53 protein-coding genes and 1 riboswitch (2 of these 54 only partly in view) are annotated in these 57,671 nt (G+C 55.0%); of the genes, 30 read left to right on the forward strand and 23 right to left on the reverse strand.

The genetic code is table 11. The features are described from left to right. From ACERJC_RS17980 to araB, 4 genes are all read right to left on the reverse strand, one after another. Positions 1-35, reverse strand: the 5' portion of a protein-coding gene (locus ACERJC_RS17980; protein ID WP_373672238.1) for a YdcF family protein. The gene continues 580 nt to the left of window position 1, outside the view; only the first 35 of its 615 coding nucleotides appear in the window; its start codon is at positions 33-35; its stop codon lies beyond the left edge, outside the window. A 224-nt stretch (positions 36-259) separates the two neighbouring features. Then, on the reverse strand, positions 260-955 hold the full coding sequence (gene araD / locus ACERJC_RS17985) for an L-ribulose-5-phosphate 4-epimerase (RefSeq protein WP_152405895.1): 696 nt from the start codon (positions 953-955) through the stop codon (positions 260-262). Between the two features lie 95 nt (positions 956-1,050). Further along, positions 1,051-2,553 carry an L-arabinose isomerase gene (gene araA / locus ACERJC_RS17990; RefSeq protein WP_373672189.1) on the reverse strand — a complete coding sequence of 501 codons (1,503 nt, stop codon included), beginning with the start codon at positions 2,551-2,553 and terminating at the stop codon, positions 1,051-1,053. Positions 2,554-2,563: 10 nt separating this feature from the next. Next, entirely contained in the window at positions 2,564-4,273 is a 1,710-nt protein-coding gene (gene araB / locus ACERJC_RS17995) for a ribulokinase (protein WP_178827710.1), read from the reverse strand. Positions 4,274-4,612: 339 nt separating this feature from the next. Here araB and araC point away from each other — a divergent pair, with 339 nt between their 5' ends. Beyond that, positions 4,613-5,491, forward strand: coding sequence for an arabinose operon transcriptional regulator AraC (araC, locus tag ACERJC_RS18000; RefSeq protein ID WP_152405892.1), 879 nt, complete (start codon positions 4,613-4,615; stop codon positions 5,489-5,491). A gap of 85 nt (positions 5,492-5,576) precedes the next feature. Then, positions 5,577-6,344: a DedA family protein gene (locus ACERJC_RS18005; protein ID WP_286631266.1), complete on the forward strand. Its 768-nt coding sequence runs from the start codon at positions 5,577-5,579 to the stop codon at positions 6,342-6,344. A gap of 112 nt (positions 6,345-6,456) precedes the next feature. Here the strand turns inward: ACERJC_RS18005 and thiQ are convergent, their stop codons facing one another. From thiQ to sgrR, 4 genes are all read right to left on the reverse strand, one after another. Continuing rightward, positions 6,457-7,158 carry a thiamine ABC transporter ATP-binding protein ThiQ gene (gene thiQ / locus ACERJC_RS18010; RefSeq protein WP_371896201.1) on the reverse strand — a complete coding sequence of 234 codons (702 nt, stop codon included), beginning with the start codon at positions 7,156-7,158 and terminating at the stop codon, positions 6,457-6,459. Further along, a complete protein-coding gene (thiP, locus tag ACERJC_RS18015; protein ID WP_373672190.1) occupies positions 7,142-8,752 on the reverse strand; it encodes a thiamine/thiamine pyrophosphate ABC transporter permease ThiP in 1,611 nt (536 codons plus the stop codon). Before thiP ends, thiQ begins: the two co-directional genes overlap by 17 nt. Next, positions 8,728-9,711 (reverse strand): thiamine ABC transporter substrate binding subunit, encoded by a 984-nt coding sequence (gene thiB / locus ACERJC_RS18020; protein ID WP_373672191.1) that lies wholly within the window; start codon positions 9,709-9,711, stop codon positions 8,728-8,730. Before thiB ends, thiP begins: the two co-directional genes overlap by 25 nt. A gap of 32 nt (positions 9,712-9,743) precedes the next feature. After that, positions 9,744-9,844: riboswitch (TPP riboswitch) on the reverse strand. Between the two features lie 35 nt (positions 9,845-9,879). After that, positions 9,880-11,535, reverse strand: coding sequence for an HTH-type transcriptional regulator SgrR (gene sgrR, locus ACERJC_RS18025; RefSeq protein WP_373672192.1), 1,656 nt, complete (start codon positions 11,533-11,535; stop codon positions 9,880-9,882). Positions 11,536-11,628: 93 nt separating this feature from the next. Here sgrR and sgrT point away from each other — a divergent pair, with 93 nt between their 5' ends. Next, positions 11,629-11,751: a glucose uptake inhibitor SgrT gene (gene sgrT, locus ACERJC_RS18030; protein ID WP_042323887.1), complete on the forward strand. Its 123-nt coding sequence runs from the start codon at positions 11,629-11,631 to the stop codon at positions 11,749-11,751. 220 nt (positions 11,752-11,971) lie between these two features. Then, positions 11,972-13,150, forward strand: coding sequence for a sugar efflux transporter (locus tag ACERJC_RS18035; RefSeq protein WP_373672193.1), 1,179 nt, complete (start codon positions 11,972-11,974; stop codon positions 13,148-13,150). A gap of 89 nt (positions 13,151-13,239) precedes the next feature. Here the strand turns inward: ACERJC_RS18035 and leuD are convergent, their stop codons facing one another. The 5 genes from leuD to leuL all read right to left on the reverse strand — a co-directional run bounded on the left by leuD (position 13,240) and on the right by leuL (position 18,097). Continuing rightward, the gene (leuD, locus tag ACERJC_RS18040; protein WP_152405885.1) at positions 13,240-13,845 is read right to left on the reverse strand and encodes a 3-isopropylmalate dehydratase small subunit; all 606 of its coding nucleotides are present in this window, start codon (positions 13,843-13,845) and stop codon (positions 13,240-13,242) included. A 10-nt stretch (positions 13,846-13,855) separates the two neighbouring features. After that, positions 13,856-15,256, reverse strand: a complete 1,401-nt coding sequence (gene leuC, locus ACERJC_RS18045; protein WP_373672194.1) for a 3-isopropylmalate dehydratase large subunit — start codon at positions 15,254-15,256, stop codon at positions 13,856-13,858. Between the two features lie 2 nt (positions 15,257-15,258). Beyond that, positions 15,259-16,350, reverse strand: a complete 1,092-nt coding sequence (gene leuB, locus ACERJC_RS18050; protein WP_373672195.1) for a 3-isopropylmalate dehydrogenase — start codon at positions 16,348-16,350, stop codon at positions 15,259-15,261. Then, complete coding sequence (gene leuA, locus ACERJC_RS18055; protein WP_152405882.1) at positions 16,350-17,921, reverse strand: 2-isopropylmalate synthase; 1,572 nt, start codon at positions 17,919-17,921, stop codon at positions 16,350-16,352. Before leuA ends, leuB begins: the two co-directional genes overlap by 1 nt. Positions 17,922-18,010: 89 nt before the next feature. Next, on the reverse strand, positions 18,011-18,097 hold the full coding sequence (gene leuL / locus ACERJC_RS18060; RefSeq protein ID WP_042323878.1) for a leu operon leader peptide: 87 nt from the start codon (positions 18,095-18,097) through the stop codon (positions 18,011-18,013). A gap of 656 nt (positions 18,098-18,753) precedes the next feature. On the opposite strand from leuL, the gene leuO reads away from it, so the two are divergent. The 23 genes from leuO to mutT all read left to right on the forward strand — a co-directional run bounded on the left by leuO (position 18,754) and on the right by mutT (position 45,890). After that, complete coding sequence (gene leuO, locus ACERJC_RS18065) at positions 18,754-19,704, forward strand: transcriptional regulator LeuO (protein WP_178824789.1); 951 nt, start codon at positions 18,754-18,756, stop codon at positions 19,702-19,704. A gap of 318 nt (positions 19,705-20,022) precedes the next feature. Next, positions 20,023-21,747: an acetolactate synthase 3 large subunit gene (gene ilvI / locus ACERJC_RS18070; protein ID WP_373672196.1), complete on the forward strand. Its 1,725-nt coding sequence runs from the start codon at positions 20,023-20,025 to the stop codon at positions 21,745-21,747. 2 nt (positions 21,748-21,749) lie between these two features. Further along, positions 21,750-22,241, forward strand: a complete 492-nt coding sequence (ilvN, locus tag ACERJC_RS18075) for an acetolactate synthase small subunit (protein ID WP_042997945.1) — start codon at positions 21,750-21,752, stop codon at positions 22,239-22,241. Between the two features lie 180 nt (positions 22,242-22,421). Further along, a complete protein-coding gene (cra, locus tag ACERJC_RS18080; protein ID WP_373672197.1) occupies positions 22,422-23,426 on the forward strand; it encodes a catabolite repressor/activator in 1,005 nt (334 codons plus the stop codon). Between the two features lie 611 nt (positions 23,427-24,037). Then, entirely contained in the window at positions 24,038-24,496 is a 459-nt protein-coding gene (mraZ, locus tag ACERJC_RS18085) for a division/cell wall cluster transcriptional repressor MraZ (RefSeq protein WP_044255498.1), read from the forward strand. A gap of 2 nt (positions 24,497-24,498) precedes the next feature. Next, entirely contained in the window at positions 24,499-25,440 is a 942-nt protein-coding gene (gene rsmH, locus ACERJC_RS18090; RefSeq protein WP_152406397.1) for a 16S rRNA (cytosine(1402)-N(4))-methyltransferase RsmH, read from the forward strand. Further along, the gene (gene ftsL / locus ACERJC_RS18095; RefSeq protein ID WP_012904474.1) at positions 25,437-25,802 is read left to right on the forward strand and encodes a cell division protein FtsL; all 366 of its coding nucleotides are present in this window, start codon (positions 25,437-25,439) and stop codon (positions 25,800-25,802) included. Before rsmH ends, ftsL begins: the two co-directional genes overlap by 4 nt. A gap of 15 nt (positions 25,803-25,817) precedes the next feature. Next, on the forward strand, positions 25,818-27,584 hold the full coding sequence (gene ftsI / locus ACERJC_RS18100; protein WP_373672198.1) for a peptidoglycan glycosyltransferase FtsI: 1,767 nt from the start codon (positions 25,818-25,820) through the stop codon (positions 27,582-27,584). Then, positions 27,571-29,058, forward strand: coding sequence for a UDP-N-acetylmuramoyl-L-alanyl-D-glutamate--2,6-diaminopimelate ligase (gene murE, locus ACERJC_RS18105; protein WP_152405876.1), 1,488 nt, complete (start codon positions 27,571-27,573; stop codon positions 29,056-29,058). The genes ftsI and murE overlap by 14 nt, the downstream gene beginning before the upstream one ends. After that, a complete protein-coding gene (gene murF, locus ACERJC_RS18110) occupies positions 29,055-30,413 on the forward strand; it encodes a UDP-N-acetylmuramoyl-tripeptide--D-alanyl-D-alanine ligase (protein WP_371896210.1) in 1,359 nt (452 codons plus the stop codon). The genes murE and murF overlap by 4 nt, the downstream gene beginning before the upstream one ends. Continuing rightward, a complete protein-coding gene (gene mraY, locus ACERJC_RS18115; protein ID WP_042323857.1) occupies positions 30,407-31,489 on the forward strand; it encodes a phospho-N-acetylmuramoyl-pentapeptide-transferase in 1,083 nt (360 codons plus the stop codon). Before murF ends, mraY begins: the two co-directional genes overlap by 7 nt. A gap of 2 nt (positions 31,490-31,491) precedes the next feature. After that, positions 31,492-32,808 (forward strand): UDP-N-acetylmuramoyl-L-alanine--D-glutamate ligase, encoded by a 1,317-nt coding sequence (murD, locus tag ACERJC_RS18120; RefSeq protein ID WP_373672199.1) that lies wholly within the window; start codon positions 31,492-31,494, stop codon positions 32,806-32,808. Beyond that, positions 32,808-34,052 (forward strand): cell division protein FtsW, encoded by a 1,245-nt coding sequence (ftsW, locus tag ACERJC_RS18125; RefSeq protein ID WP_152405873.1) that lies wholly within the window; start codon positions 32,808-32,810, stop codon positions 34,050-34,052. Before murD ends, ftsW begins: the two co-directional genes overlap by 1 nt. Continuing rightward, positions 34,049-35,116, forward strand: coding sequence for an undecaprenyldiphospho-muramoylpentapeptide beta-N-acetylglucosaminyltransferase (gene murG / locus ACERJC_RS18130; protein ID WP_152405872.1), 1,068 nt, complete (start codon positions 34,049-34,051; stop codon positions 35,114-35,116). The genes ftsW and murG overlap by 4 nt, the downstream gene beginning before the upstream one ends. 53 nt (positions 35,117-35,169) lie before the next feature. Continuing rightward, positions 35,170-36,645, forward strand: coding sequence for a UDP-N-acetylmuramate--L-alanine ligase (murC, locus tag ACERJC_RS18135; protein WP_373672200.1), 1,476 nt, complete (start codon positions 35,170-35,172; stop codon positions 36,643-36,645). Continuing rightward, positions 36,638-37,558, forward strand: coding sequence for a D-alanine--D-alanine ligase (locus tag ACERJC_RS18140; RefSeq protein ID WP_373672201.1), 921 nt, complete (start codon positions 36,638-36,640; stop codon positions 37,556-37,558). Before murC ends, ACERJC_RS18140 begins: the two co-directional genes overlap by 8 nt. Position 37,559: 1 nt before the next feature. Beyond that, positions 37,560-38,390 (forward strand): cell division protein FtsQ, encoded by an 831-nt coding sequence (ftsQ, locus tag ACERJC_RS18145; protein WP_373672202.1) that lies wholly within the window; start codon positions 37,560-37,562, stop codon positions 38,388-38,390. Continuing rightward, on the forward strand, positions 38,387-39,649 hold the full coding sequence (gene ftsA / locus ACERJC_RS18150; protein ID WP_003018755.1) for a cell division protein FtsA: 1,263 nt from the start codon (positions 38,387-38,389) through the stop codon (positions 39,647-39,649). The genes ftsQ and ftsA overlap by 4 nt, the downstream gene beginning before the upstream one ends. 61 nt (positions 39,650-39,710) lie before the next feature. Further along, positions 39,711-40,862, forward strand: a complete 1,152-nt coding sequence (gene ftsZ, locus ACERJC_RS18155; protein WP_004857884.1) for a cell division protein FtsZ — start codon at positions 39,711-39,713, stop codon at positions 40,860-40,862. 100 nt (positions 40,863-40,962) lie between these two features. Continuing rightward, positions 40,963-41,880 carry a UDP-3-O-acyl-N-acetylglucosamine deacetylase gene (gene lpxC, locus ACERJC_RS18160; protein WP_046475491.1) on the forward strand — a complete coding sequence of 306 codons (918 nt, stop codon included), beginning with the start codon at positions 40,963-40,965 and terminating at the stop codon, positions 41,878-41,880. Positions 41,881-42,157: 277 nt separating this feature from the next. After that, a complete protein-coding gene (secM, locus tag ACERJC_RS18165; protein ID WP_152405869.1) occupies positions 42,158-42,664 on the forward strand; it encodes a secA translation cis-regulator SecM in 507 nt (168 codons plus the stop codon). 63 nt (positions 42,665-42,727) lie between these two features. Then, positions 42,728-45,433 (forward strand): preprotein translocase subunit SecA, encoded by a 2,706-nt coding sequence (secA, locus tag ACERJC_RS18170; RefSeq protein ID WP_373672203.1) that lies wholly within the window; start codon positions 42,728-42,730, stop codon positions 45,431-45,433. A gap of 58 nt (positions 45,434-45,491) precedes the next feature. Further along, positions 45,492-45,890, forward strand: a complete 399-nt coding sequence (gene mutT / locus ACERJC_RS18175; RefSeq protein WP_373672204.1) for an 8-oxo-dGTP diphosphatase MutT — start codon at positions 45,492-45,494, stop codon at positions 45,888-45,890. A 63-nt stretch (positions 45,891-45,953) separates the two neighbouring features. Here mutT and yacG read toward each other — a convergent pair whose 3' ends face one another. From yacG to coaE, 3 genes are read right to left on the reverse strand one after another with little or no spacing between them, the layout of a single operon-like run. Further along, a complete protein-coding gene (yacG, locus tag ACERJC_RS18180) occupies positions 45,954-46,148 on the reverse strand; it encodes a DNA gyrase inhibitor YacG (RefSeq protein ID WP_042323837.1) in 195 nt (64 codons plus the stop codon). Between the two features lie 9 nt (positions 46,149-46,157). Further along, entirely contained in the window at positions 46,158-46,901 is a 744-nt protein-coding gene (zapD, locus tag ACERJC_RS18185; protein WP_152405866.1) for a cell division protein ZapD, read from the reverse strand. Then, entirely contained in the window at positions 46,901-47,521 is a 621-nt protein-coding gene (gene coaE, locus ACERJC_RS18190) for a dephospho-CoA kinase (protein ID WP_152405865.1), read from the reverse strand. The genes zapD and coaE overlap by 1 nt, the downstream gene beginning before the upstream one ends. Positions 47,522-47,746: 225 nt before the next feature. Between coaE and ACERJC_RS18195 the strand changes: the two genes are divergently transcribed. Beyond that, positions 47,747-48,790, forward strand: a complete 1,044-nt coding sequence (locus ACERJC_RS18195) for a GMP reductase (protein ID WP_152405864.1) — start codon at positions 47,747-47,749, stop codon at positions 48,788-48,790. 53 nt (positions 48,791-48,843) lie between these two features. Here ACERJC_RS18195 and hofC read toward each other — a convergent pair whose 3' ends face one another. From hofC to nadC, 4 genes are all read right to left on the reverse strand, one after another. Continuing rightward, positions 48,844-50,046: a protein transport protein HofC gene (gene hofC, locus ACERJC_RS18200; protein WP_373672205.1), complete on the reverse strand. Its 1,203-nt coding sequence runs from the start codon at positions 50,044-50,046 to the stop codon at positions 48,844-48,846. Next, positions 50,036-51,421, reverse strand: coding sequence for a type II secretion system protein GspE (gene gspE, locus ACERJC_RS18205; RefSeq protein WP_152405862.1), 1,386 nt, complete (start codon positions 51,419-51,421; stop codon positions 50,036-50,038). The genes hofC and gspE overlap by 11 nt, the downstream gene beginning before the upstream one ends. A gap of 9 nt (positions 51,422-51,430) precedes the next feature. Beyond that, positions 51,431-51,868, reverse strand: coding sequence for a prepilin peptidase-dependent pilin (gene ppdD, locus ACERJC_RS18210; protein ID WP_152405861.1), 438 nt, complete (start codon positions 51,866-51,868; stop codon positions 51,431-51,433). A gap of 206 nt (positions 51,869-52,074) precedes the next feature. Continuing rightward, positions 52,075-52,974, reverse strand: coding sequence for a carboxylating nicotinate-nucleotide diphosphorylase (nadC, locus tag ACERJC_RS18215; protein ID WP_178828343.1), 900 nt, complete (start codon positions 52,972-52,974; stop codon positions 52,075-52,077). Positions 52,975-53,061: 87 nt separating this feature from the next. On the opposite strand from nadC, the gene ampD reads away from it, so the two are divergent. Together ampD and ampE are read left to right on the forward strand one after the other, a co-directional pair. Further along, positions 53,062-53,625 (forward strand): 1,6-anhydro-N-acetylmuramyl-L-alanine amidase AmpD, encoded by a 564-nt coding sequence (gene ampD / locus ACERJC_RS18220; RefSeq protein WP_178828345.1) that lies wholly within the window; start codon positions 53,062-53,064, stop codon positions 53,623-53,625. Further along, on the forward strand, positions 53,622-54,476 hold the full coding sequence (gene ampE / locus ACERJC_RS18225; protein WP_286631252.1) for a beta-lactamase regulator AmpE: 855 nt from the start codon (positions 53,622-53,624) through the stop codon (positions 54,474-54,476). Before ampD ends, ampE begins: the two co-directional genes overlap by 4 nt. Positions 54,477-54,519: 43 nt before the next feature. On the opposite strand, the gene ACERJC_RS18230 is transcribed toward ampE, so the two are convergent. The 3 genes from ACERJC_RS18230 to aroP all read right to left on the reverse strand — a co-directional run. Next, a complete protein-coding gene (locus ACERJC_RS18230; RefSeq protein ID WP_286631251.1) occupies positions 54,520-55,470 on the reverse strand; it encodes a glycoside hydrolase family 43 protein in 951 nt (316 codons plus the stop codon). Beyond that, positions 55,470-56,876, reverse strand: a complete 1,407-nt coding sequence (locus tag ACERJC_RS18235) for a glycoside-pentoside-hexuronide (GPH):cation symporter (RefSeq protein ID WP_373672206.1) — start codon at positions 56,874-56,876, stop codon at positions 55,470-55,472. The genes ACERJC_RS18230 and ACERJC_RS18235 overlap by 1 nt, the downstream gene beginning before the upstream one ends. Before the next feature lie 158 nt (positions 56,877-57,034). Beyond that, on the reverse strand, positions 57,035-57,671 hold the end of the coding sequence (gene aroP / locus ACERJC_RS18240; RefSeq protein ID WP_373672207.1) for an aromatic amino acid transporter AroP. The gene runs 737 nt beyond the window's last position; 637 of the gene's 1,374 nt are visible here — the last part of the coding sequence; the start codon falls outside the window, past its right edge; the stop codon is at positions 57,035-57,037.

Genomic DNA, 57,671 nt, shown 5'->3' on the forward strand with positions numbered 1-57,671 from the left:
ATGAGGAATGTGACGACTCTGACGATGTGTTGAATATCTCAGCTCCAGTGAGGGGAGTGCTAAGCGCATTCGCGGAATAGATTCCCTTCGTCGTTCAAGCCGCATTTTTGTTGGCTTCTTCTGTTCACCCCAGTCACATCATATTATCTATGCTTCTGGGGATTCATGGAAAAGCCATCGCAATGCGACTCGAAATCCATTGGGTATGGAGCCTGATAATAAGGGAAAGCGCAACGGTCTGACGAGCGCTTATTGCATGTTACTGCCCGTAATAGGCTTTAGCCCCGTGTTTGCGCAGATAATGCTTGTCCAGCAGCGTTTGCTGCATATCCGGTAACTGTGGCGCGAGCTGGCGGCAGAAAATGCCCATATAGGCGACCTCTTCTAAGACGATGGCGTTATGCACGGCGTCTTCGGCATTTTTCCCCCACGCGAAGGGTCCGTGTGAATGCACCAGCACCCCTGGCATCTGCGCGGCGTCGATGCCCTGTTTTGCAAAGGTTTCGACAATCACGTTGCCGGTTTCCCACTCATACTCGCCGTTGATTTCGCTGTCGGTCATTTTGCGGGTGCAGGGAATGGCGCCATAGAAATAGTCGGCGTGCGTGGTCCCCGTTGCCGGAATGGGCTGTCCGGCCTGCGCCCAGATGGTCGCATGGCGCGAATGGGTATGCACAATACCGCCAATAGTGGGAAAAGCCTGGTACAGCAGACGGTGCGTCGGCGTATCGGACGACGGCTTTTTCTTACCTTCAACCACTTCCCCTGTCGCGATGCTGACAACCACCATATCTTCTGCGGTCATTACGCTGTAATCGACGCCGGAAGGTTTGATCACAAAGACGCCGCGCTCGCGATCGACCGCGCTGACGTTCCCCCAGGTGAGGGTGACCAGGTTGTGCGTTGGCAGCGCCAGATTCGCTTCCAGCACCTGACGTTTGAGATTTTCTAGCATGTTTTTCTCCCTGCCTGATGACGGCGTAAACGCCTTTTCAGGCCTACGCAGAGAGGTAGGCCTGATAAGCAAAGCGCCATCAGGCAACCATTCGCTTAACGTTTAAAGCCGTAATACACTTCGTTCCAGCGCAGCGCGTCCTTGAAGGCGGGCAGGCGCGTATCGTTATCAATCACGGTGATTTCGATATCGTGCATTTCGGCGAACTGACGCATGTCGTTCAGATCCAGTGCATGACTGAAGACGGTATGGTGCGCACCGCCGGCCAGGATCCACGCTTCAGACGCGGTCGGTAGATCCGGCTGCGCTTTCCACAGTGCGTTCGCGACGGGCAATTTTGGCAGCGCGTGCGGGGTCTTCACGGTGTCGATGCCGTTGACCAGCAGACGGTAGCGATCGCCGAGGTCGATCAGGCTGGCAACGATCGCCGGACCGGTTTGGGTGTTGAAGATCAGGCGGGCAGGGGCATCTTTACCGCCAATGCCGAGATGCTGGACGTTGAGGATCGGTTTGTCTTCCACGGCGATGGTCGGGCAGACTTCCAGCATATGGGAGCCGAGCACCAGATCGTTGCCTTTTTCGAAGTGATAGGTGTAATCCTCCATAAAAGAGGTGCCGCCCTGCAGACCGGTTGACATCACTTTCATGATGCGAAGCAGAGCGGCAGTTTTCCAGTCGCCTTCGCCGGCAAAGCCATAGCCTTGCTGCATCAGACGCTGTACGGCCAGACCCGGAAGCTGTTTCAGACCGTGTAAATCTTCAAAGGTGGTGGTGAACGCGTGGAAGCCACCCTGTTCCAGAAAGCGCTTCATACCCAACTCGATCCGCGCTGCTTCCAGCACGTTCTGGCGTTTTTCGCCGTGAACCTGAGTGGCGGCGGTCAGGGTATAGCTGCTTTCGTATTCATCAATCAGGGCGTTGATGTCACCATCGCTGATGGAATTGACCACCTGCACCAGATCGCCGACCGCCCAGGTGTTAACCGAGAAGCCGAACTTGATCTGCGCGGCGACTTTATCGCCATCGGTGACCGCCACTTCACGCATGTTATCGCCAAAGCGGCACACTTTCAGATGACGGGTATCCTGTTTCGATACCGCATGGCGCATCCAGGAACCGATGCGCTGCTGCGCCTGTGGGTCCTGCCAGTGACCGGTTACGACCGCGTGCTGTTGACGCATACGTGCGCCAATGAAACCGAACTCACGACCGCCGTGCGCGGTCTGGTTCAGGTTCATAAAGTCCATATCAATGCTGTCCCACGGCAGGGCGGCATTGAACTGGGTGTGGAATTGCAGCAGTGGCTTGTTGAGCGTCGTCAGGCCGTTGATCCACATTTTGGCCGGAGAGAAGGTATGCAACCAGACCACCAGACCCGCACAGCGTTCGTCATAGTTAGCGTCACGGCAAATGGCGGTGATCTCATCCGGTGTGGTCCCCAGCGGTTTTAACACCAGCTTGCAGGGCAGTTTGGCTTCGGTATTCAGCGCCTTGACGACGTGCTCAGCGTGCTGAGTCACCTGACGCAGCGTCTCAGGGCCGTACAAGTGCTGGCTGCCAATTACAAACCACACTTCATAGTTATCAAAAATAGTCATTGTCGTGTCCTTAGTGAGTCAGGGTTGCCTGGTCAGCCGGCGCAGTATTTACCGGGGTGGCAGTCGGAAGATAATGTTGTTCAGCGCTTACCGCCCACTGCTGGTAGCGACGATAGAGCTGTTCGAAACGTTGCGCCTGTTCGGGGCGAGGTTGCAGTGTGTTTTCCACTGCGCTGGCCATTTTCCGCTGGGCCGCAGGAATATCGGCATACACGTTGGCCGCCACGGCGGCGAAGATGGCTGCACCGAGTGCACAGCACTGATCGGAGGCGACGATTTGTAGCGGACGGTTCAGCACATCGCAGCAGGCCTGCATAATGACTTTGTTTTTCCGGGCGATGCCGCCCAGCGCCATCACGTTGTTGACCGCAATGCCTTGTTCGGTAAAGCATTCCATAATGGCCCGCGCGCCAAAGGCGGTCGCCGCGATCAGCCCGCCAAACATCGCCGGGGCGTCTGTGGCCAGATTCAGATCGGTCATCACCCCTTTCAGACGCTGGTTTGCGTTCGGCGTACGGCGACCGTTAAACCAGTCAAGCACCACCGGCAGGTGATCCAGCGACGGGTTCTTCGCCCAGGCTTCGGTTAATGCCGGCAGCAGTTGCTTCTGACTGGCGTTAATCTGCGCTTTCAGTTCCGGGTGCTGCGCGGCAAGTTGCTCCAGCGGCCAGCCGAGAATGCGGCCAAACCATGCATAGATATCGCCAAAGGCAGATTGCCCCGCCTCCAGACCGATGAAACCGGGCACCACGCTGCCGTCGACTTGCCCGCAAATGCCTTTCACGGCGCGCTCGCCGACGCTTTGTTTATCCGCAATCAGGATGTCGCAGGTTGAGGTACCAATCACTTTCACCAGCGCGTTGGGCTGCGCACCCGCGCCGACGGCACCCATGTGGCAGTCGAACGCGCCACCGGAGATGACGACATTTTCCGGCAGACCGAGGCGCTGCGCCCACTCGGCGCACAATGTCCCAACCGGCAGATCGGCGGTGAACGTGTCTGTGAACAGGGGATACTGCAAATGCTGGTTAATCAGTGGGTCGAGTTCGTCGAAGAAGCTGGCGGGCGGCAGACCGCCCCAGCTTTCATGCCACAGTGATTTATGCCCGGCGCTACAGCGACCCCGGCGGAGATCCTGTGGACGCGTGGTGCCAGAAAGCAGGGCAGGCACCCAGTCGCACAGTTCAATCCAGGAGACGGCGGCCTCGGCGACCGCGCTGTCTTCGCGGGTAACATGAAGGATCTTTGCCCAAAACCATTCGCTGGAGTAAATACCGCCGATGTAGCGGGAGTAATCGACCTTGCCCGGCGTATGGCACAGACGGGTAATCGCTTCGGCTTCTTCCACCGATGTGTGATCTTTCCACAGGACGAACATCGCATTCGGGTTTTCCGCGAACTCTTCCCGGAGCGCCAGCACGTTGCCATCGGCGTCAATTGGCGCTGGCGTTGAGCCCGTACTGTCGACGCCAATCCCAACGACCTCCGCGCGCTGCGCCGCGCTCAGTTCAGCCAGTACGCTTTTCAGCGCTGCTTCCATCGACTCCATGTAGTCGCGCGGATGATGGCGGAACCGGTTGTTCGGCGCGTCACAGTAACGCCCTTCCTGCCAGCGCGGGTACCACTCAACGCTGGTGGCGATCTCTTCGCCGGTGGCGCATTCCACTGCCAGCGCGCGTACAGAATCACTGCCAAAATCGAGGCCAATTGCAATTGCCATCCTCTTACTCCATCCAGAAATACGGGTATGGAGAAACAGTAGTGAGTGGGGATAAAAAACGTCAGGTAGGATCCGCTAATCTTATGGATTAAAATGCTATGGCATCGCAAAGTGTGACGCCGTGCAAATAATCAATGTGGACATTTCTGCTCTAGTTATAGACACTTTTGTTACCCGTTTTTGTCGCAGTCACCGCGCAGAGTTGTTACATAATGCTTTTCACAAGCGGGATTGATGGTCTGCCAATGACATTGCGGCGGCGAGGCAGGGCGCAAACAATGCCGCCTTGCGTAATATGGACAATTTGTTTCCTCACTGAACCTCGGGAGTCGTGAAATTATGGCTGAACCGCAAAATGACCCTCTCCTGCCGGGGTACTCGTTTAACGCGCATCTGGTTGCTGGTTTAACGCCGATAGATGCCAACGGATATCTGGATTTTTTTATCGACAGGCCGTTGGGGATGAAAGGCTATATCCTTAACCTTACGATTCGGGGGGAAGGGGTGATTAAAAATCACGGCAGAGAGTTTGTCTGCCGACCGGGCGATATTTTGCTGTTTCCGCCGGGCGAAATACATCACTACGGGCGCCACCCGGATGCCAGCGAGTGGTATCACCAGTGGGTTTACTTTCGTCCTCGCGCTTACTGGCAGGAGTGGTTGACCTGGCCGTCCATCTTTGCGCAGACCGGTTTTTTTCGCCCGGACGAGGTGCACCAGCCGCACTTTAATGAACTGTTCGGCCAGATTATCAGCGCCGGACAGGGGGAAGGTCGCTACTGCGAGCTGCTGGCGATCAACCTGCTGGAGCAGCTACTGCTGCGGCGTATGGAAGCGATCAATGCGTCGCTGCACCCGCCGATGGATAACCGCGTGCGCGATGCCTGTCAGTACATCAGCGATCATCTGGCGGACAGCCATTTTGATATTGCAAGCGTAGCCCAGCACGTCTGCCTGTCGCCGTCGCGCCTGTCGCACCTGTTCCGTCAACAGTTGGGCATTAGCGTGCTGAGCTGGCGTGAGGATCAGCGCATTAGCCAGGCGAAACTGCTGCTCAGTACGACACGTATGCCGATTGCCACCGTCGGACGCAATGTCGGGTTCGACGATCAGCTCTATTTCTCCCGCGTCTTTAAAAAATGTACCGGTGCCAGCCCAAGCGAGTTCCGCGCGGGTTGTGAAGAAAAAGTGAATGATGTGCCCGTAAAGATGTCATAACCTGTAACGATTCAGACAATTGATGGCTTGACGAAGCAGGGATGGGTTAGCAGAATCCCTGCTTCGTAAATCTGACGGACGCATTATGCAAGCATTGCTGGAACATTTCATTCTCCAGTCCGCCATGTACTCTTTGATTGCTGTGGCGCTGGTGGCCTTCCTGGAATCGCTGGCGCTGGTGGGGTTGATTTTACCGGGAACGGTAATGATGGCCGGGCTGGGTGCCCTGATCGGCAGCGGGGAGCTTAACTTCTGGCATGCCTGGCTGGCGGGAATTATCGGCTGTCTGCTTGGCGACTGGATCTCGTTCTGGCTGGGCTGGCGCTTCAAAAAACCGCTGCATCGCTGGTCGTTCATGAAAAAGAACAAGGCGTTGTTGGATAAAACCGAGCACGCGCTGCATCAGCACAGTATGTTCACGATTCTTGTGGGGCGTTTTGTCGGACCGACGCGCCCGCTGGTGCCGATGGTCGCCGGGATGCTGGATCTGCCGGTGGCGAAATTCATCACGCCAAATATTATTGGTTGCGTACTCTGGCCGCCGTTTTACTTTCTGCCGGGGATTCTGGCCGGTGCGGCAATTGATATTCCGGCGGGAATGCAAAGCGGCGAGTTTAAGTGGCTGCTGCTGGCGACAGCCGTTCTGCTATGGCTTGGCGGCTGGCTGTGCTGGCGTCTGTGGCGCAGCGGAAAAGCCGCGACGGATCGTTTAACGCACTACCTGCCAAAAGGACGTCTGCTCTGGCTGGCACCAATGGTGCTGGGGATGGGGATTGTCGCGCTGGTGACGTTGATCCGCCACCCGCTGATGCCGGTGTACATCGATATTCTGCAAAAAGTGGTGGGATACTGATATTCCTGCCGGATGGTGTGTATCTCATAGGTGATATTCCTGGCGGATGGCGTGTATCTCGTAGGCCGGATAAGCGTCAGCGCCATCCGGCAACACCTTTCAGCAACCCCTTTCAGTTAGCCTTAATCCCCAACAGCGCTGAGGCGCTGGCTCTACCGCTCAGCAATTCATCCGTTTTACCCTGCCACGCGATGCGACCGTCGGCGACGACGACTGAGCGCGGGGCGATGCGCGCCGCATCTTCGACGCTGTGTGAAACCATCAGTAGCGTCAGTTGGCGGGCGTGGCAGATATCGCTCACCAGGGTCAGCATCTCCTGGCGCAGGGCGGGGTCAAGGGCTGAAAACGGTTCGTCCAGCAGCAGAACCGGCTGTTCACGCACCAGACAACGTGCCAGCGCCACACGCTGGCGCTGGCCGCCGGAAAGCTCGCCGGGCAGGCGAGCCATCAACGTCTCGATCCCCATTTGTTGCGCGATATGCCGGCGCTTCTCTTTCTGTTCGGCGCTTAATTTCAGTCCGGGATCCAGCCCCAGCCCGATGTTTTGCTCAACGTTTAAATGGCTGAACAGATTATTTTCCTGAAACAACATCGAAACCGGGCGGCGTGACGGCGGCGTGGTGGTGTGGTCTTCCCCTTCGATCAGCAGGGTGCCGCGGGCAGGCGTGAGAAAACCAGCGATCAGACTCAGCAATGTACTTTTCCCAGCGCCACTCGGCCCCAGAATTGCCACCTGTTCACCGCGTGCCACGGACAGCGTAAAGCGCATGGGCAGGTGGTGATAAAGCCAGGTGATATCAGTCAGTTTTAACATTTCGCCCCGGTAACGTCTCAATAACGGTAAATAAAATAAAGCACAGGATCAGCAGTAAGAGCGCAGTGACGGCGCCGTCCTGACTGCGATAAGAGCCAATTTGCTGATACAGATAAAACGGCAGGGTGCGGAAGTCATCGTTGCCGAACAGCGCCACCACGCCAAAATCACCGATAGACAGTACGCAGGCAAAGGCCAGCGCCTGCGCCAGCGGGCGTTTCAGTGCCCGCAGTTCTACGACTTTTAACCGCCGCCAGCCTTCAACCCCTAGCGACTGACACAGCATCGTGTAGCGGGCGGTAATATCGCGCATCGGGTTTTCCAGCACTTTCAGGGCGTAGGGAATGGCCATCAGCGCATTGGTGAAAATCACGATACCGTCAGCGGACTCCGGCAGGCCGATGCTGTTGTTGAGCAACAGGAAGAAACCGGTGGCCAGCACAATGCCCGGCATCGCGAGAATAAGCATACCGCTTAGCTCCAGCGCTTGTCCTGCCAGCAGTTGCTGACGGGCGCGCAGTTCGCGACTGCTCCACAGCAGCATCATTGTCAGGATCACGCACAGCAGACCCGCAGCCAGCGCAATGCGCAGCGAGGTCCACACCGCCTGCCACAAAATGGGCTGCGCAAGCACGTCCAGCAGATGGCGATTCACCCCGTCGACCATCACGGCCAGCAGGGGGGGGAGCAACAGCAGAAGCGCGATAACGATCAGCAAGGCATCGGTTAAACGGCTGTACAGCCGATCGTCCGGATCGCGCCATCCCTGCACCAGCGTGGTGCCTGGCGCGATAGCTTTACTCAATCGTTGACTGAGGAGCATCAGCCCCAGACAGCACACCATCTGGATCAGCGCCAGCATGGCGGCGCGGGCGGGATCGTAGTCGAAATTCAGCGCCTGATAAATCGCCAGTTCGATGGTCGTCGCCTGCGGCCCGCCGCCCAGCGACAGGACGGTAGCAAAGCTGGCAAAACAGAGCATAAAAATCAACGCGGCGACCGGTGGTATCTGGCGGCGCAGCCACGGCCACTCAACAAAACGGAAGAACTGCCAGCCGCGAATACCCAATTGTGCGGCCAACTGACGCTGTTCACCGGGGATATTTTCCAGCGACTGCAACAGCAGGCGGCTTGCCATCGGCATATTAAAAAAGACGTGGGCCAGCAGAATGCCCTGCAAGCCGTAAGGCGAGAAGGTCCACTCCATCCCGAGCATGTGCCAGAGCGTGGCTAACCACCCCTGGCGTCCATAGACGCTGAGAATACCAAATACTGCGACCAGCACCGGGAGGATTAGCGTCATGGCGCACAGGCGCAGCAGGGCCAGACGCCCCGGAAAGCGGCGTCGGTACAGCGCACGAGCAAGGAAGATGGCCGGAACGACAGAAAGCACCGCCGACAGGAAAGCCTGCCAGAAGGAAAAGCGCACCACGTGCCACAGGTAGTTGTCCTGCCAGAGCGAGGACCACGCCGCCTGCGGCGCGTTGAACCACAGGGCCAGAAAGGCCGCCAGCGCTACCGCCACCATCAGCGTGGCGGCGGAAAGGCCGGGAGCCAGCCAGCCAGCAATTAACGGCTGACGGCGCGTTGCCATTCGCTAATCCATGCCTGACGTTGTGCCGCCACTTCTGCGGGCGTGAATTCCAGCGTGGTCGCGGGTTTAGTCAACTGTTCGAACCCGGCGGGCAGGGGGACATCCACCACCGGATACATCCAGTTGCCGGTCGGGATTGCAGTCTGAAACGCGGGTGAGACCATGAATTTGAGAAACTTTTCCGCCAGTTCAGGTTGCTTACTGGCCGCGGTACGCGCGGCAACTTCCACCTGCAGGTAATGGCCCTCGCTAAAGTTGGCCGCCGCGTAGTTCTCTTTTTTCTCTTCGATGATGTGATACGCCGGAGAGGTGGTATAGCTCAGCACCAGATCGCTTTCCCCTTTCAGGAACAGGCCATAGGCTTCGCTCCAGCCTTTGGTGACGGTGACAGTTTTTGCCGCCAGTTTCTGCCATGCCTGCGGTGTTTTATCGCCATACACTTTCTGCATCCACAGCATCAGCCCAAGTCCTGGCGTACTGGTGCGCGGATCCTGATAAATCACTCGCCATTTCTGATCGCTCTCAACCAGTTCCTTCAGGCTCTTCGGTGGGTTTTTGAGTTTGTTTTTGTCATACACGAAAGCGAAGTAGCCGTAATCAAACGGAACGAAGGTGTCATTCTTCCAGCCGCCAGGGACATTGACCGCCTCGCTGGCGACACCGCTTTTCGCGAACAACTGGGTTTGCGTCGCCGCTTCCAGCAGGTTGTTATCCAGCCCAAGCACCACGTCGGCTTTGCTGTTTTTCCCTTCCATCCGCAGACGGTTGAGGAGTGAAACGCCATCTTCCAGCGCCACCAGTTTCAGCTCACAGTTGCAGTCGGCTTCAAAGGCTTTTTTCACCGCAGGGCCAGGGCCCCAGTCAGCGGCGAACGAGTCGTAGGTATAGACGGTCAGGACCGGTTTTGCGAAGGCAGGCGCTGCGCACAGCACCAGTAAAGGAAGACATTTTTTTAACACTTTGCACCTCAATAGAAGAGTGGCAAAGGATTTTGAGCGGTAGCCTCAAATCCCTTCGCCGGCGTTATCCGGATCAGGTTCGACGGGTATTTTCTCAGCCCACGCCTCTGGCGCAGCACCCCGTTGAGAACGCCACATTGTAATGATTACGTGAAGAGATCAAAAGGATTAAGGATCGGGCGGGGCAAACCACGCGGATTTAAAGTCGAACCAGCCGAGGGTGTTCATGCGCAAGCCACGCATACTGCGCTGCCCCTGAATAATCAGCCAGTGGTGAATAAGCGGGACAATCGCTTTGCTGGCGAGCAGTTGCTGGCACCACGCGGCCAGATTCATCTCGCCGGTGCGCCAGCGTGCGGCGTCGGCTTCCCAGTCCAGCGGAATGCAGTGCTGCAACAGCGGGACTTCGCACAGATGCGCGAACAAGGAGAAGTCGAGCGGCAGGGTGAAGTTGGCGCTGTTAAGCCAGATGTCGCTCTCTATTTCCCCGGCATGCCACTGATCGTAGTCGATCTCCTGAATTTCCAGCGTCACCTGATGTTCAGCCAGCAGCTGACTCATGATCTGCGCAATCACCTGGTGTTCGATGTGTTCGTGATAATAGGTCAGCGTGAGCGTTTCCAGCCCGGCGGGTTTCTCGCCGTGGCCCGGTCGAGCGTGATGCCAGCGGGGCAGCAAACCGTAGGCCGGGAACCAGTGGCGCTGATACTGTTCATCGGCATAGTAAAGCAGGTTGCTCGGTGACAGTACGCGACTGACCCACTCTCTGACCTCCTGATTGGCGCCGCGATGGGTACGGGCGTCGAACAGCAGGTAATAGCACCCTTCTTCCAGGCGGCTTTCGATGGCCTTCTCATCTTCTGTGGGACCTTTCAACGTCAGACCGCCGTTCGGCTCGTCACCAATATCCGGCAGTACCCAGACGTTCACTTCATCAATCAGTGCCCGAAAACCGAAGAAATCGTCAAAGGCGTGGATTTTCAGCTGATTACGTGTATTTCGTATCACGGCGTAAGGGCCGGTGCCAATCGGATGGCTGGAGAAATTGCTCAGGGTTTCCCATTCGCGTGGCAGGATCATCGCCGGGACCTGGCCCAGCAACCACGGCAGCCAGCGATCGGGCTGAGACAGGTGAATGTCCAGCGTCCAGGATGTTGGCGAGACGATCTCGCTGATATGGGAATAGAGCGGTAAGACGTTAATGCGCGTCAGGGACGACACCACATCGTCCATTTCCAGTTCACGACCATGATGAAAATGGATCCCCGGACGCAGAAAAAAGCGCCAGTGCAGGGGAGAAATTTGTTGCCAGTGGTGGGCGATATCCGCTTCCAGTTCCCCATTTTCCTCATTTACGCGGGTCAGGGCGCTGAAGATTTGGCGGGCAATATGGGTTTCTGAGCGTCGCAGCGCGCTGCCCGGCAGCAGATTTTGCATCGGGCGGTAGTAAAGAACACGAAGAATATGACGGCCCTGACGGAAACTGCGGCCCAGATGGGAGACCAGCATCTGCCGTACGGCCGCTTTGTCACCCACCAGTTGCACCAGTTGATCGATGCGATCCTGCTCCAGTAGATCTTCCGCGCGCTGCTGCTGGAGCGCCAGTCCGGTATACAGGAAAGTTAAGCGTGAACGTTTTCCGCGTCCAACCTCTGCTTCCCACGTCAGCCAACCGCGTTCCTGCATAGTATTGAGCAGCGTACGCATATGGCGACGGGAGCAGCTCAGGAGATCCGCCAGTTCGTTAAGCGTGGTGTCCTGCGTTTTGCCGTCGCAGCATTGCCACAAGCGGATGAACTGTTGTTGCAGACGGCCAGAAGACATAAAAGGGGAACTCCTGCGGAAAACTCAGCAATTTTATTATCCCTATATTAGGCCAATAATACATTCCGATGAAGCACTATGAAGGGGTCATCTATGCGCCAGTTTTATCAGAAGTACTTTGCCGCGACAGAAGGGTTGTCCTGGTTGGCTTGCCTGAGCGCGCCGCAGCGCTTAAAGATGCTGGAAGAACTGATGCAGTGGGAGGTGACAGCCTGACCCTGGAGTAGCAGACATCATGTGTGACTGAGTATTGGTGTTAATCACCGCGCCAGCAGGTATTATCTGCTGGCTTTTTTCGTTTTGACTTCGTTTATATACGAAATCATTCAGGCCAGACGGCAAGTGAGTGAATCCCCAGAAGTATGTGACTGGGGGTGAGCGCGCGTAATTAACGCAGAGGTAGCCTGAAGGATGACGTGTGTATTAAGGGATAAATATGCTCTGGTTGATCGCGATGGGACGACGTCTCAACGGTGTGTACGCGGCGTTTATGCTGGTCGCATTTATGATGGGCGTGGCAGGGGCGCTACAGGCCCCGACGCTGAGCCTGTTTCTCAGTCGCGAGGTCGGGGCGCAGCCGTTCTGGGTGGGGCTGTTCTATACCGTTAACGCCATCGCCGGGATTGGCGTGAGTCTTGCGCTGGCAAAACGCTCCGACAGCCAGGGCGACCGCCGCAAGCTGATTCTGTTCTGTTGTCTGATGGCCGTCGGTAATGCGCTGTTGTTTGCCTTTAATCGTCACTACCTGACGTTGATTACCTGCGGCGTACTGCTGGCGTCGCTGGCAAATACCGCGATGCCGCAACTGTTCGCCCTGGCACGGGAATATGCCGACAGCTCGGCGCGTGAAGTGGTGATGTTCAGTTCGGTGATGCGTGCACAGCTTTCACTGGCGTGGGTGATTGGCCCGCCGCTGGCATTCATGTTGGCGCTGAATTATGGCTTCATGATGATGTTTTCGATTGCCGCCACGATTTTTGCGCTCAGTTTCATCCTGATTGCCTTTATGCTGCCATCCGTCGCCCGCGTTGAACAACCTGCGGATGTGCCGGTCAGCCAGGCCGGTGGCTGGCAGGATAAAAACGTCCGCATGCTGTTTATTGCCTCCACGCTGATGTGGACCTGCAACACCATGTACATCATCGATATGCCGCTATGGATTAGCGCAGAGCTTGGGCTGCCGGATAAGCTTGCCGGGATCCTGATGGGGACCGCTGCAGGGCTAGAAATCCCGGCGATGATCCTTGCTGGCTTTTACGTCAAACGCTTCGGCAAGCGACGGATGATGGTTACCGCCGTGGCAGCGGGCGTGTTGTTTTATCTCGGGCTGATTTTCTTCCATAGCCATCGGGCGCTGCTTATCCTGCAGCTGTTCAATGCCGTGTTTATCGGCATTATTGCCGGTATTGGAATGCTCTGGTTTCAGGATCTGATGCCGGGTAGGGCCGGATCGGCGACAACGTTATTTACCAACAGCATTTCGACTGGCGTCATTCTGGCAGGGGTTATCCAGGGGGCTGTCGCGCAGAGCTACGGTCACTTCGCGGTGTACTGGGTGATTGCGGCGATTTCGCTGGTGACGCTGGTGATGACCGGGCGGGTGAAAGACGTTTGATTTATGGATTGCCGGATGGCGGCTAACGCCTTATCCGACCTACAGAAATTCGTAGGCCGGATAAGCGCAGCGCATCCGGCATGGCGGACTTAGCGCATAAACGCGGGCTGTTTCTCTTCGTAGGTGGCGATCGCATCTTCGTGCTGCAGCGTCAACCCGATGCTGTCCAGACCGTTCAACATGCAGTGGCGGCGGAAGTCGTCGATCTTAAAGCTGTAAGACTTATCGCCTGCTTTCACTACCTGCGCGACCAGGTCCACTTCAAATGTAATCCCCGGATTGGCTTTGACCAGGTTGAACAGCTCATCCACCTCATCGTCGCTCAGCTTCACAGGCAACAGCTGATTGTTAAAGCTGTTGCCATAGAAGATGTCCGCGAAGCTCGGCGCAATCACTACTTTGAAGCCATAGTCCGTCAGCGCCCACGGCGCGTGCTCACGGGAAGAGCCGCAGCCGAAGTTCTCACGCGCCAACAGAATCGAGGCCCCTTGATACTCCGGGAAATTCAGGACGAACTCCGGATTCGGCTGTTGGCCGTTCTCATCCAGAAAACGCCAGTCATTGAACAGGTGCGCGCCAAAACCGGTGCGGGTAACCTTCTGCAAGAACTGCTTAGGAATGATGGCGTCGGTATCGACGTTGGCGGCATCCAGTGGGACAACCAGGCCTTGATGTTGGGTAAATTTCTCTGCCATGGGAGTCTCCTTATTTGATGCTGCGAATATCGGCAAAATGACCGGTAACGGCAGCGGCAGCGGCCATCGCCGGGCTGACCAGATGGGTACGCCCACCGCGACCCTGACGACCTTCAAAGTTACGGTTGCTGGTCGACGCGCAGCGCTCACCTGGATTCAGGCGGTCATTGTTCATTGCCAGACACATGGAGCAACCCGGCAGACGCCACTCGAAACCGGCTTCGATAAAGATCTTATCCAGCCCTTCTGCTTCTGCCTGCGCCTTCACCGGACCGGAGCCTGGAACCACCAGAGCCTGGACGCCCGGCGCGACTTTACGGCCTCTGGCGACTTCCGCGGCGGCGCGCAAATCTTCAATACGCGAGTTGGTGCACGAGCCGATGAACACTTTATCAATCGCCACTTCCGTTAACGGTACGCCCGACTTCAGGCCCATATAGGCCAGCGCTTTCTCGGCACTGGCGCGTTCAACCGGATCGGTAAAGGACGCCGGATCGGGAATGTTGTCGGTAACGGCGATGACCTGGCCCGGGTTGGTTCCCCAGGTTACATGCGGGGCAATCTCTTCTGCCTGTAAGGTCACAACCGTATCAAAGCTTGCATCAGCGTCGGTTTGCAGTGTTTTCCAGTACGCGACTGCGTCATCGAAATCGTTGCCTTTCGGCGCGTGCAGACGACCTTTGACGTAATTGAAGGTGGTTTCATCCGGGGCAACTAATCCGGCTTTGGCACCCATTTCGATAGCCATGTTGCACAGGGTCATACGGCCTTCCATGCTCAGGGCACGGATGGCATCGCCGCAAAACTCGACGACGTGACCGGTCCCACCGGCGCTACCGGTTTTACCGATAATCGCCAGCACGATATCTTTCGCAGTGATCCCCGGCGCGGCGGTGCCGTTGACTTCAATCTTCATGGTTTTGGCGCGGCCCTGTTTCAGGGTTTGGGTCGCCAGGACGTGCTCCACTTCGGAGGTGCCAATACCGAACGCCAGTGCACCGAAGGCACCGTGGGTTGCGGTATGCGAGTCGCCACAAACGATGGTCATTCCCGGCAGGGTCACGCCTTGTTCCGGCCCCATCACGTGAACGATACCCTGATACGGGTGGTTCAGATCGTACAATTCAACGCCAAACTCGTTGCAGTTTTTAATCAACTCCTGCATCTGGATACGCGCCATTTCACCGGACGCATTGATATCTTTGGTCTGCGTAGAGACGTTGTGATCCATCGTGGCAAAGGTTTTGCCCGGCTGACGAACCGGACGACCATGCGCACGCAGACCGTCGAACGCCTGCGGAGAGGTCACTTCATGCACCAGATGTCGGTCGATATACAGCAGCGGGGTTTCGTTGTGCGCTTCATAGACTACGTGCGCATCAAACAATTTTTCGTATAACGTTTTAGCCATGATTACACCCCTTGTGCGACGTAGCGAGCAATGATGTCGCCCATCTCATCAGTACCGACGGCCGCCGCGCCACGGGCTAAATCACCGGTGCGGATACCTTCTTCTAATGCGCGGTTAACCGCACGTTCAATGGCGGATGCTGCGTCATCGGCATCAAGGCTGTAGCGCAGCAGCAGCGCCAGCGACAAAATTTGCGCAATCGGATTGGCGATATTCTTGCCGGCAATATCCGGCGCGGAGCCGCCCGCGGGTTCATACAAACCAAAGCCCTGCTCGTTCAGACTGGCGGAGGGCAACATGCCCATTGAGCCGGTGATCATTGCGCATTCGTCAGACAAAATGTCGCCAAACAGGTTAGAGCACAGCAGCACATCGAACTGTGACGGGTCTTTAATCAACTGCATGGTGGCGTTGTCGATATACATATGCGCCAGCTCAACGTCCGGATACTCTTTGGCGATTTCATTGACGATTTCACGCCACAAAATAGAGGTTTGCAGAACGTTCGCTTTGTCGATAGAAGTCACTTTACGGCGGCGTTTACGCGCGGATTCAAACGCGATGCGCGCGATACGTTCAATTTCAAAGCGGTGATAGACTTCGGTATCAAACGCTTTTTCATGCTGGCCGCTGCCTTCGCGACCTTTTGGCTGACCGAAGTAGATGCCACCGGTCAGTTCGCGGACGCACAGAATGTCGAAGCCATTTGCGGCGATGTCGGCGCGCAGTGGGCAGAAGGCTTCCAGCCCCTGATACAGTTTTGCCGGACGCAGGTTGCTGAACAGTTTGAAGTGTTTACGCAGCGGCAGCAGCGCGCCGCGCTCCGGCTGACTGTCAGGCGGCAGATGTTCCCATTTCGGGCCGCCTACGGAGCCAAACAGAACGGCGTCGGCCTGTTCGCACCCTTCCACCGTCGCCTTCGGCAGCGGTTCACCGTGGTTGTCGATCGCCGCGCCGCCGACGTCATAACGACTGGTGGTAATGCGCATCTCAAATCGATGACGAACCGCTTCCAGGACTTTCAGGGCTTGCGCCATCACTTCCGGACCAATACCGTCGCCCGGCAAAACAGCAATATGGTAATTCTTCGACATCACACGGTTTCCTTGTTGTTCTCGTTGTTCTGAGCTTTACGTTGCAACTCTTTTTCGACTTCTGCCGCACGCCAGATGTTGTTCAGCACGTGCACCATCGCTTTCGCGGAAGATTCAACAATGTCTGTCGCCAGACCGACGCCGTGGAAGCGACGTCCGTTATAGTTCGCGACGATATCCACCTGACCCAGAGCGTCTTTACCGTGCCCTTTGGCGGACAGGCTGTATTTCACCAGCTCAATGTCGTAATCGGTAATACGGTTGATCGCCTGGTAAATCGCATCAACCGGACCGTTACCGTTAGCCGCTTCGGCTTTTACGTCACTGCCGCAGGCCAGCCTGACGGAGGCGGTGGCAATATCGTTAGAACCGGACTGGACGCTGAAATAATCCAGGCGGAAGTGCTCGGGTTCTTCCTGTTGCTTGCCAATAAACGCCAGCGCTTCCAGATCGTAATCGAACACCTGACCTTTCTTATCGGCCAGCTTCAGGAAGGCGTCGTACAGATTGTCCAGGCTGTATTCACTCTCTTTATAGCCCATCTCATCCATACGGTGTTTCACCGCCGCGCGCCCGGAACGGGAGGTCAGGTTCAGTTGCACCTGATTCAGACCGATGGATTCCGGCGTCATGATTTCGTAGTTTTCTCGGTTCTTCAGCACGCCATCCTGGTGGATCCCGGAGGAGTGGGCAAACGCGCCGCTGCCGACAATGGCTTTGTTCGCCGGGATCGGCATGTTGCAGATCTGGCTGACTAACTGGCTGGTACGCCAGATCTCCTGATGGTTAATGCGGGTGTTGACGTTCAAGATGTCCTGACGAACTTTAATCGCCATGATCACCTCTTCCAGCGAGCAGTTGCCCGCACGCTCACCAATCCCGTTCATCGCGCCTTCAACCTGACGCGCACCCGCGTGGACCGCAGCCAGCGCGTTGCCGACACCCAGACCTAAGTCGTCATGGGTATGGACAGAGATGATCGCTTTATCGATGTTTGGCACGCGCTCATACAGGCCGGAGATAATGCCGGCGAACTCGAAGGGCATGGTGTAGCCGACGGTGTCAGGAATATTGATCGTTTTTGCGCCAGCATTGATGGCGGCTTCCACGACGCGAGCCAGATCGGCAATAGGCGTACGGCCAGCATCCTCACACGAGAATTCGACGTCGTCGGTATAATTACGTGCGCGTTTCACCATATAGACAGCACGCTCAATCACTTCATCCAGCGTGCTGCGCAGTTTGGTGGCGATATGCATCGGTGAGGTGGCAATAAAGGTATGAATACGGAAAGCTTCGGCGACCTTCAGCGACTCAGCCGCGACGTCGATATCTTTTTCCACGCAGCGGGCTAATGCACAAACCCGACTGTTCTTGACCTGGCGGGCGATGGTTTGTACGGATTCGAAGTCGCCGGGAGACGAGACCGGGAAACCGACTTCCATGACGTCAACACCCATACGCTCAAGGGCCAGCGCAATCTGCAGCTTCTCTTTCACACTCAGGCTTGCCTGTAACGCCTGTTCACCGTCGCGTAAAGTGGTATCGAAAATAATGACTTGCTGGCTCATGTTTTAGGTCCTTAGTCTTTAGGGCGCCTTGCTTCGAGCATAAAAAAACCCGCGCAACGGCGCGGGTTTTTTATCTTACTGGATACGACTTAATGCTGAATGCCGCTCACCAGTCTACCGCGCAACGAAGATGCGTTTAGTAGTAGTAGACCGTTAAAGCGAGCGATACGAATCATTAAATCAACTCCAGGCGAATGCGATATGCTTTTAGTGGTACTGGATACGCTGGCTGATGTCAACCCCGCTGCGCGAAAACACCCTCAAGGGCGTAAAGAAATGGACGGATAACTTTAGCTAATTGTGCTGAATTTTTTCCATTACTCCCTATTAAAAAACGAGAGCGTATTCACACTTTTCATCGTTTGACATAATTGAGCATGATTTTTTTCAATTAACATAACGAAATCTTGTATGCAGAGCACTGTGATTTATTTTTTATCCGCATGATTTTAAAGGTTTTATTGATGGTGCTAATCAATTGATATCTGCTTGAGGAATATTATTGATTAACTAATGTTAAGCGTTAACGCGTGAGTAATATAGATAGTCAATTAAAATTTACTCTTTTATTCATTAAACGCATGATTGTTTGTTGGTGTTTCTTATGTTTATATTGCATTCGTCATTAAAAATTTATGATTTATCGTGCTGTGAATAATACCACATCACGCAGGCACCCGTTTCTTCCGCATTATCCCGGTGCCTTTATGTTTTCCTAATTTCAATCTTTACTCTTTTTCTTATTTTATATGCATGGTAAATCATATTTTCCGAGATTATTTCTCTGCATTCCGGCAAGAAAAGGGAGTTAAGCGTGACAGTGGAGTTAACTATGCCAGAAGTAACCGTTGATAAACCCAATCCCCATCATTTAGAGATGGATAAACCGCAACTTCGTATGGTTGATCTTAATCTATTGACTGTATTTGATGCGGTAATGCAGGAGCAGAATATTACCCGGGCCGCGCATGCCCTCGGGATGTCGCAGCCAGCCGTAAGTAACGCCGTGGCGCGTCTTAAAGTGATGTTCAATGATGAGCTTTTTGTGCGCTACGGTCGTGGGATCCAACCTACCGCGCGGGCTTTCCAGCTTTTTGGTTCCGTCCGCCAGGCTCTGCAATTAGTGCAGAACGAATTGCCCGGATCCGGCTTTGAACCTGGCAGCAGTGAACGCATTTTTCATCTTTGCGTTTGCAGTCCGCTGGATAATATCCTGACATCATTAATTTATAATCGTGTTGAAAAAATTGCGCCTAATATTCATGTTGTATTTAAGTCATCCTTAAATAAGGACACTGAACACCAATTACGTTATCAGGAAACTGAGTTCGTTATTAGCTATGAAGAATTTCGTCGTCCTGAATTTACGAGTATTCCTTTGTTTAATGACGAAATGGTGCTGGTCTCCAGCCGTAAACATCCGCGCATTAACGGACCCCTGTTGGAAAGCGATATCTATAATGAACAACATGCTGTTGTTTCACTGGATCGTTTTGACTCGTTTAGTCAACCCTGGTACGACACGGTTGACGCACAAGCGTGTGTGGCCTATCAGGGGATGGCATTAATCAGTGTTCTTAATGTTGTTTCGCAAACGCATCTGGTGGCCATTGCCCCACGTTGGTTAGCTGAAGAGTTCACCACCTCTCTGGATCTACAGATATTACCGCTACCTTTAAAACTGAATAGCAGAACCTGTTATCTTTCATGGCATGAAGCTGCCGGTCGGGACAAAGGACATCAATGGATGGAAGAGTTGTTAGCTTCTGTCTGCAAGCGTTAGACGCGAATGAGATAAACCGGGTGTAAACATCCGGTTTGTCCTGCCTCTGTTTCATTAACTGGCATTTTATCCTGAATTTTGTTGGTCATTCTTTTTTCTGTCCGCGAAAAAATTGATGATTCGCTGCATGTGTCCATTTTCAGCCGATTAATTATCAATACCTGAGTTAAATTTAGTTTTATTCGCCGGTTCTCCGTCATTTTCCTCTCATTTATGCTTATTTCACGGCGTCTTTGCCCCTTTCTCTGAATTGCCTGCATCCTGGGGAGCGGTTAAGGTGTTTTACACATCATTAATCGTCATTCAGTGAGGCAAGCCATGGAGATGTTGTCTGGAGCCGAAATGGTCGTCCGATCGCTTATTGATCAGGGCGTTAAGCAGGTATTCGGTTATCCCGGGGGCGCAGTCCTCGATATTTATGATGCGTTGCATACGGTCGGTGGAATCGATCACGTGCTCGTTCGTCATGAACAGGCGGCCGTGCATATGGCCGATGGCCTGGCGCGGGCAACGGGGGAAGTTGGTGTAGTACTGGTGACTTCGGGTCCTGGGGCCACCAATGCGATTACAGGGATCGCGACGGCGTATATGGATTCTATTCCGTTAGTGATTCTTTCCGGTCAGGTCGCGACCTCGCTGATTGGCTATGACGCCTTTCAGGAGTGCGACATGGTGGGAATATCCCGCCCGGTCGTGAAACACAGTTTTCTGGTTAAGCAGACGGAAGATATTCCGCAGGTGCTGAAAAAAGCCTTCTGGCTGGCGGCGAGCGGCCGTCCGGGACCCGTGGTCGTGGATTTGCCGAAGGATATTCTCAATCCCGGCAAAAAACTGCCTTATTCCTGGCCTGAGTCGGTCAGCATGCGATCGTATAACCCGACCACTGCGGGTCATAAAGGGCAGATTAAGCGCGCCCTGCAAACGCTGGTGACGGCCAAAAAACCGGTTGTCTATGTTGGCGGCGGGGCCGTGACGGCAGGTTGTCATGAACAACTGCGCCAGACCATCGAAACGCTCAACCTGCCGGTGGTCTCTTCGCTGATGGGGCTAGGGGCATTTCCCGCTACGCACCGTCAGTCACTCGGGATGCTGGGCATGCATGGTACTTATGAAGCCAACATGACGATGCATAACGCCGACGTGATTTTTGCCGTCGGGGTACGTTTCGACGATCGCACGACGAATAATCTGGCCAAGTATTGCCCGAATGCGACGGTGCTGCACATTGATATCGACCCGACTTCAATCTCTAAAACGGTGACGGCGGATATCCCTATTGTTGGTGATGCGCGTCAGGTGCTGGAACAGTTACTGGAGTTATTGCCGCAGGAATCCGCCCACCAACCGCTGGATGATATCCGTGACTGGTGGCAGCAGATTGAACGCTGGCGCGCTCGTCAGTGCCTGAAATATGACACGCACAGTGAGAGTATCAAACCGCAGGCGGTCATTGAGGCTATCTGGCGTCTGACCCACGGCGAGGCTTATGTGACCTCCGATGTGGGGCAACACCAGATGTTTGCCGCTCTTTATTACCCCTTCGATAAACCGCGCCGTTGGATCAACTCTGGCGGTCTTGGCACGATGGGCTTTGGCCTGCCGGCGGCCCTGGGGGTGAAAATGGCGCTGCCCGAGGAAACGGTGGTTTGTGTGACAGGTGACGGTAGCATTCAGATGAACATTCAGGAGTTGTCGACCGCGCTGCAGTATAAACTGCCGGTGCTGGTGCTAAACCTGAACAACCGTTATCTGGGGATGGTGAAGCAGTGGCAGGACATGATTTATTCGGGACGCCACTCTCAATCGTATATGCAGTCGCTGCCTGATTTTGTTCGCCTGGCGGAGGCCTACGGACATGTAGGCATTCAGATTTCCCGCCCTGATGAGCTGGAAAGTCAATTGAGTGAAGCGCTGGCGCAGGTGAAAAGCGGTCGTCTGGTGTTTGTCGATGTCACCGTTGATGGCAGCGAACACGTCTACCCGATGCAGATTCGCGGCGGTGGGATGGATGAAATGTGGTTAAGTAAAACGGAGAGGACCTGATTATGCGCCGGATATTATCAGTACTGCTGGAGAACGAATCCGGTGCGCTGTCGCGCGTGATCGGTCTTTTCGCGCAGCGGGGTTACAACATTGAGAGCCTGACCGTCGCGCCGACGGACGATCCGACGCTCTCTCGCATGACCATTCAGACGGTGGGCGACGAAAAAGTGCTTGAGCAGATTGAAAAGCAACTGCACAAACTGGTGGATGTGTTGCGGGTCAGCGAACTTGGGCACGGTGCGCACGTCGAACGCGAAATCATGCTGGTGAAGATTCAGGCCAGCGGCTATGGTCGGGAAGAGGTGAAACGCAACACGGAGATCTTTCGTGGGCAGATTATTGATGTCACGCCAAATCTCTATACCGTTCAACTGGCAGGGACCAGCGATAAGCTGGACGCTTTTCTGGCAACGTTGCGCGAAGTCGCGAAAATCGTTGAGGTCGCCCGTTCCGGCGTGGTGGGGTTATCCCGTGGTGACAAAATAATGCGCTAATCCTTCGCTTTTCGTTAATTCACATGCCCAACGTCTTCCGTTGGGCATTTTTTTGCGAAATCCGTGGTAACCCGGAATAAAAGCGGTTGCCGCAGTGACTATTCTGCGCTTAGATGTTACCGATTTTAACCCATGCCGTTACAATGGTTATGGTTTGTACATTTTACGCAAGGGGCAATTGTGAAACTGGATGAAATCGCTCGGCTGGCTGGTGTATCGCGAACGACTGCAAGCTACGTAATTAACGGAAAAGCAAAGCAATACCGCGTGAGCGACAAGACTGTCGAAAAAGTCATGGCGGTGGTGCGTGAGCATAATTACCACCCGAATGCTGTGGCTGCCGGGCTACGTGCTGGACGCACACGTTCTATTGGTCTGGTGATCCCGGATCTGGAGAACACGAGCTATACCCGTATTGCAAATTATCTTGAGCGCCAGGCGCGCCAGCGTGGTTATCAACTGCTGATCGCCTGTTCGGAAGATCAGCCCGATAACGAAATGCGCTGCATTGAACATCTTTTACAGCGTCAGGTTGATGCGATCATTGTCTCCACCTCGTTGCCGCCGGAACACCCGTTCTATCAGCGCTGGGCCAATGACTCCTTCCCAATTGTGGCGCTGGATCGCGCCTTAGATCGTGAGCATTTTACCAGCGTCGTGGGTGCCGATCAGGACGATGCCGAAATGCTGGCCGGAGAATTGCGTAAGTTCCCGGCTGACACCGTGCTCTATCTGGGCGCACTGCCGGAGTTGTCCGTCAGCTTCCTTCGCGAGCAGGGCTTCCGTACCGCCTGGAAAGACGATCCGCGTGAAGTGAATTTCCTGTATGCCAACAGTTATGAGCGCGAAGCGGCGGCGCAGCTATTTGAAAAATGGCTGGAAACGCATCCGATGCCGCAGGCGCTGTTCACCACCTCATTCGCCCTGTTACAGGGGGTGATGGACGTAACGCTGCGTCGCGACGGTAAACTGCCTTCCGATCTGGCGATTGCGACCTTTGGTGACAACGAACTGCTGGATTTCCTGCAGTGCCCGGTCCTGGCGGTGGCGCAGCGCCATCGTGATGTCGCTGAGCGCGTGCTGGAAATTGTCCTGGCGAGTCTGGATGAACCGCGTAAACCAAAACCGGGTTTAACGCGTATTAAACGTAATCTCTATCGTCGTGGCGTATTGAGCCGCAGCTAGTCAATTTCTGAATTCTGCGTCAGAAGACAATTTTTCTGACGCAGCTTAACGAGTTCCTCTCCACAATACCCTCATCATAATTAAGATTATTCCTTAGAATTTTCTCAACTTTACCGAAATAATCCGTATTTAAACGAAACAGAGTCGGTTTCAGGTTATTGAGACGTAACGGTAGGTTAGATTTGTATTATTTTGTTACATGCTTGTCGTGAATTGCCGAATTAACAAACACTTTTTGTCGCCGCAGCTCGAATGTCCCGGCGGGCTTGTCGGTGCGCGGTGTTAGCTGGCATAAACAGGGACTGTATTCATGATGCAATATGTCCTAAAATGCCGCTCGCGTCGCAAACTGACACTTTATATTCCCTCCTGAGAATAATTGTTCGTTTTAAAACGGTGATGAGTTTTGAGATTTTTTTCTTACAAATATTCATGACGTTAATTTGCTTCGTTCGTTGGACAGAATTTAATCAACGCTGATATTAGCCGTAAACATTGGGTTTTTTACTCAGGTAAGCGTTGTGACTCGCTTGACAAGCTTTTCCTCCGCTCCGTAAACTCCTTTGAGTGGGAATTTGTGGGGCAAAGTGGTAATGAGGGGGGAGACTGGCATGTTCCGGGGTGCAACGTTAGTCAATCTCGACAGTAAAGGGCGCTTATCTGTGCCTACCCGTTACCGGGATCAACTGATCGAGAGTGCTACCGGTCAAATGGTTTGTACCATTGACATCCATCACCCGTGCCTGCTGCTTTACCCCCTGCCTGAATGGGAAATTATCGAGCAAAAATTATCGCGTCTGTCGAGCATGAACCCGGTAGAGCGCCGCGTGCAGCGTTTACTGTTGGGGCATGCCAGTGAATGTCAGATGGACAGCGCCGGGCGATTGCTGGTTGCGCCTGTCCTTCGGCAACATGCCGGGCTGACAAAAGAAGTGATGCTGGTTGGACAGTTCAACAAGTTTGAACTGTGGGATGAAACGACCTGGTATCAACAGGTCAAGGAAGATATCGACGCTGAGCAGAGTGCGACCGGGACGTTGTCGGAGCGCCTGCAGGACTTGTCTCTATAATGATGATGGAAAATTTTAAACACACCACGGTGCTGCTGGACGAGGCCGTAAACGGCCTGAATATTCGCCCTGATGGCATCTACATTGATGGGACATTTGGTCGCGGTGGTCACTCGCGTCTCATTCTCTCGCAGCTTGGCGAAGAGGGACGTCTGCTGGCCATCGATCGCGATCCGCAGGCGATCGCCGTCGCCCAGACCATCAATGATCCCCGCTTCTCCATCATTCATGGACCTTTCTCTGCGCTGGCTGATTATGTCGGCGAGCGCAAACTGACCGGCAAGATCGACGGGATTCTTCTCGATCTTGGCGTTTCTTCACCGCAACTCGACGACGCTGAGCGCGGTTTCTCTTTCATGCGCGATGGTCCGTTGGATATGCGCATGGACCCCACTCGCGGCCAGTCGGCTGCCGAGTGGCTGCAAACTGCAGAAGAAGCCGATATTGCCTGGGTGCTGAAGACCTTTGGCGAAGAGCGTTTTGCGAAACGTATTGCCCGCGCCATCGTTGAGCGCAACCGTGAACAGCCCATGACCCGCACCAAAGAACTGGCGGAAGTGGTCGCGGCGGCAACGCCGGTGAAAGACAAATTCAAACATCCCGCGACCCGTACCTTCCAGGCGGTGCGCATCTGGGTGAACAGTGAACTGGAGGAGATAGAGCAGGCGCTAAAAAGCTCGCTCAGCGTGCTGGCCCCGGGTGGGCGGCTTTCCATCATCAGTTTCCACTCGCTGGAAGACCGCATTGTGAAACGCTTTATGCGTGAGCAAAGCCGCGGTCCGCAGGTTCCGGCCGGATTACCGATGACGGAAGAGCAGCTCAAAAAACTGGGCGGCCGTGAGTTAAGAGCACTAGGCAAGTTGATGCCGGGTGAAGAAGAGGTTGCAGAGAATCCTCGTGCCCGTAGTTCAGTTCTGCGCATTGCAGAGAGGACGAACGCATGATCAGCAGAGTGACAGAAGCCCTCAGCAAAGTTAAGGGATCGATTGGAAGCAACGAGCGCCATGCCTTGCCTGGCGTGATCGGTGACGATCTTTTGCGATTTGGGAAGCTGCCACTCTGCCTGTTCATTTGCATCATTGTTACGGCGGTGACGGTGGTAACGACCGCACACCACACACGGTTACTGACCGCGCAACGTGAACAACTGGTTCTGGAGCGTGATGCGCTGGATATCGAATGGCGCAACCTGATCCTTGAGGAGAACGCGCTCGGCGATCATAGCCGGGTGGAACGGATCGCAACGGAGAAGCTGCAAATGCAGCATGTTGATCCCTCACAAGAAAATATCGTAGTGCAAAAATAAGGAAAAACGCGACGCATGAAAGCAGCGGCAAAAACGCTAAAACCAAAACGCCAGGAAGAACAGGCCAACTTTATCAGTTGGCGTTTTGCGTTGCTGTGCGGCTGCATTTTACTGGCACTGGGTTTCCTGCTGGGTCGTGTCGCCTGGCTGCAGATTATCGCGCCGGATATGCTGGTACGTCAGGGGGACATGCGCTCGCTGCGTGTACAGGAAGTGGCGACCTCGCGCGGTATGATCACCGACCGTTCGGGGCGTCCGCTGGCCGTCAGCGTACCGGTGAAGGCTATCTGGGCCGATCCGAAAGAAGTCCATGCTGCCGGAGGCGTTAGCGTTGGCGATCGCTGGAGAGCGCTCTCTACCGCGCTGAATATCCCGCTTGATCAACTGGCTGCCCGTATCAACGCCAACCCGAAAGGGCGCTTTATCTATCTGGCGCGTCAACTAAACCCGGATATGGCGGATTACATCAAAAAGCTGAAGCTGCCGGGGATTTATCTGCGCGAAGAATCCCGTCGGTACTATCCTTCCGGCGAAGTGACCGCTCACCTCATTGGTTTCACCAATGTGGATAGCCAGGGGATTGAAGGTGTTGAGAAGAGTTTTGACAAATGGCTCACCGGTCAACCGGGTGAGCGTATCGTGCGTAAAGACCGCTACGGTCGCGTCATTGAAGATATCTCTTCCACCGACAGTCAGGCCGCGCATAACCTCGCGCTGAGCATTGACGAACGCTTACAGGCGCTGGTGTATCGCGAACTGAATAATGCGGTGGCATTTAACAAGGCGGAATCCGGGAGCGCAGTGCTGGTGGATGTGAATACCGGTGAAGTGCTGGCAATGGCGAACGGCCCGTCCTACAACCCGAACAACCTGAGCGGTACGCAGAAAGATGTCATGCGTAACCGTACCATCACCGACGTGTTTGAGCCGGGTTCTACCGTCAAACCGATGGTGGTAATGACCGCGCTCCAGCGTGGCGTGGTGCGGGAAAACAGCGTGCTCAATACCGTTCCCTACCGAATTAACGGCCACGAAATTAAAGACGTGGCGCGCTACAGCGAATTGACCCTGACCGGGGTTTTACAGAAGTCGAGTAACGTCGGTGTTTCTAAGCTGGCGTTAGCGATGCCGTCCTCAGCGTTAGTAGATACTTACTCACGTTTTGGGCTTGGAAAGGCGACCAATTTGGGGTTGGTCGGAGAACGCAGTGGCTTATATCCTCAAAAACAACGGTGGTCTGACATAGAGAGGGCCACCTTCTCTTTCGGCTACGGGCTAATGGTAACGCCGTTACAGTTAGCGCGAGTCTACGCAACGATTGGCAGCTATGGCGTTTATCGTCCGCTGTCGATTACCAAAGTTGATCCCCCGGTTCCCGGTGAGCGTATTTTCCCGGAATCGACCGTACGTACCGTTGTGCACATGATGGAAAGCGTAGCGCTGCCGGGGGGCGGCGGCGTGAAGGCGGCGATTAAAGGCTATCGTATCGCCATTAAAACCGGTACGGCGAAAAAAGTAGGCCCTGATGGCCGCTACATCAACAAATACATTGCTTATACCGCAGGCGTTGCACCTGCGAGTCAGCCGCGCTTCGCGCTGGTTGTTGTTATCAACGATCCGCAGGCGGGTAAATACTACGGCGGCGCCGTTTCCGCGCCGGTATTTGGTGCCATCATGGGCGGCGTTCTGCGTACCATGAACATCGAACCGGACGCGCTGGCAACGGGCGAAAAAAGTGAATTCGTAATTAATCAAGGCGAGGGAACAGGTGGCAGATCGTAATTTGCGCGACCTTCTTGCTCCGTGGGTAACAGGTTTACCTGCGCGAGAACTGCGAGAGATGACACTCGACAGCCGTGTGGCTGCGTCGGGCGATCTCTTTGTGGCAGTGGTTGGTCATCAGGCGGACGGGCGTCGATATATCCCGCAGGCGATAGCGCAAGGTGTGGCTGCCATTATTGCAGAGGCGAAAGATGAGGCAACCGACGGTGAAGTGCGTGAAATGCACGGCGTACCGGTTATCTATCTCAGCCAGCTTAACGAACGTTTATCTGCACTGGCGGGCCGCTTTTATCACGAGCCATCTGAAAATATGCGTCTGGTCGGCGTAACCGGTACTAACGGTAAAACCACCACGACTCAATTGCTGGCGCAGTGGAGCCAACTGCTCGGCGAAACCAGCGCAGTGATGGGTACGGTCGGCAACGGTCTGCTCGATAAAGTGATCCCAACGGAAAATACCACCGGCTCGGCCGTTGACGTCCAGCAGGTGCTGGCGGGACTGGTCGATCAGGGCGCGACCTTATGCGCGATGGAAGTCTCTTCCCACGGTCTGGTCCAGCATCGTGTTGCGGCACTGAAATTTGCCGCCTCGGTGTTTACCAATTTAAGCCGCGATCATCTGGATTATCACGGTGATATGGAGCATTACGAAGCCGCGAAATGGCTGCTTTTCTCCACGCACCATTGCGGACAGGCGATTATCAACGCGGATGATGAAGTTGGTCGTCGTTGGCTGGCGAATCTGCCGGATGCCGTGGCCGTTTCGATGGAAGACCATATCAACCCTAACTGCCATGGCCGCTGGCTGAAAGCGGTTGAGGTCAATTATCACGACAGCGGCGCGACCATCCGCTTTGCTTCAAGCTGGGGTGAGGGTGAGATTGAAAGCCGCCTGATGGGCGCGTTTAACGTCAGCAATCTGCTGTTGGCGCTAGCCACGCTGCTGGCGTTGGGCTATCCACTGGCTGACCTGCTGAAAACCGCCGCGCGTCTGCAGCCGGTTTGTGGGCGCATGGAGGTCTTTAGCGCACCGGGTAAAACCACCGTCGTTGTCGACTACGCCCATACTCCTGATGCGCTGGAAAAAGCGTTGCAGGCGGCGCGTTTGCACTGTACCGGACAACTCTGGTGCGTCTTTGGTTGCGGCGGCGATCGCGACAAAGGAAAGCGCCCGCTGATGGGGGCGATTGCCGAAGAGTTCGCCGATATCGTGGTCGTAACGGACGACAACCCGCGTACTGAAGAGCCACGCGCCATTATCGACGACATTCTGGCAGGCATGCTGGACGCCGGTCGGGCAAAAGTGATGGAAGGTCGTGCTGAAGCGGTGACCAACGCCATTATGCAGGCGAAAGATAACGATGTGGTGCTGGTGGCAGGTAAAGGCCACGAGGATTATCAGATTGTCGGGACTCAGCGTCTGGACTATTCCGACCGTGTAACCGCGGCACGTCTGCTGGGGGTCATCGCATGATTCGCGTAACGCTCAGCCAACTTGCCGGTATTCTCGGCGGCGAACTGAAAGGGAACGATCTGTCCCTTGATGCCGTTACCACCGATACGCGTAAGCTGACGCCAGGCTGCCTGTTTGTGGCGCTCAAAGGTGAGCGTTTTGATGCCCACGATTTTGCCGCTCAGGCAAAAGAGGGTGGGGCGGGTGCACTGCTGGTTAGCCGTCCGCTGGCGATTGATTTGCCGCAGGTGGTTGTGAAAGACACCCGTCTGGCCTTTGGCGAACTGGCCGCATGGGTGCGCGCGCAGGTTCCGGCGCGCGTGGTGGCATTAACCGGTTCGTCCGGTAAAACCTCCGTGAAAGAGATGACGGCGGCGATCCTTAGCCAGTGTGGCAACACGCTCTATACCGCGGGCAACCTTAATAACGACATCGGTGTGCCGATGACGCTGCTGCGCTTAACCCAGGATGACGACTACGCCGTGATTGAATTAGGCGCTAACCATCAGGGCGAAATTGCCTGGACCGCCGGTCTGACACGTCCGGAAGCGGCGCTGGTCAACAACCTGGCAGCGGCGCATCTGGAGGGCTTCGGCTCTCTGGCGGGAGTGGCGAAAGCGAAAGGTGAAATTTTTACCGGCCTGCCTGAAAACGGCATTGCCATTATGAATGCCGATAACAATGACTGGCTGAACTGGCAGAGCATCATCGGCGATCGTAAAGTCTGGCGTTTTTCACCGAATGCCGCCAACAGCGATTTCACGGCGACCAATGTGCATGTGACGTCACACGGCACCGAGTTTTTACTGCAAACGCCTGGCGGGAGCATTGATGTACTGCTGCCGTTGCCGGGGCGTCACAATATCGCCAACGCGCTGGCGGCGGCTGCACTGTCGATGGCCGTTGGCGCGACACTGGATGCGATTAAAACCGGTCTGGCGAATTTAAAAGCGGTACCGGGACGTCTGTTCCCTGTCCAGTTGGCGGAAAACCAACTGCTGCTCGATGATTCGTATAACGCCAACGTCGGATCAATGACCGCTGCGGTACAGGTACTGTCCGAAATGCCGGGTTACCGTGTGCTGGTTGTCGGCGACATGGCCGAGCTGGGCGCAGAGAGCGAAGCCTGTCATGTGCAGGTCGGTGAGGCGGCGAAAGCGGCGGGCATCGACTGCGTATTGAGTTCAGGGAAACTGAGCAAGGCTATCAGCGACGCGAGCGGCGTCGGCGAACATTTTGCGGATAAGCCCGCGCTGATCGCACGTTTGCAGGCGCTGATTGCAGAGCAACAGATCATTACCATTTTAGTGAAGGGTTCACGTAGTGCCGCCATGGAAGAGGTCGTACGCGCATTACAGGAGAAAGGATCATGTTAGTTTGGCTGGCCGAACATTTGGTCAAATATTATTCCGGCTTTAACGTCTTTTCTTATCTGACGTTTCGCGCCATTGTCAGCCTGCTGACCGCGCTGTTCATCTCATTGTGGATGGGCCCGCGCATGATCGCCCGCCTGCAAAAGCTCTCCTTCGGCCAGGTCGTGCGTAACGACGGTCCGGAGTCTCACTTCAGCAAACGGGGCACGCCGACGATGGGCGGGATCATGATCCTTACCGCGATCGTCATTTCTGTTCTGCTATGGGCCTATCCGTCAAACCCGTACGTCTGGTGCGTGTTGGTGGTGTTGATTGGCTACGGCATTATCGGCTTCGTTGATGACTATCGAAAAGTGGTCCGTAAAGACACTAAAGGCCTGATCGCACGCTGGAAATACTTCTGGATGTCGGTCATTGCGCTGGGTGTTGCCTTCGCACTGTATCTCGCCGGGAAAGATACGCCAGCGACGGAACTGGTGGTGCCGTTCTTCAAAGACGTCATGCCACAACTCGGACTGTTCTACGTTCTGCTGGCGTACTTTGTGATTGTCGGCACCGGCAACGCGGTGAACCTGACCGACGGTCTGGATGGCCTGGCGATTATGCCAACCGTCTTCGTCGCGGGTGGCTTTGCGCTGGTCGCGTGGGCGACCGGGAACATGAATTTTGCCAGCTATCTGCATATTCCTTACTTACGCCATGCCGGTGAACTGGTGATCGTCTGTACGGCGATTGTCGGCGCGGGCTTAGGTTTTCTGTGGTTTAACACCTATCCGGCTCAGGTCTTCATGGGCGACGTCGGATCGCTGGCGCTGGGCGGCGCGCTCGGCATTATCGCCGTGCTGCTGCGTCAGGAATTCCTGCTGGTGATTATGGGCGGGGTGTTTGTGGTGGAGACCCTGTCGGTCATATTGCAGGTCGGCTCCTTCAAGCTGCGCGGTCAACGTATCTTCCGCATGGCACCGATTCATCACCACTATGAACTGAAAGGCTGGCCGGAACCGCGCGTGATTGTGCGCTTCTGGATTATTTCGCTGATGCTGGTCCTGATTGGCCTGGCAACGCTGAAGGTACGTTAATCATGGCTGATTACCAGGGTAAAAACGTCGTCATTATCGGTCTGGGGTTAACCGGACTCTCTTGCGTGGACTTTTTCCTCGCCCGCGGCGTAACCCCTCGAGTGATGGATACCCGTGCGACACCACCGGGACTGGATAAGTTACCGGAAGCCGTAGAGCGCCATGTCGGCAGTCTGAACGACGACTGGTTGCTGGCTGCGGATCTGATTGTGGCAAGCCCTGGTATCGCCCTCGCGCATCCGTCTCTGAGCGCTGCGGCTGATGCGGGCGTTGAGATCGTTGGTGATATCGAACTGTTCTGCCGTGAAGCGCTGGCACCGATTGTCGCGATCACCGGTTCGAACGGGAAAAGCACCGTCACCACGCTGGTGGGTGAAATGGCGAAAGCGGCCGGTGTGAACGTCGGCGTTGGCGGCAACATTGGGCTGCCCGCGCTGATGCTGCTGGATGCGGAACGCGAACTGTATGTCCTTGAGCTCTCCAGCTTCCAGCTAGAGACCACGTTCAGCCTGCAGGCGGCAGCTGCCACTATTCTGAACGTCACCGAAGATCATATGGACAGGTATCCGTTTGGTTTACAACAGTATCGCGCGGCAAAACTGCGAGTTTACGAGAATGCGAAAGTCTGTGTGGTCAATGCCGATGATGCGTTAACGATGCCGATCCGTGGTGCCGATGAGCGCTGCGTGAGTTTTGGCGTCAACATGGGTGATTATCACCTTAACCGTCAACAGGGTGAAACCTGGCTGCGGGTGAAGGGTGAGAAAGTGCTGAATGTGAAAGAGATGAAGCTTTCCGGTCAGCATAACTACACCAACGCCCTGGCAGCGCTGGCGCTGGCGGATGCGGTAGGTTTACCGCGCGCCAGCAGCCTGAAAGCGCTGACGACGTTCACCGGTCTGGCACATCGTTTTCAGTTGGCGCTGGAGCATAACGGCGTGCGCTGGATTAACGACTCTAAAGCGACCAACGTCGGCAGCACTGAAGCTGCGCTGAACGGCCTGCACGTTGACGGTACGCTGCATCTGCTGTTGGGCGGCGATGGTAAATCAGCGGACTTCTCTTCGCTGAGTCGCTATCTGGAAGGCGATCGCGTGCGTTTGTACTGTTTTGGCCGCGATGGTGCGCAGCTGGCTGCGCTGCGTCCGGAGATAGCAGAGCAAACTGAGACCATGGAAGAGGCGATGCGTCTGTTGGCGCCGCGTGTGAAACCAGGCGATATGGTGCTGTTGTCACCGGCCTGTGCCAGCCTCGACCAGTTTAAGAATTTTGAGCAACGGGGCGATGTCTTTACCCGTCTGGCGAAGGAGTTGGGTTGATGCGTTTATCTCTCCCTCGCCTGAGACTGCCGCGCCTGCCGGGATTTGGCATCCTGGGATGGATCTTTGCGGCGCTTAAGGGCTGGGTGATGGGCTCGCGAGACAAAGATTCCGACAGTCTGATCATGTACGATCGCGTGCTGCTGTGGCTGACGTTAGGCCTCGCGGCGATCGGTTTTGTCATGGTGACGTCGGCATCCATGCCGGTAGGACAACGTCTGGCGGGCGATCCGTTCCTGTTTGCCAAGCGCGATGCGCTCTATATTTTTCTGGCATTTTGTCTGGCGATGATCACGCTGCGTCTGCCCATGGAGTTCTGGCAGAAGTACAGCACCACGATGCTGATCGCCTCGATAATCATGCTGTTGATCGTCCTGGTGGTGGGGAGTTCGGTGAATGGGGCATCGCGTTGGATCGCATTAGGTCCTCTGCGTATTCAGCCTGCGGAATTTACCAAGCTGTCGCTGTTCTGCTATCTCGCTAACTATCTGGTGCGCAAGGTTGACGAAGTTCGTAATAACCTGCGTGGCTTCCTTAAGCCGATGGGCGTGATTCTGGTGCTGGCGATCCTGCTGCTGGCGCAGCCCGATCTCGGTACGGTGGTGGTGCTATTCGTGACCACGCTGGCGATGCTGTTTCTGGCCGGGGCGAAGTTGTGGCAGTTCATTGCCATTATCGGCATGGGAATTTCAGCGGTCGTGCTGCTGATCCTCGCCGAGCCTTATCGTATTCGCCGCGTGACCTCGTTCTGGAACCCGTGGGAAGATCCGTTTGGTAGCGGATACCAGCTCACCCAGTCACTGATGGCGTTCGGGCGCGGTGAAATGTGGGGACAAGGACTGGGCAACTCGGTACAGAAACTGGAGTATCTGCCGGAAGCGCATACCGACTTCATCTTCGCCATCATTGGGGAAGAACTGGGTTATATCGGTGTGGTATTGGCGCTTTTAATGGTATTCTTCGTCGCTTTTCGCGCGATGTCGATTGGCCGCAAAGCGCTGGAGATCGACCACCGTTTTTCCGGATTTTTGGCCTGTTCCATCGGTATTTGGTTTAGTTTTCAGGCACTGGTGAACGTCGGCGCGGCGGCAGGCATGCTGCCAACTAAAGGTCTGACGCTGCCGCTCATCAGTTATGGTGGCTCGAGTTTGCTGATTATGTCGACAGCCATCATGTTTTTGTTGCGAATTGATTATGAAACGCGTCTGGAAAAAGCACAGGCGTTTACACGAGGTTCACGATGAGTGGTCAAGCGAAGCGGTTAATGGTGATGGCGGGCGGTACCGGTGGACATGTGTTCCCGGGGCTGGCGGTCGCGCACCATTTAATGGACCAGGGCTGGGAAGTTCGCTGGCTCGGCACCGCTGACCGTATGGAAGCGGATTTAGTCCCTAAGCATGGCATCGACATTGACTTCATCCGCATCTCAGGACTGCGCGGCAAAGGCGTGAAAGCGCTGTTGGCTGCCCCTTTGCGTATTTTCAACGCATGGCGTCAGGCGCGCGCAATCATGAAAAGTTTTAAACCCGACGTTGTGCTGGGGATGGGCGGTTATGTTTCCGGTCCCGGCGGTCTGGCCGCGTGGTCTCTGGGGATTCCGGTCGTGCTGCATGAGCAAAACGGTATCGCCGGGTTAACCAACAAATGGCTGGCGAAAATTGCCACTAAGGTCATGCAGGCGTTCCCTGGCGCGTTCCCGAATGCGGAAGTGGTCGGTAACCCGGTGCGCACCGACGTGCTGGCGTTGCCGCTGCCGCAGGCGCGTCTGGTCGGACGTGAAGGTCCGATTCGCGTGTTGGTGGTCGGGGGATCGCAGGGCGCTCGCGTACTGAATCAGACCCTGCCGCAGGTTGCCGCCAGACTGGGCGATGCGGTGACTATCTGGCATCAGAGCGGAAAAGGCGCACAGCAGACCGTAGAACAAGCCTATGCCGACGCGGGACAACCGCAGCATAAGGTGACGGAATTTATTGATGACATGGCGGCCGCCTATGCGTGGGCCGACGTGGTGGTTTGCCGTTCTGGCGCATTAACGGTGAGTGAAATTGCTGCCGCCGGTTTACCTGCGCTGTTTGTGCCATTTCAACATAAAGACCGACAGCAGTACTGGAATGCGTTGCCGCTGGAGAAAGCGGGCGCAGCCAAAATTCTCGAGCAGCCGCAGTTTACTGTGGATGCCGTCGCCAGCACCCTGTCCGGGTGGTCGCGAGAAAGCTTGTTAACCATGGCAGAACGTGCCCGCGCTGCATCCATTCCGGATGCCACCGAGCGTGTTGCAACTGAAGTGAGCCGGGCTGCCCGGGCGTAATTGTGGCGGTGCCTTTTGCATCGCAGAATTTATTGAAGTTAATGGCGTAAAGAATGAATACACAACAATTGGCAAAACTGCGTTCCATCGTGCCCGAAATGCGTCGCGTTCGGCACATTCACTTTGTCGGCATCGGTGGTGCCGGTATGGGCGGTATTGCCGAAGTTCTGGCCAATGAAGGGTATCAGATCAGTGGTTCCGATTTAGCGCCAAACCCGGTGACGCAGCAGTTGATGAACCTGGGGGCAACGATTTATTTCAACCATCGCCCGGAAAACGTGCGTGATGCGAGCGTGGTTGTGGTCTCCAGCGCCATCTCTGCCGATAACCCGGAAATTATGGCGGCGCACGAAGCGCGTATTCCGGTGATCCGTCGTGCGGAGATGCTGGCGGAGTTGATGCGTTTTCGCCACGGCATCGCGATTGCCGGGACGCACGGTAAGACGACCACTACTGCAATGGTCTCCAGTATTTACGCGGAAGCGGGGCTGGATCCGACTTTCGTTAACGGCGGTCTGGTGAAAGCGGCAGGTGTTCACGCGCGTCTGGGCCATAGCCGTTACTTAATTGCGGAAGCGGATGAGAGCGACGCGTCGTTCCTGCATCTGCAACCGATGGTGGCGATTGTCACCAACATCGAAGCCGATCACATGGATACCTACCATGGCGACTTCGAAAATCTTAAGCAGACGTTTATTAATTTCCTGCATAACCTGCCGTTTTATGGTCGTGCGGTGATGTGCGTTGACGACCCGGTGATCCGCGAGCTACTGCCGCGCGTGGGCCGTCAGACCACGACGTACGGCTTTAGCGATGATGCTGATGTTCGCGTCGAAGATTATCAGCAGGTGGGCCCGCAGGGGCACTTCATCCTGCTGCGCCAGGGGATGCCTGACCTGCGCGTAACGCTGAATGCGCCAGGTCGCCATAATGCCCTGAACGCGGCGGCTGCCGTGGCGGTGGCAACGGAAGAAGGTATTGCAGACGACGCGATCCTGCGCGCGCTGGAAAGCTTCCAGGGTACTGGTCGTCGTTTCGACTTCCTCGGTGAATACCCGCTTGAGCCGGTTAACGGCAAAGCCGGTACGGCAATGCTGGTGGATGATTACGGTCACCACCCGACGGAAGTGGACGCGACAATTAAAGCTGCACGTGCGGGCTGGCCGGACAAAAATCTGGTGATGCTGTTTCAGCCGCACCGTTTCACGCGTACGCGTGACCTGTATGACGACTTTGCCAACGTGCTGACCCAGGTTGATACGTTGCTGATGCTGGATGTGTACGCGGCGGGCGAAGCGCCGATTCCGGGGGCGGACAGCCGCTCGCTGTGCCGCACCATTCGCGGTCGCGGGAAAATCGACCCGATTCTGGTTTCCGATCCGGCGCAGGTTGCGCAAATGCTGGCACCGGTATTGACCGGCAACGATTTGATTCTGGTGCAGGGCGCGGGAAATATCGGCAAAATCGCGCGTTCCTTAGCTGAAATCAAATTGAAGCCGCAAATTCAGGAGGACGAACAACATGGCTGATAAAATCGCGGTCCTGCTGGGCGGTACCTCCGCTGAACGTGACGTGTCGCTGAATTCCGGTACGGCGGTGCTGGCCGGATTACGTGAAGGTGGCGTGGATGCGCATCCGGTCGATCCGAAAGAGGTCGACGTTACGCTGTTGAAGTCGATGGGCTTTCAGAAAGTCTTTATCGCCCTGCATGGTCGTGGCGGGGAAGATGGAACCTTACAGGGGTTGCTGGAACTGGTTGGCTTGCCTTATACCGGCAGCGGCGTGATGGCATCGGCGATCTCCATGGATAAACTGCGTAGCAAGTTCCTGTGGCAGGGCGCGGGGTTACCCGTTGCGCCGTGGGTCGCGTTAGAGCGTGCTCAGTTTGAAAAAGGTCTTAACGAAGAACAGGTTACACAAATTTCTGCGCTGGGTTTACCGCTGATTGTGAAGCCGAGCCGTGAAGGCTCCAGCGTGGGAATGTCGAAAGTGTCAGAATATGACGCTTTACAGGATGCATTAACGCTGGCTTTTCAGCATGATGAAGACGTTCTGATCGAGAAATGGCTCAGCGGTCCGGAATTTACGGTAGCGATACTGGGTGAAGAAATTTTACCCGCAATTCGTATCCAACCCGCTGGAACCTTCTATGATTATGAGGCGAAGTATCTGTCTGATGAAACACAGTATTTCTGCCCGGCAGGTCTGGAACGTGAACAAGAAGCTATTTTGCAGGCATTAGTGCTGAAAGCGTGGACAACCCTGGGCTGTAAAGGTTGGGGGCGTATTGACGTCATGCAGGATAGCGATGGCCAGTTTTATCTGCTGGAAGCGAATACCTCTCCGGGGATGACCAGCCACAGCCTGGTGCCAATGGCGGCGCGTCAGGCGGGCATGAGCTTCTCGCAGTTGGTGGTACGAATTCTGGAGTTGGCGGACTGATATGTCGCAGGCAGCGCTGAACACGCGAAACAGTGAAGAAGAGGCTTCTTCCTCACGTCGCAATAATGGAATGCGTCTTGCAGGTATTTTCTTCCTGCTGACGGTGCTGTGTACCGTGCTGGTCAGCGGCTGGGTCGTGTTGGGGTGGATGGAAGATGCGCAGCGTTTGCCGCTGTCAAAGCTGGTGTTAACCGGTGAACGCCATTACACGAAGAATGATGATATTCGCCAGTCGATTCTGGCGCTGGGAGCACCTGGCACGTTTATGACCCAGGATGTGAATATCATCCAGAGCCAGATCGAACGCTTGCCGTGGATTAAGCAGGCCAGCGTCAGAAAGCAGTGGCCAGATGAATTGAAGATTCATCTGGTTGAATATGTGCCGATTGCGCGTTGGAATGATCAGCATATGGTAGACGCCGAAGGAAATGCCTTCAGCGTGCCGGCCGATCGCACCAGCAAGCAGGTTTTACCCATGTTATCCGGCCCGGAAGGCAGCGCGAGTGAAGTGTTGCAGGGGTATCGTGACATGTCGCAGGTGCTGGCGAAGGACAGGTTTACCCTGAAGGAAGCGGCAATGACCGCACGTCGTTCCTGGCAGTTGACGCTCAATAACGATATTAAGCTCAATCTTGGCAGGGGCGACACGATGAAACGTTTGGCTCGCTTTGTAGAACTTTACCCGGTTTTACAGCAGCAGGCGCAAACCGATGGCAAACGGATTAGCTACGTTGATTTGCGTTATGACTCAGGAGCGGCAGTAGGGTGGGTTCCCTTACCTCCTGAGGAATCTAATCAGCAACAGAATCAGGTACAGGCAGAACAACAATGATCAAGGCGACGGACAGAAAACTGGTAGTTGGACTGGAGATTGGCACCGCGAAGGTTGCCGCTTTAGTAGGGGAAGTTCTGCCCGACGGTATGGTCAATATCATTGGCGTGGGCAGTTGCCCGTCACGGGGGATGGATAAAGGCGGGGTTAATGACCTCGAATCCGTGGTGAAATGCGTGCAGCGCGCCATTGATCAGGCAGAACTGATGGCAGATTGCCAAATCTCCTCGGTCTACCTGGCGCTTTCGGGCAAACATATTAGCTGTCAGAATGAAATCGGCATGGTGCCGATTTCGGAAGAAGAAGTGACGCAGGAAGACGTGGAAAACGTCGTGCATACCGCGAAGTCAGTGCGCGTTCGCGATGAGCACCGTGTACTGCACGTGATCCCGCAGGAATATGCGATTGACTACCAGGAAGGCATCAAAAATCCTGTCGGTCTTTCCGGTGTTCGTATGCAGGCAAAAGTGCATTTGATCACCTGCCACAACGATATGGCGAAAAACATTGTTAAAGCCGTGGAACGTTGTGGCCTGAAAGTTGACCAACTGATATTTGCCGGACTGGCGGCCAGTTATTCCGTATTGACGGAAGATGAACGTGAACTGGGCGTCTGCGTCGTCGATATTGGTGGTGGTACAATGGACATCGCCGTTTATACTGGCGGGGCTTTGCGCCACACCAAAGTGATCCCTTATGCAGGGAATGTGGTCACCAGCGACATCGCGTATGCCTTCGGCACGCCGCCGAGTGATGCCGAAGCGATTAAAGTTCGCCATGGCTGCGCGCTGGGATCCATCGTCGGGAAAGATGAAAGCGTTGAAGTGCCAAGCGTGGGTGGACGTCCGCCGCGCAGTCTGCAACGACAGACGTTGGCAGAGGTGATTGAGCCGCGTTATACCGAACTGCTCAACCTGGTCAACGAAGAGATATTGCAATTACAGGAACAACTTCGCCAGCAGGGTGTGAAACATCATCTGGCGGCGGGGATTGTACTGACCGGTGGCGCGGCGCAAATTGAAGGTCTTGCCGCCTGTGCCCAGCGCGTGTTCCATACGCAAGTGCGTATCGGTGCGCCGCTGAATATTACCGGTTTGACGGATTACGCTCAGGAGCCGTATTACTCAACGGCGGTGGGGCTGCTTCACTACGGGAAAGAGTCCCATTTAAGTGGCGAAGCTGAAGTAGAGAAACGTGTTACGGCTTCAGTTGGCTCTTGGATTAAACGTCTTAACAGCTGGCTGCGAAAAGAGTTTTAATTTTTTATGAGGCCGGCGAAAATTACGGCCTCAGGCGACAGGCACAACGGAGAGAGAAACTATGTTTGAACCTATGGAACTGACCAACGACGCGGTGATTAAAGTCATCGGCGTCGGTGGCGGCGGCGGTAATGCCGTTGAACACATGGTGCGCGAGCGCATTGAGGGTGTTGAATTCTTCGCGGTAAATACCGACGCTCAGGCGTTGCGAAAGACGGCGGTTGGCCAGACTATCCAGATCGGTAGCGGGATTACCAAAGGTCTGGGGGCGGGTGCAAACCCGGAAGTCGGTCGCAATGCAGCAGACGAAGATCGTGAAGCTCTGCGTGCAGCGCTTGACGGTGCAGACATGGTGTTTATCGCAGCAGGCATGGGCGGCGGTACCGGCACCGGTGCAGCGCCAGTGGTTGCTGAAGTGGCTAAAGATTTAGGGATCCTGACCGTTGCGGTTGTGACCAAGCCTTTCAATTTTGAAGGCAAAAAGCGTATGGCTTTCGCGGAACAGGGGATCACTGAGCTGTCCAAGCATGTGGACTCGCTGATCACCATCCCGAACGACAAACTGCTGAAAGTGCTGGGTCGCGGTATCTCACTGCTTGACGCGTTTGGTGCGGCGAACGACGTGCTGAAAGGCGCGGTGCAGGGTATCGCCGAACTGATTACCCGTCCGGGTCTGATGAACGTCGACTTTGCAGACGTGCGCACCGTGATGTCCGAAATGGGCTACGCGATGATGGGTTCTGGCGTAGCGAGTGGTGAAGACCGCGCGGAAGAAGCCGCTGAAATGGCGATCTCCTCTCCGTTGCTGGAAGATATCGATCTGTCTGGGGCGCGTGGCGTGCTGGTCAACATCACAGCGGGCTTCGACCTGCGTCTGGATGAGTTCGAAACCGTGGGTAACACCATCCGTGCTTTTGCATCGGATAACGCGACCGTGGTGATCGGTACTTCCCTGGACCCGGATATGAACGACGAACTGCGTGTCACCGTGGTAGCAACCGGTATTGGTATGGACAAGCGTCCTGAAATCACTCTGGTCACCAACAAACAGGTGCAGCAGCCGGTGATGGATCGTTACCAGCAGCACGGCATGGCGCCGTTGACGCAAGAGCAGAAACCGGTCGCAAAAGTGGTGAACGACAATACGCCGCAAACCGCGAAAGAGCCGGATTATCTGGATATCCCTGCGTTCCTGCGTAAGCAAGCCGATTAAGAATAGGCTGGAATTTGGGATTCGAGGCTCTTTGTGCTAAACTGGCCCACCGAATGTATAGTACACTTCGGTTGGATAGGTAATTTGGCGAGATTATACGATGATCAAACAAAGGACACTTAAACGTATCGTTCAGGCGACTGGCGTCGGTTTGCATACCGGCAAGAAAGTCACCCTGACATTACGCCCTGCGCCGGCCAACACCGGGGTCATCTATCGTCGCACCGACTTGAATCCACCGGTAGATTTCCCGGCCGATGCCAAATCTGTGCGTGATACCATGCTCTGTACGTGTCTGGTTAACGAGCATGATGTACGGATTTCAACCGTAGAGCACCTTAATGCTGCTCTGGCGGGTCTGGGTATCGATAACATCGTTATCGAAGTTGATGCTCCGGAAATCCCGATCATGGATGGCAGTGCTGCTCCGTTCGTCTACCTGCTGCTTGACGCCGGTATTGAAGAACTGAACAGCGCCAAGAAATTTGTTCGCATCAAAGAGACCGTTCGTGTCGAAGATGGTGACAAGTGGGCTGAGTTCAGACCGTACAATGGTTTTACGTTGGATTTCACTATCGACTTTAACCATCCGGCGATCGACTCCAGCACTCAGCGCTATGCGATGAACTTCTCTGCTGACGCGTTCATGCGCCAGATTAGCCGCGCGCGTACTTTCGGTTTCATGCGTGATATCGAATATCTGCAGTCCCGTGGCCTGTGCCTGGGCGGCAGCTTCGATTGTGCCATCGTTGTTGACGATTATCGCGTACTGAACGAAGACGGCCTGCGTTTTGAAGATGAATTCGTTCGTCACAAAATGCTCGACGCTATTGGCGACCTGTTCATGTGTGGTCATAACATTATCGGTGCATTTACCGCGTATAAATCCGGTCATGCATTGAATAACAAATTGCTGCAGGCTGTCCTGGCAAAACAGGAAGCCTGGGAATTTGTGACCTTCCAGGACGATGCAGAACTGCCGCTGGCTTTCAAAGCGCCTTCGACCGTACTGGCATAACGACACAGGTTGTCGCATAAATTCGACTGGTTAATCTGGCACTCTCTCCGGCCAGGTGAGCCAGTCGTTTTTTTTGGCATCTTTTTGCCCTGTTTGTCGTCAAAGTCGCCATTCGGTATTGTTCTTTAGCGTGCTGAATCGCGATGCCGTGCGAACGCTGCTTTCTTAAGCACTTTTACCTGCAACTTCTCATCAATACTGCTGTAGTGCCTGCGCATTAATGATAAGATTTGTGCGCAAAAAACGTTTTGAATAATACGATTGGGATGGCAATAACGTGAGTGGAATACTGACGCGCTGGCGACAGTTAGGTAGACGCTACTTCTGGCCGCATCTCTTATTAGGGATGGTCGCGGCAAGTTTTGGCCTGCCTGCGCTCGGAAGCACCGTTGAGCCGACTACGCCTGCAAAGGCGGCAGCAAGCAGCCACGAGCAACGCGTTAAAGTCAATTTCAGCCAGCTGGCGCTGCTGGAAACGAGCAACCGCCGCCCCAATTTTACCGTCGACTACTGGCATCAGCATGCTATTCGCACGGTCATCCGTCATCTTTCTTTCGCAATGGCCCCGCAGGCGCTGCCCGTTGCGGAAGAGCCGTTACCGCTTCAGGCGCATCATTTAGCCTTACTGAATACGCTCAGCGCGATGCTGACTCAGGAAGGTACGCCTTCGGCAAGTGCGCCGTGCGTAACGTATGCCCATTTTACGCCTCAGGCCGTATTCACCGTTCCCGCCTGGATCAGTCAGGCGCAGGGGATTCGCGCCGGCCCTCAACGCCTCAGCTAAAAAAACCAATAAACTTCAACTAATTATTATGACCCCACATCGCGGGGCGTTTGAGATTTCAATATGCTAATCAAATTATTAACGAAAGTATTCGGTAGCCGTAACGATCGTACGTTGCGTCGTATGCGTAAAGCGGTTGCAGCGATCAATGCCATGGAACCGGAGATGGAAAAACTCTCCGATGACGAACTGAAGGCAAAAACCAGTGAATTCCGCGCGCGTCTGGAAAAAGGCGAAAGCGTAGAGAGCCTGATCCCGGAAGCCTTTGCCGTCGTACGTGAAGCCAGTAAGCGCGTCTTTGGTATGCGTCACTTCGACGTTCAGTTGCTCGGGGGGATGGTACTTAACGAGCGCTGCATCGCGGAAATGCGTACCGGTGAAGGTAAAACCCTGACCGCAACCCTGCCCGCTTACCTGAACGCGCTGAGCGGCAAAGGCGTTCACGTGGTTACCGTGAACGACTATCTGGCGCAGCGTGACGCCGAAAACAACCGTCCGCTGTTCGAATTCCTCGGTATGACCGTTGGCATCAACCTGCCGGGCATGCCTGCGCCAGCCAAGCGCGAAGCTTACGCCGCGGACATCACTTACGGCACCAACAACGAATATGGCTTTGACTACCTGCGTGACAACATGGCGTTCAGCCCTGAAGAGCGCGTACAGCGTAAACTGCACTATGCGCTGGTGGATGAAGTCGACTCCATCCTGATCGATGAAGCGCGTACTCCGCTGATCATTTCCGGCCCGGCTGAAGACAGCTCGGAAATGTACAAGAAAGTGAACAAAATCATCCCGTATCTGATTCGCCAGGAGAAAGAAGACTCCGACAGCTTCCAGGGGGAAGGCCACTTCTCTGTGGATGAAAAAGCGCGTCAGGTCAACCTGACCGAACGCGGTCTGGTGCTGATTGAAGAACTGCTGGTGAAAGAAGGCATTATGGATGAGGGTGAGTCTCTGTACTCGCCGGGTAACATCATGCTGATGCACCACGTGACCGCTGCACTGCGCGCACACGCGCTGTTCACTCGCGACGTTGACTATATTGTGAAAGACGGCGAAGTCATCATCGTTGACGAACATACCGGTCGTACCATGCAGGGCCGTCGCTGGTCTGATGGTCTGCACCAGGCTGTTGAAGCGAAAGAGGGCGTGGAAATCCAGAACGAGAACCAGACGCTGGCCTCGATCACCTTCCAGAACTACTTCCGTCTGTATGAAAAACTGGCCGGTATGACCGGTACCGCAGATACTGAAGCGTTTGAGTTCAGCTCAATCTACAAACTGGATACCGTGGTGGTGCCGACCAACCGTCCGATGATCCGTAAGGACATGTCGGATCTGGTCTACATGACCGAAGCGGAAAAAATTCAGGCCATCATTGAAGATATTAAAGAACGTTCCGCCAATGGTCAGCCGGTGCTGGTGGGGACTATCTCCATCGAGAAATCCGAAGTGGTTTCTAACGAACTGACTAAAGCCGGTATCAAACACAACGTTCTGAACGCTAAATTCCACGCCAACGAAGCGGCTATCGTCGCGCAAGCGGGCTATCCGGCAGCCGTGACCATCGCCACTAACATGGCCGGTCGTGGTACGGATATCGTGCTGGGCGGTAGCTGGCAGGCAGAAGTGGCCGCGCTGGAAAACCCAACGCCTGAGCAGATTGCACAGATTAAAGCTGACTGGCAGGTTCGTCATGAAGCCGTTCTGGCGTCCGGTGGTCTGCACATCATCGGTACTGAGCGTCATGAATCTCGTCGTATCGATAACCAGCTGCGCGGTCGTTCCGGTCGTCAGGGGGATGCGGGTTCTTCGCGTTTCTACCTGTCGATGGAAGATGCGTTGATGCGTATTTTTGCCTCTGACCGCGTGTCCGGCATGATGCGTAAACTGGGAATGAAACAGGGCGAAGCTATTGAGCACCCGTGGGTCACCAAAGCGATTGCCAACGCGCAGCGTAAAGTGGAAAGCCGCAACTTCGATATTCGTAAGCAACTGCTGGAATATGATGATGTTGCTAACGACCAGCGTCGTGCTATCTATTCCCAGCGTAACGAACTGCTGGACGTGAGCGACGTTAGCGAAACGATCAACAGCATTCGTGAAGACGTGTTCAAAGCCACCATTGATGCTTACATTCCGCCGCAGTCTCTGGAAGAAATGTGGGATATCCCGGGTCTACAGGAACGCCTGAAAAATGACTTCGATCTGGAGATGCCGATCGCTGAATGGCTGGACAAAGAACCGGAACTGCATGAAGAGACGCTGCGTGAGCGTATCCTGGCGCAGGCCATCGAAGTGTATCAGCGCAAAGAAGAGGTGGTTGGCGCAGAAATGATGCGTCATTTCGAAAAAGGCGTCATGCTGCAAACGCTTGATTCCCTGTGGAAAGAACACCTGGCGGCGATGGATTACCTGCGTCAGGGTATCCACCTGCGTGGCTATGCGCAGAAAGATCCGAAGCAGGAATATAAGCGCGAATCCTTCTCGATGTTTGCCTCCATGCTGGAAACACTGAAGTACGAAGTGATCAGTACGCTGAGCAAAGTTCAGGTACGCATGCCGGAAGAAGTCGAAGCGATGGAACAGCAGCGTCGTGAAGAAGCGGAACGCTTGGCGCAGATGCAGCAACTGAGCCATCAGGACGACGACAGTGCCGCAGCGGCCGATCTGGCGGCGCAAACGGGCGAACGTAAAGTAGGTCGTAACGATCCATGTCCGTGTGGTTCCGGTAAAAAATACAAACAGTGCCACGGCCGTCTGAGCTAAGATCTGAATAATAACGATGAGGCGCAGGAAACTGCGCCTTTTTTATGGATACGACAATATGAAAAAACTGAACATCGCCGTCGGGATTATCCGTAATCCGTATAATGAAATCTTTATCACCCAGCGTGCGGCCGATGCGCACATGGCGAACAAACTGGAATTTCCTGGCGGCAAGATTGAAGCCGGAGAGACACCGGAACAGGCGCTGAGCCGCGAGCTACAGGAAGAGGTGGGAATTACGCCGGTAGGCGCCACGCTTTTTGAGAAACTGGAGTATCAGTTTCCGGACAGGCATATCACGCTGTGGTTCTGGCTGGTCGAAAGCTGGAAAGGCGAGCCGTGGGGAAAAGAGGGGCAGCCCGGAAAATGGATTGCCGCCGGGGCGTTGCAGGCGGAGGATTTCCCTCCGGCGAATGAACCGGTCATCATGAAGTTAGTTCAAACCGCACAGGCCTGATAAGGCGACGCCGGGCTCCGGCAAATCACGGCGGGGGCGTAGTGTCCCCCATACCGTCTGTGCTTACTCTTTCGTTTCACTCCAGTCGTCGCTATCGGACAGATCGCCACTGCTGGCGATGCGTTTCTCTTCAGCGGCCCACTCACCTAAATCGATCAACTGGCAACGCTTGGAACAAAATGGGCGGAATGGACTGACTTCACCCCATACAACCGTTTTGCCGCAGGTAGGGCAGTTTACGGTGATCGTCTCTGACATTTTAACTCCTTAACAGCAGGCCAGTTCGAAATCGAGGCGTTCAGGTACCACGCCATTGTCGCTATCGAGCGGCATAAAACGGATCGCAAAACGGCTCTTGTGGCCTGAAATCTGCGGATAAAGCTGTAAACCCAGCGGTAACTGCAGGCGCAGTAAATCCGCGTCCTCCCCGTTATCCTGATAAAACCCGTTCAGACTGGTTTGTTTACGAAACGGTGCCGAGTTACGAATGAGATCAAGGATCAGGGTCAACGCCTGATTCAGCGGGTTCAGACTGGCAAGCCAGCTATCGACCTGAGCATCGCGCTGCGCCTGCGGCATATGCAGCCAGATATGCAGCGTCGGTAAATCAAAGCTACAGCAGCCACCAGGAATGCTCAGACGCTGGCGCACCAGGGCAATCAGCCGGTCCTCACGCAAAAATTGCCCCATGCGTGGCGCGGAAATCAAAATACTGCCGGCCGTTTTTAACTGCTGGCGCAGTGCATCAATACGGCTCTGGTCGACGCCCGGCACTTCAATCCATGCCTGAAGTTTACGCTGTTGGCGCTCAAGCTCTTTCAGTAATTCTGTACGCACTTCACCACGTTCGAATACGTCCAACAAATCTCCGGCATTACGAAAGAAGTGCAGGGCATCGGAATGATCTGCGATCGGTAAGCGAGAGGAGAGTTGTTGAATCAAAAACTCAATGCGCAACCATGTGCGCATCTTCTCATTGAGTGGGTGTTCAAAAAGGACCTGGGTGTGCATTACGGTTTTTCCTGTGAGACAAACTGCGACGCAAGCTGGAGATAACGTGCGTGCAGGCGGGCGACATCCGACATGATGGAATCTGGTGCGCCATTATTATCAATAACATCGTCTGCCACGGCAAGGCGCGCTTCACGCGACGCCTGGGCAGCGAGAATCTGTTCAACGTGCGCGCGCGTAACGTCGTCGCGCTGCATCGTCCGGGAAAGCTGCGTCTCGGGGGTGACATCTACCACGAGCACGCGATTTGCCTGGCGATAAAGGCCGTTTTCAACCAGTAATGGCACCACCCACAGCACATACGCAGACGTCGCCTGTTGAAACTGACGTCGGGTCTCCTGCTGGATGAGCGGATGAAGCAAGGCATTGAGCCAGGCTTTCTCTTGCGGATGGGCAAAAATCCGCTCGCGAAGCAGACGACGATGCAGCGTGCCGTCTGCGGAAATCAGCTCTGGGCCAAAATGTTCTGCAATCGCATCCAGCGCAGGCTTGCCCGGTTCGACGACCTGACGGGCAATAATATCTGCATCAATTATCTGAATTCCGAGGTCAGCAAAGGCATTCGCAACAGTGCTTTTACCACTGCCAATGCCGCCAGTTAAGGCTACTGTATACCTCATAAGCTCGCTTCCCGGGAATTCGCTATGATAATCAATTGGTTAAAAGTTGAACGTACACTGGCGACGATGACTCAGAGATCGACTGCCGTTCGCCAGGTAAATTTATGGGATTGTAGCGTAAAAAAAGAGAATTTCGCAGTCTTGCGCGGCATTGATTAGTGCGTATGATAGCGTCACTGGAGTTGCGCTCTCATACTAATAGCCCTTAACCCCAGGAATCCGCACATGCGTATTGAAGAAGATCTGAAGTTAGGTTTTAAAGACGTTCTTATCCGCCCTAAGCGTTCTACCCTTAAAAGTCGTTCCGATGTTGAGCTGGAACGTCAATTCACCTTTAAACACTCAGGTCAGACCTGGTCCGGCGTTCCTATTATTGCGGCAAACATGGATACCGTCGGCACATTCGCGATGGCAACGGCCCTCGCCTCTTTCGACGTTCTGACCGCCGTTCATAAGCATTACACCGTTGAAGACTGGGCGGCCTTTGTTGGCGCGGCGTCGGCCAATGTGCTCAAGCACGTTATGGTCTCTACCGGTACGTCTGATGCGGACTTCGAAAAGACCCAACAGATCCTGGCGCTGAATCCGGCACTGAACTTCGTCTGCATCGATGTCGCAAACGGCTATTCTGAACACTTTGTCCAGTTCGTATCGAAAGCGCGTGAAGCCTGGCCGACCAAAACCATTTGCGCCGGTAACGTGGTGACGGGCGAAATGTGTGAAGAACTGGTTCTGTCTGGCGCGGATATCGTTAAAGTCGGGATTGGTCCGGGTTCTGTCTGCACCACCCGTGTGAAAACCGGTGTCGGTTATCCGCAACTGTCTGCGGTGATCGAATGTGCTGACGCGGCGCATGGTCTGGGCGGCATGATTGTCAGCGATGGTGGTTGCACCATGCCTGGCGATGTGGCGAAAGCGTTCGGCGGCGGCGCAGATTTCGTGATGCTCGGCGGTATGCTGGCCGGTCACGAAGAAAGCGGCGGTAAAGTCGTTGAAGAAAACGGCGAAAAATTCATGCTGTTCTACGGTATGAGTTCCGAATCCGCCATGACCCGTCATGTCGGCGGCGTTGCGCAGTATCGTGCTGCGGAAGGTAAAACCGTCAAACTGCCGCTGCGTGGCCCGGTGGAGAACACCGCGCGTGATATTCTTGGCGGCCTGCGTTCTGCCTGTACCTACGTTGGTGCCTCTCGCCTGAAAGAACTGACCAAACGTACGACGTTTATCCGGGTTCAGGAACAAGAAAACCGCGTTTTCAATAGCCTGTAATCTCCTGTACTGGCGCTGCATTCAGCGCCAGTTCTGCTTTCGATTTCCCTTCGTTATCCCACTCCACTCATCGCATCGCCCAGATGAAAAATCGGCAAATACATTGCCACGACCAGCGTGCCGATGATAAGCCCGGTAATCACCAGCAGCGCTGGTTCCAGTAACGCCGCCAGGTTATCAGCCATTGTCTGAGTATGTTCATCATGATGTCGGGCAAGATTGTGCAGCATGGTATCCAGCGAGCCTGAGGCTTCACCCGTCCTGACCAGTTGCAAGCACAGCGGGCTGAATTCTTCCGCATTTTTCAGTGCCTGCCAGACGGGAACGCCGGTACTGATATCGTGCTGTACCTGTGCCAGACGCAGTGCCCAGTAGGGGCACTGAATCGTCTCTTTCACGCTCTCAAGCGCGGGTAAAAATGCGATCCCCGCCGTCTGCGTCAGCGCGAGAATGGTAAAGATTTGCGTGAGCTTCTGGCCTCTGATCAACGGTCCCATGACAGGCATGCGGAGTAATCCGCGCTGGCGCAGAATTTGCCAACCGGGCTTTCGGCATAACAGATTGTTGGTCGCGATCAGCATGATAGTCATCAGGACAATCAGCCCGCCCCAGCGTTGACTCCAGTCGGCAAACGCGATGATCCCCTGGGTGAGTGCAGGCAGCGGCGTGTTAAAGGTTCGGTAAATGGCGGCAAATTCGGGCAGAACAAAGTGGAGCATCGCCAGCACCACCATCACCGCCATTGTTAAAATAATGATGGGGTAACGCAGCGCTTTTTTGACCTTATCGGTGAGTTGTTTCTGTGCCTTCTGCTGTCGGGCGAGTTCAAAGCAGCATTCATCCAGTTTCCCGGTCAGTTCACCGGTGCGTATCATCGCCTGATACAGCGGCGGAAAAACGTCAGGCCATTGCGCCAGCGCGCTGGAGAGCGGCGTACCGTGCTCCAGTTCTTGCGCAAGACCCCTCAACAGGGCTTGCCACTGCTTGCTGGGTTGCTGTCCGGCAAGCAGTTCCAGCCCTTCGGAGAGTGTTAAACCCGCCTTTAGCAGCGTTGCGAGTTGGTGAATCACTTCTGTGCATTGGTCACTGCGCCAGAGCGCTCGCTTCACGCGTAGGGATTTCACACGCAGTGGCGTTACCTGACGCTGCTCCAGTTCCTGCATCAGCAGGAGTCGATTTTCTGCCCAATGGGTTCCCTCGCCGGGCAGTCCATCGCGATTCATCCCCTGCCAGTACCACAGTTGTTTAGTGGTCATTTGGCATACCCAGAATACGCACCAGTTCCTCAAAGGTCGTCAGTCCTTGATCGACGGCGCGACACCCGCTTTCAAAGAGTGTGCTCATTCCTGCCTGTTTCGCATGGGCTTCCAGCGTTGCCACTGAGGCGTCGTTGGCAATCTGATGACGCAGTTCGGCCGCGATCGCGAGCAGTTCAAATAGCGCAGTGCGACCATAGAATCCGTGATAGCAGTGTTCACAGCCAACCGCCTGCCAGCGGGGTAGCGGCGTGGGATACCATGCAGGGGGCAAACGAATCGGATCGTCGATAAGCCGCCGGCAGTATGGACACAGCTTTCTGACCAGCCGTTGTGCCACGACCAGGGTTAATGCAGAAGAGAGCATCCAGCGGGCCACGCCCATCTGTTGCAAGCGCACCAGCGCTTCGCAGGTTGAGTTGGTATGCAGCGTGGAAAGTACCAGATGCCCGGTCTGTGCGGCTTTAATAGCAATTTCTGCGGTTTCGCCGTCGCGGATCTCGCCCACCATGATGACATCGGGATCCTGACGTAGTAGTGCCCGCAATACGCCCTGAAAGGTCAGCCCGGCACGCGGATGGATCTGCGTCTGATTGATACCGTCGAGGGGAATTTCCACTGGATCTTCAACGCTACACAGATTCACCTCCGGCGCGTTTCGTGTTTGCAACGCGCTATAAAGGGTTACCGTTTTACCGCTGCCCGTGGGACCGGTGACGAGGATCAGCCCTTGTGGCTGTTGTAGGGCGTCGATGAAGACAGATAGCTGCGTGTCGTGCATACCCAGCATGGAGACATCCAGAGCCTGATTCACCTGATGCAGCAACCGCAGCACCACTTTTTCGCCATAACGGCAGGGAAGGGTGGCGATACGAAACGAGACGGCAGCGCCGTTTAGCTCAACGGTGAATTGCCCATCCTGTGGTAGGCGGTGCTCCGCAATATCCAGATGGCTTAACACTTTCAGGCGTGCTGTCAGGGCAATGCCGGTCTCTTTGGCAATATCGGGTAAGCTATGCAGCACGCCGTCCACCCGTAAGCGGAGGCGAACGTGATGCTCTGCGGGTTCTATGTGAATGTCTGAGGCCCGTTTCGCCAGCGCGCTCTGTAATGTCTTATCCAGCAAAACCGCAGCGCTGACGCTGTTTTCAGGAACCACAGACGGCAGCGTGGATGAGGACGGATGCTGGTGTTGCTCCATCTGCTGACGCGTCCAGCAGGCAATCTCAATGCGGCGAGTCGTGGCGAAATGCAGGGCGTCCAGCAGTTCGTGAGAAGGGGCATCTTCGACGGCAATGTGTACCGTATCGTTATTCGCATTCAGTAATATTCCCTGGTAGCGCTGACATAGCGCGCTGAGTTGCGTCGTGTTCATTGCGCTTCCTTAGTGGCTATCAAAGCGAAAGACGTCTTCGCAGGCCTGTTTTAATGTGCCGTCATTCTGGATGTTGCAGCTACGCGTCCAGCCCGTAATGCCCTCTGCTTTGTCCCACCCTGGCGTCATGATGACGCTAAGTCCGTTCAGGCTTTCCTGGCCGGTAAGAGAAACCACCCCATTCTCAATGCTCATTTCCGAGACATAGCGTGTCGTCGTTGCCGAGGGAATACCGTTGATTCCTGCGTCGCAGGTGTCCGTACCGCCATGCTCCAGGGCGCAGAGTTCGACGGCGGTGCGATAGGGGACAAAAGTTTGCAGCATGTCGGTCAGCGCCGCTTTGCGCAGATAGTTTTGATAGGCCGGAATGCCGATGGCGCTGAGGATAGCGATAATGCCGATCACAACCATCAGTTCAATAAGGGTAAATCCGCGTTGTTTATCCATTGTTCGCTCCTTGAGTGAGTGGACGTCACTGTGGCAAACGCGGGGGCAGCGGGCGAGCGGCAAAAAATGAATCAGGAAGGAGGGTTCAGAGAAATGTTATCGGTTTGCAGTCGTCAGCATTGTTGTTGCGAGGCACGACGAGAATTTTAGTCACGGGAAGGGGCAAACAGGCCCGATAAGCAGTACGCGATCGGGCCGTATAATGATTAAGCGTTAGCGAAGCGCATGGACAGGTCGAGCGCCCGGAGGTGCTTGGTGAGAGCGCCCACGGAGATAAAGTCGACGCCGGTTTCGGCAAATTCACGCAGCGTTTTGTCCGTCACGTTGCCAGAAACTTCCAGTCGCGCCTGGCCGTTGGTCCGTTTGACTGCTTCACGCATCTGCGCCGTTTCAAAGTTGTCCAGCATGATGATGTCGGCTCCGGCTTTCAGCGCGTCGTCCAGTTCATCCAGATTTTCCACTTCGACTTCCACAGGGACATCCGGATGCAGCCAGAAGGCTTTCTCTACCGCCTGACGCACTGAGCCGGAAGCAATAATATGGTTCTCTTTGATCAGGAACGCATCGGAAAGACCCAGACGATGATTCGCGCCGCCGCCGCATAGCACGGCATATTTCAGCGCGGTACGCAGTCCCGGCAGGGTTTTACGTGTGTCCAGTAGTTGGGTCTTTGTGCCCGCCAGGATATCAACGTACTTACGCACTTCGCTGGCGACACCTGACAGGGTCTGCACGAAGTTCAGCGCGGTGCGCTCGCCGGTCAGCAACACGCGGGAAGGACCGTCGAGCTCAAACAGCGGTTGATTCGCGTTGATGCTGTCACCGTCATCCACATGCCAGTTGATGCTGACATCGTCGCCAGCCAGTTGAATAAAGACCTCTTCGACCCAGCGTTTGCCACAAAAAACGCCGTCTTCACGGGTGATGACGGTGGCATGAGAACGGGCGTTCTCCGGTAACAGTTGAGCCGTAATATCGTTGCTGGCATCCACTTCACCGCCTAAATCTTCACGCAGCGCCTGGGCGACAACGTTTGGGATATCCAGGTTAATACGTTCCAACAGCGCGTCACGTCGGTAGTCGGGGTTATAGCGGCGAGGCGGCATGAGAAAACTCCAAATTGCTAACGAATCATAAGGTAGAAACATGCTACTCTGATGCGGCTATAAGCACCACTCAAAAGGAGATTCAGCATGTTGTTAGACAAGGGCTGGCTGGCAGAAGCGCGACGCGTTCCTTCTGCGCATTACGATTGCCGCCCGGATGATGAAGTCCCTTCTTTGCTGGTGGTGCATAATATCAGCCTGCCGCCCGGCGAGTTTGGCGGTCCGTGGATTGACGCACTATTCACCGGAACGATTGATCCCAACGCCCACCCTTTTTTTGCCGAAATTGCGCATCTGCGCGTTTCCGCCCATTGTCTGATTCGCCGCGATGGCGAAATCGTTCAGTATGTTCCTTTCGATAAGCGCGCGTGGCATGCCGGTGTGTCGAGCTATCATGGGCGTGAACGCTGCAATGATTTTTCGATTGGCATTGAGCTGGAAGGGACCGACACGCTGGCCTACACCGATGCTCAGTACCAACAACTGGCAGCCGTCACGCGTGCGTTGATAAAGATTTTCCCGGCCGTTGCCGACAACATAACCGGGCACTGTGATATTGCGCCTGAGCGTAAGACCGATCCCGGTCCGGCTTTTGACTGGGCAAGGTTTCGCGCCCTGATCACCGCCTCGTCAGATAAGGAGATGACATGACGCTATTTACGACATTACTGGTGCTGCTCGTCGAGCGCCTGTTTAAGCTGGGCGAACACTGGCAGTTGGATCACCGGTTAGAAGCTTTTTTCCGTCGGGTTAAACGCTTCTCGGTGGCGCGTACGCTGGGGATGATGACGATCGCGATGGTGGTCACGTTCCTGTTACTGCGCGCGCTGGAAGGTTTGTTGTTTAATGTGCCGACAATCGTGGCGTGGATTCTGATCGGGCTGTTGTGTATTGGCGCGGGTAAAGTGCGGATGCACTATCATGCCTATCTTAATGCGGCGGCGCGTGATGATGTACATGCCAGAACGGCGATGGCCAGCGAACTGACGATGATTCATGGCGTCCCGCCGGATTGCAATGAGCGTGAGTTTTTGCGTGAGCTGCAAAACGCGCTACTGTGGATTAACTTCCGTTTTTATATCGCGCCGTTGTTCTGGCTGATCGTCGGCGGTCCGTGGGGGCCGGTTCTGCTGGTGGGCTACGCCTTTCTGCGCTCGTGGCAGTCCTGGCTGGCGCGCTATCAGACGCCACATGAGCGTTTACAGTCCGGCATTGATGGCATTCTTCATGTTCTGGACTGGATCCCGGTACGTCTGGCGGGCGTGGTGTACGCCCTGATCGGGCATGGCGAAAAAGCGCTGCCCGCGTGGTTTGCCTCGCTGGCGGATTTGCATACCTCGCAGTATCAGGTGTTAACGCGCCTGGCGCAGTTCTCGCTGGCACGCGAGCCGCATACCGATAAGATAGAAACGCCGAAAGCGGCGGTTTCTATGGCGAAGAAAACGTCGTTTGCCTTAGTGGTGGTGATTGCCGTGCTGACCATTTATGGCACGTTGATTTAACGAATCAGGACGCCCGGTAAGCAACAGGTTACCGGGCAATCTCTCAAAGCGTATCGGCAGGCGGGATGCCGAAGTCCGGCATCCCGTTTTCATCCCAACGAATTCGCTTCAGGCGGGTATGGCGATTAGGATCGTAGAGCGGATCGCCTTCAATTTCGGTATAGTTGCGCGCGTGATACACCAGCACGTCGTCGCCCTCCGGCGTTTGGGTAAAGCTGTTGTGCCCGGGCCCATACTGACGATTTTCCTTGCTGGTGGTAAATACCGGATGCGGCAATTTGTGCCAGTTTGCCGGATTCTGCGGATCGGCGTGAATATCAATCCATAACAATCCCATGCAGTAGTTTTCGTCCGTGGCGCTGGCGGAGTAGCTGATGAACAGCCTGTCACCGTGGCTTAACACCGCTGGCCCTTCATTGACCCAAAAACCCCGACACTCCCAGTCGTACTCCGGCTTGCTGAGCATCACTGGCTGGCCTTTAATCGTCCAGGGATTTTCCAGCTCCGCCAGATAAATGTTGGAATTCCCGGTGATGTCGGGCGATTTTTGCGCCCACAGATACCATTGCTTTCCCTGATGGCGGAACGTTGTGGCATCGAGTGCAAAGGTATCAAACGGCGTTTTCACCTGACCTTTTTCGACCCAGTTGCCGGTGAGCGGATCGGTATGCGTGCACTCCAGCGCGTACATCCGGTGCTGAAACATGCCCAGTTTGTCGAGCGCCTGTGTATGGGCGGCGGCAAAGTAGATGACCCATCTGCCGTCGAGGTGATGTATTTCCGGTGCCCAGATAAGTTCGCTCATCGGACCGTGTTCGGGTTTGCGCCAGACGACAACGGGCGTTGCCGTGCGCAATCCTTCCAGTGAATCCGCCCGGCGGATTTCCAGCCGGTCATATTCCGGCACGGAGGCAATAAAATAGTAGTCGCTGCCGTCACGCAGGATAAACGGATCGGCGCGTTGTTCAATAAACGGGTTGGGCCAGTTTTGCATCAGGCTTTCCTTACGGTTTCAGTGACGTTCAGTTCCTGATAATCATTGAGTTCGCGGTAGTTGGCGCGGCGTTTTTCCAGATCGTTCTGAATCTGTTTCATCAGTTCCCGGTCAACTTTCAGCAGACGCACTACGCCGGCGGTAATCAGGTATCCGATACCCGGAATTACGGTAAAGAGCAGCACGATGCCGTTGATGGCGGAATCGCTTTGCGCTTTCGCCCCTGCATCGTAGCCGTACCATGAGAGCAGAAAGCCGACCATCGCGCCGGCAATCGCCAGACCGAGCTTCAGGAAGAACAGGTTGCCGGAGAAGCTGATACCGGTAATACGTTTGCCCGTTTTCCATTCGCCGTAGTCGTCAACATCCGCCATCAGCGACCAGTGCAGCGGCGACGGGATCTGATGCAGAATATTGAGCAGGAAGTAGAGCGCCACAATCAGCATCGTGGCTTTGGGATCGAAGAAGTAAAACGCGCAGGAGAAAAGGGCCAGCGCGATATTGGTCCAGAAGAACACCTTCAGCTTGCACCAGCGGTCGGTCAGCACTTTTGCCAGCACACTGCCGATCATCATGCCGACAACGCCGAGGCTGATAAAAAGCGTCGCGAAGTGGGTGCTTTGCCCCATTACCCAGGTGACGTAGTACATGGTTGCCGCCATGCGGATGAAGCCCGGGCAGACGTTGCACAGCGTCAGCAGCAGAATGCGTACCCACTGGTCGTTTTTCCACACGTCTTTGAAGTCATTTTTCATGTCGTCGTGAGTGGGAACGGCAGGGCGCACGCGCTCGCGAACGGTGGCAAAACAAAACAGGAACATGCACATGCCGATAATGGCCAGCACGGTCATCGCCAGTTGATAACCCTTCGCTTTGTTATCACCGCCAAACCAGTCAACCATGGGCAGCAGGGTGAGCGACAACAGCAACGTCGCGATGCCGACCAGCACAAAGCGGTAAGACTGACAGGCCACGCGCTCTTTCGGATCGTTGGTGATCACGCCGCCCAGCGAGCAGTAAGGAATATTGATTGCCGTATAGGTAATCGATAGCAGGAAGTAAGTGACAAACGCATAGATAACCTTGCTGTTATAAGTCCACTCCGGGGTGGTGAACATCAGAATGCTGAACAGCGCGTAGGGGAAGGCAATCCACAGTAGCCACGGACGAAAACGGCCATATTGGCTTTGGGTCCGGTCGGCAATGGCGCCCATAATGGGATCGGTAACGGCATCGATAACACGTACTGACAGTAATAACACCCCTACCAGCGCCGGCGCCAGACCAAAAATATCTGTGTAAAAATAGTTAACAAACAGCATGATAGCGCCAAAGATGATGTTGCATCCGGCATCGCCCATGCCATAACCAATCTTTTCTCTTACCGACAGTTTACCTGTATCCATTGCGATGTCTCTCCATCAAGGTGATGGAAATAATTATTCGTCTGCTATCGATTATTTGCGTTGCAGGATAGCGCCGCGAACATGGACGAAATGGCTACAGGAGGAAAAGTGTGAGGCAGGTAACAACCCTCACCCAGGACGGGTGAGGGTCCGAGGGATTAATGTGCTTTCGCTGTCTTTGCGGTTTTCTGTTTGCACAGGTAACCGATACCTAAAACAACCAGCCATACCGGGATCAGGTAGACCGAAATCGCCATACCCGGCGTCATTAGCATAATCACCAGTACGGCCGCCATGAAGAGCAGGCAAACCCAGTTACCCAACGGGTAGAACAGCGCCGGGAAGCGAGTCTTCACTCCCTGTTGCTGCTTGGCGCGGCGGAACTTGATGTGTGCAAGACTGATCATCGCCCAGTTGATCACCAGTGCGGAGACCACCAGCGCCATCAGCAGACCGAAGGCGGATTCCGGTGCCATGTAGTTGATCAACACGCACAGTGCTGTCACCAGCGCCGAGACGATGATGGTATTCACCGGCACGCCGCGTTTGTCGATAGTGAGCAGGATTTTTGGGGCGTTACCCTGTTGCGCCAGACCAAACAGCATGCGGCTGTTACAGTAAACGCAACTGTTGTATACCGACAGTGCCGCCGTCAGAACCACGATATTCAGCGCGTTTGCGACGAAGGTATCGCCCAGTTCGTGAAATATCAGGACAAACGGGCTGGTGTCGGCGGTGACGCGCGTCCACGGCAGCAGGGAAAGCAGAACGGCCAGTGAACCCACATAGAAGATC

It is taken from the genome of Citrobacter telavivensis, from assembly GCF_041807075.1.
GTDB lineage: Bacteria > Pseudomonadota > Gammaproteobacteria > Enterobacterales > Enterobacteriaceae > Citrobacter_A > Citrobacter_A telavivensis.

Bases quoted from the DNA above. Each gene is read 5' to 3' on its own strand.
- araD (WP_152405895.1), bottom strand. From the start codon at position 955: ATGCTAGAAAATCTCAAACGTCAGGTGCTGGAAGCGAATCTGGCGCTG.
- araA (WP_373672189.1), bottom strand. From the start codon at position 2,553: ATGACTATTTTTGATAACTATGAAGTGTGGTTTGTAATTGGCAGCCAG.
- araB (WP_178827710.1), bottom strand. From the start codon at position 4,273: ATGGCAATTGCAATTGGCCTCGATTTTGGCAGTGATTCTGTACGCGCG.
- araC (WP_152405892.1), top strand. From the start codon at position 4,613: ATGGCTGAACCGCAAAATGACCCTCTCCTGCCGGGGTACTCGTTTAAC.
- ACERJC_RS18005 (WP_286631266.1), top strand. From the start codon at position 5,577: ATGCAAGCATTGCTGGAACATTTCATTCTCCAGTCCGCCATGTACTCT.
- thiQ (WP_371896201.1), bottom strand. From the start codon at position 7,158: ATGTTAAAACTGACTGATATCACCTGGCTTTATCACCACCTGCCCATG.
- thiP (WP_373672190.1), bottom strand. From the start codon at position 8,752: ATGGCAACGCGCCGTCAGCCGTTAATTGCTGGCTGGCTGGCTCCCGGC.
- sgrR (WP_373672192.1), bottom strand. From the start codon at position 11,535: ATGTCTTCTGGCCGTCTGCAACAACAGTTCATCCGCTTGTGGCAATGC.
- sgrT (WP_042323887.1), top strand. From the start codon at position 11,629: ATGCGCCAGTTTTATCAGAAGTACTTTGCCGCGACAGAAGGGTTGTCC.
- ACERJC_RS18035 (WP_373672193.1), top strand. From the start codon at position 11,972: ATGCTCTGGTTGATCGCGATGGGACGACGTCTCAACGGTGTGTACGCG.
- leuD (WP_152405885.1), bottom strand. From the start codon at position 13,845: ATGGCAGAGAAATTTACCCAACATCAAGGCCTGGTTGTCCCACTGGAT.
- leuC (WP_373672194.1), bottom strand. From the start codon at position 15,256: ATGGCTAAAACGTTATACGAAAAATTGTTTGATGCGCACGTAGTCTAT.
- leuB (WP_373672195.1), bottom strand. From the start codon at position 16,350: ATGTCGAAGAATTACCATATTGCTGTTTTGCCGGGCGACGGTATTGGT.
- leuA (WP_152405882.1), bottom strand. From the start codon at position 17,921: ATGAGCCAGCAAGTCATTATTTTCGATACCACTTTACGCGACGGTGAA.
- leuL (WP_042323878.1), bottom strand. From the start codon at position 18,097: ATGATTCGTATCGCTCGCTTTAACGGTCTACTACTACTAAACGCATCT.
- leuO (WP_178824789.1), top strand. From the start codon at position 18,754: ATGCCAGAAGTAACCGTTGATAAACCCAATCCCCATCATTTAGAGATG.
- ilvI (WP_373672196.1), top strand. From the start codon at position 20,023: ATGGAGATGTTGTCTGGAGCCGAAATGGTCGTCCGATCGCTTATTGAT.
- ilvN (WP_042997945.1), top strand. From the start codon at position 21,750: ATGCGCCGGATATTATCAGTACTGCTGGAGAACGAATCCGGTGCGCTG.
- mraZ (WP_044255498.1), top strand. From the start codon at position 24,038: ATGTTCCGGGGTGCAACGTTAGTCAATCTCGACAGTAAAGGGCGCTTA.
- rsmH (WP_152406397.1), top strand. From the start codon at position 24,499: ATGATGGAAAATTTTAAACACACCACGGTGCTGCTGGACGAGGCCGTA.
- ftsL (WP_012904474.1), top strand. From the start codon at position 25,437: ATGATCAGCAGAGTGACAGAAGCCCTCAGCAAAGTTAAGGGATCGATT.
- ftsI (WP_373672198.1), top strand. From the start codon at position 25,818: ATGAAAGCAGCGGCAAAAACGCTAAAACCAAAACGCCAGGAAGAACAG.
- murF (WP_371896210.1), top strand. From the start codon at position 29,055: ATGATTCGCGTAACGCTCAGCCAACTTGCCGGTATTCTCGGCGGCGAA.
- mraY (WP_042323857.1), top strand. From the start codon at position 30,407: ATGTTAGTTTGGCTGGCCGAACATTTGGTCAAATATTATTCCGGCTTT.
- murD (WP_373672199.1), top strand. From the start codon at position 31,492: ATGGCTGATTACCAGGGTAAAAACGTCGTCATTATCGGTCTGGGGTTA.
- ftsW (WP_152405873.1), top strand. From the start codon at position 32,808: ATGCGTTTATCTCTCCCTCGCCTGAGACTGCCGCGCCTGCCGGGATTT.
- murG (WP_152405872.1), top strand. From the start codon at position 34,049: ATGAGTGGTCAAGCGAAGCGGTTAATGGTGATGGCGGGCGGTACCGGT.
- murC (WP_373672200.1), top strand. From the start codon at position 35,170: ATGAATACACAACAATTGGCAAAACTGCGTTCCATCGTGCCCGAAATG.
- ACERJC_RS18140 (WP_373672201.1), top strand. From the start codon at position 36,638: ATGGCTGATAAAATCGCGGTCCTGCTGGGCGGTACCTCCGCTGAACGT.
- ftsQ (WP_373672202.1), top strand. From the start codon at position 37,560: ATGTCGCAGGCAGCGCTGAACACGCGAAACAGTGAAGAAGAGGCTTCT.
- ftsA (WP_003018755.1), top strand. From the start codon at position 38,387: ATGATCAAGGCGACGGACAGAAAACTGGTAGTTGGACTGGAGATTGGC.
- ftsZ (WP_004857884.1), top strand. From the start codon at position 39,711: ATGTTTGAACCTATGGAACTGACCAACGACGCGGTGATTAAAGTCATC.
- lpxC (WP_046475491.1), top strand. From the start codon at position 40,963: ATGATCAAACAAAGGACACTTAAACGTATCGTTCAGGCGACTGGCGTC.
- secA (WP_373672203.1), top strand. From the start codon at position 42,728: ATGCTAATCAAATTATTAACGAAAGTATTCGGTAGCCGTAACGATCGT.
- mutT (WP_373672204.1), top strand. From the start codon at position 45,492: ATGAAAAAACTGAACATCGCCGTCGGGATTATCCGTAATCCGTATAAT.
- yacG (WP_042323837.1), bottom strand. From the start codon at position 46,148: ATGTCAGAGACGATCACCGTAAACTGCCCTACCTGCGGCAAAACGGTT.
- zapD (WP_152405866.1), bottom strand. From the start codon at position 46,901: ATGCACACCCAGGTCCTTTTTGAACACCCACTCAATGAGAAGATGCGC.
- coaE (WP_152405865.1), bottom strand. From the start codon at position 47,521: ATGAGGTATACAGTAGCCTTAACTGGCGGCATTGGCAGTGGTAAAAGC.
- ACERJC_RS18195 (WP_152405864.1), top strand. From the start codon at position 47,747: ATGCGTATTGAAGAAGATCTGAAGTTAGGTTTTAAAGACGTTCTTATC.
- hofC (WP_373672205.1), bottom strand. From the start codon at position 50,046: ATGACCACTAAACAACTGTGGTACTGGCAGGGGATGAATCGCGATGGA.
- gspE (WP_152405862.1), bottom strand. From the start codon at position 51,421: ATGAACACGACGCAACTCAGCGCGCTATGTCAGCGCTACCAGGGAATA.
- ppdD (WP_152405861.1), bottom strand. From the start codon at position 51,868: ATGGATAAACAACGCGGATTTACCCTTATTGAACTGATGGTTGTGATC.
- nadC (WP_178828343.1), bottom strand. From the start codon at position 52,974: ATGCCGCCTCGCCGCTATAACCCCGACTACCGACGTGACGCGCTGTTG.
- ampD (WP_178828345.1), top strand. From the start codon at position 53,062: ATGTTGTTAGACAAGGGCTGGCTGGCAGAAGCGCGACGCGTTCCTTCT.
- ampE (WP_286631252.1), top strand. From the start codon at position 53,622: ATGACGCTATTTACGACATTACTGGTGCTGCTCGTCGAGCGCCTGTTT.
- ACERJC_RS18230 (WP_286631251.1), bottom strand. From the start codon at position 55,470: ATGCAAAACTGGCCCAACCCGTTTATTGAACAACGCGCCGATCCGTTT.
- ACERJC_RS18235 (WP_373672206.1), bottom strand. From the start codon at position 56,876: ATGGATACAGGTAAACTGTCGGTAAGAGAAAAGATTGGTTATGGCATG.